Source organism: Micromonospora sp. NPDC051296, assembly GCF_040682255.1.
GTDB classification, from domain to species: Bacteria; Actinomycetota; Actinomycetes; order Mycobacteriales; family Micromonosporaceae; genus Micromonospora; species Micromonospora craterilacus.
In genome coordinates this window covers 1-45,009 of sequence record NZ_JBFBAO010000008.1, presented here as the reverse complement: position 1 = coordinate 45,009, position 45,009 = coordinate 1, and the positions used below count along the sequence as shown (strand labels likewise).

The following is a 45,009-nucleotide window of genomic DNA, read 5'->3' as shown; positions in this document are numbered from 1 at the left end:
CACCCTCGCCGGCCTGCTCGCGCAGTTGGAGGGCGTACCCGTCGGTGGCCGCCGCGGCCAGTTCGTCGACGTACGCGGTGACCGCGTCGGACAGGTCGATCAGCTCCTCGGTGTCGACCGGACGCAGCCGGGCCAACGACTGCGACGCCGTGCGCAGCAGCAACCGCGCCGCCATCCGCAGCGCGGCCAGCAGCGCCTCCGGTCCGCGCTCCTCCCGTGCCTCGGCGGCGCCCAGCGCGACGAAGACCTCCCGGAAGCGGGGCGGCAGCGCGGGCTCGTCGGTGCCGACCAGGTCGAGGAAGCGGTCGAGCGCGACCTGGACGGCGGTGCGTACGTCCCGGGCGAACTTGTCGTCGGCGATGGTGGCGAAGGCCGGCGTGGCCTCGGTGACCGCCAGCGCGACGGCGGCCACGGTCGCGGGCAGGTGCGGTCGCATCGCGGTGGCCAGGTCGGCGGATAGGCGTCGCCAGGGGGCTGCGGACACGGGCGCGCTCACCCGGCCGATTTTGTCACGGCGGGATAAGAAAGCCCCGGATTCTCGCTGCCGTCGGGAGGGTGTTCGGGTCGGACCCACCGCGCGACGATGGACCCCCGTCCACGGGCGCTCGGGCGATCGTGGGCTCGACCGAGGGAGCGCGCCGTGCAGCACCGACTGTCCCGCCAGCATGTGGTCGATATGTGCCGCACGATGCTCGCCCGGGGCTACCTCAAGGCGACCGAGGGCAACGTCTCGGTCCGGGTGCCCGGCCACCGGCTGTACGCGGTGACCCCGAGCAACTACGACTACGACCGGATGCGGGTCGAGGACGTCTGCATCGTCGACTTCGACGGCAAGCACGTGCCCGACGGCTCCGGTGCCGACCTGAAGCCGTCGATCGAGTGCGGGATGCACGCCAACATCTACCGGGAACGGCCGGACGTCAACGCGGTCGTGCACACCCACCAGCCGTACGCGTCGGCGTTGGCCTTCCTGCGCAAGCCGATCCCGGCGCTCACCGACGAGCAGGTGCGCTTCCTGGGCCGCGAGGTGGCGATCGTCGACTACGCCCCGTCGGGCACCGGTTTCCTGGCCCGCAACGTGCAGAAGAAGATGGCCGGCGGGGACAACGCGTTCATCATCGCCAACCACGGGATCGTCGCGCTGGGCACCGACCCGGACCGGGCGGTGTTCAACATGGCGCTGCTGGAGAAGGTCTCCATCGCGTACCTGCTGGCGCTGACCAGTGAGGCGGGGAAGGTGCACACCATCCCGGCCGCGATCCGTGAGATCGCCTTCGGCAAGCTGCGCGCCGACGAGAAGCGGATCGCCGCGCAGATCACCGAGGCGGTGGAGCCGGTGCGGGTGCCCGCCGACGAGGAGTTGCCCAGCGCCGACGCGACCGCTGCCGAGATCGCCGAGGTGGCGCCGGGTGCCGAGTCCGCCCGGCTCGGGTACGCCATCAGCGAGTATCCCGACGTCGACGACGTGATGCGGCGGCTCAAGGCGCTGACCGCCCAGCCGGTACGCGGGCTGCGCCACGACGCGATGCTCGACGTGCTGAACTACTTCGACACCAAGTGCCGGGCCAGCAAGGAGATCACCGACCGGGCCAAGCGGCGCATCCCCGGCGGTGTGCAGCACAACCTGGCCTTCAACTACCCGTTCCCGCTCGCCGTCGACAAGGCCGAGGGGGCCCACCTGGTCGACCGCGACGGCAACACCTACATCGACTTCCTCCAGGCCGGCGGGCCGACGATCCTGGGCAGCAACCACGGTCCGGTCAACGAGCGGGTCGCCGAGGTGGTCCGCGACTCCGGGCCGGTGACCGGCCTGTTCCACGAGTACGAACTCAAGCTCGCCGAGATCATCCACCGGTACCTGCCGCACGTGGAGATGTACCGGTCCCTCGGCTCCGGTACCGAGGCGGTGATGGCCGCGGTCCGCGGGGCCCGCGCGTTCACCGCCAAGAAGATGGTGATCAAGGTCGGCGGCGCCTACCACGGCTGGTCCGACACCATGGTCTACGGGCTGCGGGTGCCCGGTACGTACCGGATGAACGCCAAGGGGATCCCGTTCGGCGCCACCAGCCGCACCCGCGAAGCCTTCCCGCACGGCCTCGGGCAGCTCAAACGCAAGCTGATCGAGAACCGGCTGCGCGGCGGCACCGCCGCGGTCGTGGTCGAGCCGGTCGGCCCGGAGTCGGGCACCCGCCCGGCGCCACGCGACTTCAACGCGAAGGTACGCGAGCTGTGCGACGAGTTCGGTGCACTGCTCATCTTCGACGAGGTGGTCACCGGTTTCCGGCTCGGCATGGGCGGCGCGGCCGGGTACTTCGGCGTCACCCCGGATCTGACGGTGCTGGGCAAGGCGGTCTCCGGCGGGTACCCGATGGCCGGCGGCGTCGGCGGCCGGGCCGACGTGATGGCGGTCTTCGGCTCCGGGTTGGACGGCAGGAGCGGCGCGCACATCCAGGTCGGCGGGACGCTGTCGGCCAACCCGCTGTCCTGCGCGGCCGGCTACTTCGCGATCGAGGAGATGGCCCGCACGAACGCGCCGGTGATCGCCGGCCGGGCCGGTGACCGGCTCACCCGTGGCCTGCAACGGCTGATCGACCGGTACGGCCTGCCGTACGTCGCGTACAACCAGGGGTCCATCGTGCACCTGGAGTGCAGCGGCGTGATGCTGCTGGACACCCGCAGCCCGCTGAAGCTGCTGCGGGAGAACAAGACCCGCAAGCGGCTGATGGAGCAGATGGGTGCGGCGTACACCGCGCACGGCATCATCACGCTGGCCGGCTCGCGGATGTACACCTCGATGGCCGACACCGACGCGGTTATCGACGACGCGCTCGCCCGGTTCGACCAGGTCTTCGCGCTGGTCGAGGGGGTCTGAGCCGGTGGCCGCCACACCACCGCAGATCCTCGCGATCGACCTCGGCACCTCCGGGATGAAGGCGGCCCTGGTCGCCGCCGACGGCACGGTCACCGGCTGGGCCGACCGTCCGGTCCCGCTGCGGGTGCTGCCCGGCGGCGGCGCCGAGCAGGATCCGGTCGCTTGGTGGGCGGCGCTCGGGCAGGTCGCCGCCGAGCTGGGCCGCGCCCACCCCGAGCAGATGCGGGCCGTCGGCACGGTCTGCGCCTCCACCCAGGGTGAGGGGACCATCGCGGTGGACGCCGCCGGGGAGCCGTTGACCCAGTGCATCAGCTGGCTCGACATGCGCGGCGCACCCCACCTGCGGCGGCAGTTCGGCGGGTTTCCCGCGTACCAGGGCATGTCGGGGCGCCGGATCGTGCGCTGGCTGCGGCTCACCGGCGGGATGCCCTCGCCGACCGGCAAGGACCCGGCCGCCCACATGCTGCTGGTTCGCGACGAGATGCCGCAGGTGTACGCGCGGACCGCGTCGTTCCTCAACGTGCTCGACTGGATCAACCTGAAGCTGACCGGGCGGACGGTGGCCACCGTCGACTCGATCCTGACCTCGTGGGTGACCGACAACCGGCGGCCCGCCGACATCCGCTACTCCCCCACCCTGGTCGCCGGCTGCGGCATCGACCGCGACAAGCTGCCGCCGATCGTGGCCTGCACCGACGTGATCGGCACGCTGACCCCGGCCGCCGCCGTGCACCTCGGGCTGCCGGAGTCGGTCCGGGTGGTGGCCGGGGCGATCGACAACACCGCGGCGGCGATCGGCGCCGGCACCACCGGCGACCACCAACCGCACCTCTACGTCGGCACCTCGTCGTGGATCGCCGCCCACGTTGCCCGGAAGAAGACCGACATCTCCGCCGGCATCGCGTCGGTGCCCTGCGCCATTCCCGACCGCTACCTGATGACCGCCCTACAGGCCACGGCCGGCGCCAACCTGACCTGGCTACGGGACAAGGTCGTGGAGTACGACGACCCGCTGCTCGGCGCCGGGCACGTCAGCAGGGACGAGGGGACCATCTTCGACGCGTTCGACACGATCATCCCGACCGTGCCGCCGGGTGCCAACGGGGTGCTGTACACCCCCTGGCTGTACGGCGAGCGCGCCCCGGTGGACGACCCGAACCTGCGCGCCGGCTTCGTCAACATCTCGCTCGACACCAACCGCTCCGACCTGCTGCGGGCGGTCTTCGAGGGGGTCGCCTTCAACACCCGATGGCTGGCCCGGGCGGTGGATCGCTTCCTCGGCGCGCCGGTCACCTCGATGGCCATCACCGGCGGCGGGGCGCTGTCGGACTCGTGGTGCCAGATCTTCGCCGACGTGCTCGGCATCGAGATCCGCCGCGACGCCCGGCCGCTCGCGGTCAACGCCCGTGGCGCGGGCTGGATCGGCGCGGTCGGCACCGGGCTGCTCACTTTCGCCGACATCCCCGGCCTGATGCGTACCGACCGGGTCTTCACCCCGGACCCGGGGCACCGGGCGACGTACGACGAGATCTTCGACGTCTACCGGGAGCTGCACCAGCGACTGGCTCCGGTGTACCGACGCCTCAACCGCCCAACCTGACGCGGTGTCGGGCACGGCCCGGCCCGTTCGCTATCTCGTCACGCGCCCTGACCCGGGGCCGTGGGGCTCCTCGCCGCCCACCTGGCGCCCTGCGTCTCCCGTCGCCACGGCTCGCCGATCTTGCAGTTTCGGTCGGTGCATATGTTGCACAAGCCGCCAAGCGGCGACCGAAAGTGCATGATCGCCGCGGCGTGGCGTGGCTTGGGTCGCTTGTGAACCCATCCGGGGGCTCAGTTGAGGCTTGGTCGCCGGCCAAGTTCAGACGCCAGACCGTACAGCTTCCAGTGAATACATCTCCTGCTGTATCATCTGCCCATGCAGGCATTGCCAGATAACCGCACGACCCCTCGCCCCAGGCTCTCCCTCCCCGCACTCGCTCGCCCCACGCCCGCCCGCGCCCGGCTGCTGTTCGCCCGGCCGACCCCGCATCGGCCGCACTCTCCCGGGTTCGCCTGATGGCCGGGCTGGCGCTGGGGCTTTATCTGGCCGGGCTCGGGCTGGCCTTCGGCTGGCGCAGCGTGGCGCAGTGGCGGGCCACCGGCGACACCGGGCTGCGCCTGCACGCCGGCCCGGTCGGATCGACGGCATGGTGGGCCAAACTTCTGTTCGTCTTCGCCCTGCTGCTCGGGCTGGCCGGTCCGATCGCCGGCCTCGCCGGCCTGCCCCCGGTCGGCCCGTTGGACCACGGCGGGGTCCGGCTGACCGGCCTGGCCCTGGCGGTCGCCGGGCTCGCCGCCACCCTCGGCGCGCAGGTGCGCATGGGTGTCTCGTGGCGGGTCGGTGTCGACCCCGGCGAGCGCACCGCGCTGGTCACCACCGGCGCGTTCGCGCTGGCCCGCAACCCGATCTTCACCGCGATGGTCGTCACCAGCGCCGGCCTGGCCCTGATGGTCCCGAACCCGGTCGCCCTGGCCGCGACGATCGTCCTGATCGCGTCGGTGCAGATGCAGGTCCGCGTGGTGGAGGAGCCCTACCTCGACCGGGTGCACGGCGCAGCTTATGCCGCGTACACCGCCCGGGTCGGCCGGTTCGTGCCCGGAATCGGGCAGCGGCACGCCACAACACGGTAGAGACAGCCCGTCCGGCGCTTGACTCACACCAGCCCTGAGCAGCAGAAACGCCCACGCCGGGTAGCGCGGTGGGCAAGACTGACGCCATGGTCGACATCAGGCGGTACGCAGCCGAGTTCCTCGGCACATTCCTGCTGGTGTTCTTCGGTGTGGGCAGCGCCATCGCCGCGCGAACCGAGGGCGGCGTGGTGGTGGTCGCGTTGGCATTCGGGTTCGTCATGCTGGCACTGGTCTACACCATCGGCCAACTCTCCGGCAGCCACGTGAACCCGGCGGTCACCCTCGGTGTGCTGCTCTCCGGAAAGATCTCGCCGGCCGGTGCGGTGGCGTACTGGATCGCCCAGCTCGCCGGTGCCGCCGTGGCGTCCTTCCTGCTCTGGATCCTGGTCCGCTGGGGCGGAGTCGTCGACCAGACCGGCGTCCTGGGCTCCAACGGGTACGGCACGCACATCAACGCTGGCGGCGCGATGCTGCTGGAAACCGTCCTGACGTTCCTGTTCGTCCTGGTCGTGCTGGTGGTGAGCAAGCGCTGCACCGACCTGTCCGGCTTCGCCGGCCTGTCGATCGGGCTGGCCCTCGGCGTGGCGAACCTGGTGGGCGTGGCGCTGACCGGGGCAGCGGTGAACCCCGCCCGCGCCTTCGGGCCAGCGATCTTCGAGGGCGGCTCCGCCCTCCGGCAGCTTTGGGTGTTCCTCGTCTTCCCGCTGCTGGGTGGGGCGCTCGCGGCACTGGTGGCACCACTGGTCGAGCGCGCGGCGCCCGGTGCTCCCGCCGGGGCAGGTTCGCCCCGGCGGGCCGGTCGCTGACGCCGGTCGCGCTTACCGGGCGGAGCCCATCGGCTCGCGGACCAGCGCGCCGTCGATGTAGCAGTAGCGCCAGCCCTCGCCCGGCTCCAGCGAGCGGATCAACGGGTGACCGGTCTGCCGGTAGTGCTCCTCGGCGTGGTTGTTGACCGAGTCGCTGCAACAGCCCACCGCGCCGCAGGTGAGGCACATCCGCAGCTGCACCCAGTCGTCGCCGCTCTCCACGCACTTCGGGCACGCTTCGGCGTCGGACTCGGTGATCTGGATCCGGTCCAGGTGCGTACAGGCGGTGCTCATGGTCTCCTCCCGGACGTACCGCCAACTGGAGTGCAGCATGCGGTCCGGGATCACCCGGGCGAGATAGCGCGAGTTCGCCGCGAGCAGCGGGCTGACCACGGCGAGCACCAGCACGTACAGGGCGATGAACGGGCCGAGCCGGGAATCCAGGCCGGCGGTGAGCGCGAGCGTGGCCAGGATCAGCGAGAACTCGCCCCGCCCGAGGACGGTCAGGCCGACGTTGGCCGCGCCCCGCTGGTTGAGCCCGAACAGCCGGCCGGCGATCAGCCCGGCCAGCACGTTGGTCACCACGGTCAGCAGCACCGCCAGCAGCACCGGCACCGCCACCGTGCCGATCTCGCCGACGTTGATGCTCAGCCCGAACACCACGAAGAACACCGCCGCGAAGACGTCGCGCAGCGGCAGGACCAGGCGTTCCACCCGCTCCCGGATGGGGGTACGGGCGATCACCAGGCCGATCATCAGGGCGCCGATCGCGTCGGAGACGCCGATCTCGGCCGAGACACCGGCGACGAGCACCACCAACCCGACCATCAGGATGGCCAGCAGCTCGTCCTCGTTGCTGTCGATCACCTTGCCGACCAGGCGGGCACCGAAGCGGGCGACGGCGAACAGCACCACCAGGTAGGCGAAGCTGAGCCCGATGCGCAGCGCGAGTTCCCCCGCCGAACCGGCGCCGGACAGGATCGGCGACAGCAGCGCCAGGTACAGCGCGAGGAAGATGTCCTCGATGACGATGATGCCGAGGATGACCGGGGTTTCCGCGTTGGCCAGCCGGCGTAGCTCGATGAGCAGCTTGGTGACGATGGCCGACGAGGAGATGCCCAGCGCACCGGCGATCACGAACGCCTCGTAGCCGCCCCAGCCGAGCGCGTACCCGAAGAGCAGTCCGGCGCCGACGTTGAGCGCGATGTACGAGCCGGCCGCGACGAACAGCCGCTTGCCGCTGCCGAGGACCTGTTCGACCGGGAACTCGACGCCCAGGTGGAACAGCAGCAGCACCAGGCCGAGGGAGGCGAGCAGGCTCAGGTCCTCGGGGTGGGCGACCAGCACGGGGCCGGGGGTGCCCGGCCCGAGCAGGATGCCGGCGAGCATGAAGAACGGCACGGTGGGCAGGTTGATCCGGCGGCCGAAGCGGGCCAGCAGGCCCGCTATCAGCACAAGGGCGCCGAAGCCCACGAGGTCAGCGTGCACGGTGAAGACTCCTGGAGTGGGCTGGACGAGGCGTATGGGAAGCGGAGTGACTACTCGGTGAAGTAGGTGCCGGCCAGCAGCGCGCCCACCTTGCGGGCCTGCTCCTCCGACATGTCGATCACGGCCACCGGGTCGTCCGCGCCAGCGGCGAAGACGTACAGGTCACGGGTGCCGTCCCGGCGCACCACGATCGATATCCGCTGGGTGTTGCTGCCCAGGTCGACGTCGTACCGCTTGCCGATTCCCGGCAGTTCCTGCACATAAATCCCCTTGCCCATGGCCCCTCCCCGCTGCGCAGTCGCGATCTCAGCGCAATGGTACGAGCCTGCCGACGAGACCGGAGATGGCGGACCCGGGTGGGAGGTCGGCCGGGGCATGCTCACCGCCGAGCACTGCGCCCCGGGTGGCGGCGTCCGGTTCGTCGACCCGACCGGCGAGCAGATCGGCGTCGCCGAGCCGGCGCCGGCCCGGCGGCTGTCCGACTCGCTCTACATCCCGACCCGGTCCGCCGCCCGGATATACGACGGCGGGGTCGGGGGCCGGCCCGTTGCGGGCCGGCCCCCGGTCGCGTTCAGAAGTCGTCGTCGAAGGCGACCGTGCCGGTGACGCCGACCTGGTACGCCGACACCCGGCGCTCGAAGAAGTTGGACAGCTCCTGCACGTCCTGCAACTCCATGAAGGCGAACGGGTTCTTCGACCCGTAGCGCGGGGCGATGCCGAGCTGGGCCAACCGCTGGTCGGCCACATACTGCAGGTACTCGCGCATGTCGGCCAGGGTCAGGCCGGGTACCCCCTGGCCGACCAGGTCCTCGGCGAACTGCGCCTCGCACTCGACCGCCTCGGTGAGCATCTGGCGTACCTGGTCGGCGAGGTCGTCGTCGAACAGGTCCGGCTCCTCCCGGCGGACCGTCTCGACCACGTCGAACGCGAAGGCCATGTGCATGGACTCGTCGCGGAACACCCAGTTGGTGCCGGAGGCCAGGCCGTGCAGCAGGCCCCGGGAGCGCAGGAAGTAGACGTAGGCGAAGGCCCCGTAGAAGAACAGCCCCTCGATGCAGGCGGCGAAGCAGATCAGGTTCAGCAGGAAGGCCCGCCGGTCCTCCCGGGTACGCAACTCGCGCAGTTCGTGCAGCGAGTCGATCCAGCGGAAGCAGAACTCGGCCTTGCGCCGGATCGACGGAATGTTCTCCACCGCGGCGAAGGCGGCGGCGCGTTCCTCCTCGTCGGGTACGTAGGTGTCGAGCAGGTTGAGGTAGAACTGGACGTGCACCGCCTCCTCGAACAGCTGCCGGGACAGGTAGAGCCGACCCTCGGGGCTGTTGACGTGCTGGTAGAGGTTGAGCACCAGGTTGTTGGCGACGATGGTGTCGCCGGTGGCGAAGAACGCCACCAGCCGGCTGACCAGGTGCCGCTCCGCCGGCGAGAGCCGGTCCAGGTCGGTCAGGTCGGAGTGCAGGTCGACTTCCTCCACCGTCCAGGTGTTCTTGATGGCGTCTCGGAACCGGTCGAAGAAGTGCGGGTAGCGCATCGGGCGGAGGGTCAGGTCCATCCCGGGGTCGAGCAGCATGTGCGAGGTCCTCGTGGTCGAGTGGTCGATATCGGCGGCAGTCACTGGCACGCCTCGCAGCTCTCCGGGTTCTCCAGCGAGCAGGCCAACGCCGGGTCGACCGGCGCGGCGACGACGTCGAGCAGGCCGGTCGCGGCGGCGCGGGCCGGGGTGACGGTGGTCTGCTGGATCCGGGTGGCCGGCCGGGAACGCAGGTAGTAGGCGGTCTTCAGCCCGGACTTCCAGGCGTACAGGTACATCGAGGAGAGCTTGCCGATGGTCGGGTCGGCCATGAACAGGTTCAGCGACTGGGACTGGTCGATGAAGGGCGCGCGGGCCGCGGCCAGGTCGATCAGCGCCCGCTGTGGCAGCTCCCACGCGGTACGGAACAGCTCGCGTACCGCCGCCGGAAGCTCCTGGAGGCCCTGGACGGAGCCGTCGGCCCGCTTGATTTCGGCGCGGACCCGCTCGGTCCACAGCCCGCGTGCCTTCAACTCCCCCACCAGCGCCGTGTTCACCTGGAGGAACTCCCCGGACAGCGTCTCGCGCTTGAACACGTTGGACACCTGCGGCTCGATGCACTCATAGCAGCCGGCGATGGAGGCGATGGTGGCCGTCGGCGCGATCGCCACCAGCAGCGAGTTGCGCAACCCGTGCGCGGCGACCCGCTGCCGCAGCGCCGCCCACCGCTGCGACTGGGTGCCGGCGACGCCCCACAGATCGGGCTGGAGCTGCCCCCGGGCGGCCCGGGTGGCGGCGAACGCCGGGTGCGCGCCGAACTGTTCGGCCAGCTCGGCGGAGGTCTCCAGGGCGGTCAGGTACAGCTCCTCGCTGACCCGGGTGGACAGCTCGCGCGCCTGCGGTGAGTCGAACGGCAGCCGCAGCGCGAAGAACACGTCCTGCAACCCCATCAGCCCGAGGCCGACCGGCCGCCAGCGCGGGTTGCTCGCCGCCGCCTGCGGGGTCGGGTAGTAGTTGATGTCGATGACCCGGTCCAGGAAGGTGACCGCGGTACGCACCGTCGACCGCAGCCGCTCCCAGTCGATGCCGCCGTCGCGCAGGTGTGCGGCCAGGTTCACCGAACCGAGGTTGCAGACCGCCGTCTCAACGTCGCTGGACACCTCGACGATCTCGGTGCAGAGGTTGGACAGGTGCACCACATTGCCCGGCTCGGCGGTCTGGTTGCACAGCCGGTTGGCGGCGTCCTTGAACGTCATCCACCCGTTGCCGGTCTGGGCCAGGGTGCGCATCATCCGCCCGTACAGCTCCCGGGCCGCGACCTGCCGCACCGCGCGGCCCTGCTGCTCGGCGGCCCGGTACGCGGCGTCGAACTCCGCGCCCCACAGGTCGGGCAGCTCCGGCACCTCGTCCGGGTCGAACAGCGACCACATCCCGTCGGCCTCCACCCGGCGCATGAACTCGTCGGGTATCCAGTTGGCCAGGTTGAGGTTGTGGGTACGCCGGGCGTCCTCACCGGTGTTGTCCCGCAGCTGGAGGAACTCCTCGATGTCCGGATGCCACGGCTCCAGGTAGACGCAGGCTGCGCCCTTGCGGCGGCCACCCTGGTTGACCGCGGCGACGCTGGCGTCCAGCGTCCGCAGCCACGGCACGATGCCGTTGGAGCGGCCGTTGGTGCCCCGGATCAACGCACCCCGGGAGCGGACCCGGGAGAAGGCGATGCCGATGCCACCGGCGAACTTGGACAGGTTCGCCACCTGCGCGTACCGCTGGTAGATCGAGTCCAGTTCGTCGCGCGGGGAGTCGACCAGGTAGCAGGAGGACATCTGGGTGTGCCGGGTGCCGGAGTTGAACAGCGTCGGCGAGCTGGGCAGGTACGCCAGGCTGGACATCAGCCGGTAGAAGTCGATTGCCTCCGCCGGTGTGCTCGACAGCCCGCAGGCCACCCGCAGCAGCCAGTACTGCGGCGTCTCCAGCAGTAGTCGGCTGGTCGGGTGGCGCAGCAGGTAGCGGTCGTGGACCGTACGCAGCCCGAAGTACTCGAACCGCAGGTCACCGTCCGGATCGACGGCGGCGTCGAGGACGCCGGCATGGTCGGCGACGAAGGCCGCGGTCGCGTCGCCGATCAGTCCCTCGGCGTGGGCGCCGCGGATCGCCCCGCTGAACGAGGTGACGCCCTGCCCGGCGACCTCCACGCCGATCTGTCGGGCCAGCAGGCGGGCGGCCAGCCGCGAGTACTGCGGTTCCTCGCCGATCAGGTCGGCGGCGGTGGCGATGGCGAGCCGGTCCACCTCGTCGGCGGTGACGCCGTCGTACAGGCCGGCGACGGTGCGGGTCGCCACCCGGTGGGGGTCCACGTCGGCGAGGTCACCCGACCACCGCTGCACCGCCCGGGCGAGCGCGTCGACGTCCACCGCCTCGGTGGCGCCGTCGCGGGTGCGTACGCGCACCCGCGACGGGCGCTGGTCGGGTACGGCCGGATCGTCTACGACGATGCCGTGGGCCGGGACTACCTCGGTGACTGTCACCACTACTCCTCGCGAGCCTGGTTCTCGGACCGGAGGCCCTGGGCGCGCGGGAGTGGACACCGACGATCGACACGCGGCAGGAGCGCGTCGGAAGTGGCGTCGGCCGTCCCGCGCGGCCTCGGACCGCCGCCCACCCGGTCTGGGTGGGCGGCACGCTGGCAGGTCTTCGGACTCGCGGGCGTGACCGGTTCGCCGGTCCCCTACTGGCCGTCGCTTCCCAGGCCGGTGGCCCAGTGCTGATGACGGCGGTCGTTCCCACTTACCGCTGCGGGGCAGTCCCGGATTTCCACCGGGTTCCCTGTTGCCTCGACCGCCCTGGAGGAGCGGCCGAACCAGTTGCTGCGGACACCATATATGGGGGACGGTCGGGAAGTCACACCCCACATGTCGGCTTCGGCGTGTCGTCTAGATCACCACCTGCTTGCTCTGCGGTAGTGCGTCGACCAGCGACTGCGACACGTTGATGGTGTCGGCGATGACCTCGTGCGGGGTGTTGGCCATCCACTGCATCACCGAGATGTCCTCGAACCGGGGATGCCGGAACAGTTCCAGGAAGACCAGCGGCTCGTCGCCGATGTTCTCGACGTAGTGCCCGTAGGCGAACGGCACGTAGCCGACGTCACCGGCCTGGAAGTCGAACGTACGGGCGGCGGCCGACGCGGCGAACACGCCCATCCGTGCCCGGCCGGAGATGTAGTACTGCCACTCGTCGGTGGTCGGGTGCCAGTGCAGCTCCCGCATTCCGCCCGGCTCCACCTCGACCAGAGCGGCGGCGGTGGTCGTGGAGGCGGCGAAGTTGGTCGAGTCGGTGATCCGTACCGTGCCGCCGCGGAAGTGCTCCGGGGCCTGCGCGGTCATCCGGTGCTTGAAGCTGCGCGGCACGTCGCCGGTCGGGCTGACGATGCGGTCCATCGACAGCGGCGGCGGCACGTCGCCGGCGAAGATGTACTTCTCCCGCTCGGCCAGGTCGGCCATCTGCTCCATCGACCAGCCGAAGTTCTTCGCCAGCACCGGCTTGGGCGTGTGCGCGAAGAAGTCGCTGAGCAGGAAGGTGTTGTTCTCCGAGAAGGTGCCGTCGTTGAAGACCAGCAGGAACTGCGCGCCGTCCTGCAGGGCCTGGATGTGGTGCGGGATGCCCTGCGGGAAGAACCACAGGTCGCCGGCCCGGACGTCCTCGGTGAAGTTGCGCCCCTCGTGGTCCACCGCGCTGATCCGGCAGCTGCCGCTGAGCATGTAGGCCCACTCCGACTCCTGATGCCAGTGGATCTCGCGGTAGGCGCCCGGCTCCAGTCCGAACTGGACCCCGGCCATCTGGGTGGCGATCGGCAGGTCCCGGATGGTGACCTCGCGGGTCCAGCCGCCCTTCTCGACCCGGGTGTGCGCCTGGGAGAAGGAGAACTTGAGGTTGGGCACCAGCCGGCTGTCCGTGGTGGGCGGGACCAGCAGGTCGGGGTTCTGCCGCTCCAGCTCGACGTTGCGTCCGGTGATGGGCGGGCCGCCCTGGTCGCCGCGGCGCGGCGCGGGATCGTTGCTCGGCATCGGATCAACTCCTCACATGGGTCGGAACGGTGTCGGGTAGGTCAGAGCAGGAGCAGCAGCGGAAGGGCGCAGCCGACGGCGGCGACGGCACCACCGGCGACCGTCGCCACCACGGTGGTCGCCCGGGAGTTGACCAGCGGGCCCATCAGACGCCGGTCGCGGCAGAAGTAGACGAGCAGGAACAGGGCGATCGGCACGCCGAGGCAGATCAGCACCTGGCTGAGCACCAGCAGCATGGTCAGCGGTACGCCGATCATCAGCGCCACGATGGCCGGCGCCATGGTGATCAGCCGGCGCAGCCGTACCGGGATCTGCCGGCTGAGGAAACCCGACATCACCACGTCCCCGGCGAGGGTGCCCACGCCGCTGGAGGACAGGCCGGAGGCGAGCAGCGTGATGGCGAACATCAGTGCGGCGAAGCCGCCGATCCGGGTACCCAACTCGGCGTGCGCCTCGAGCAGGTCCCCGGTCCAGGTGCCGGCGCTGGCACCGGCGAGGCCGACCCCGAGCGCGATCATCGAAACGTTGACCATGGTGGCCGCGCCGAGCGCGATGCCGCAGTCGAGCCGCAGCGCCCGCCGGACCAGTGTCGGCGACCGCCAGGCCGAATCCGGGACCGCCCCCTCCCGCCGGGCGATAGCCGAGTGCAGGTAGATGGCGTGCGGCATGACGGTCGCACCGACGATGCCCATCGCCAGCAGCACCGAGGCGGAGCCCTCGAATCGGGGCACGAAGCCGCCGAGTGCCTCGGTGGGCGACTGGTGGCCGGTGGTCACCAGGTTGTAGGCGACGCCGGCGCCGATCAGCAGCAGGGCCGCGGCGCTCATCAGTTCGAACGGGCGGCTGCGGCCCCGCCGGCGCAGTTCGAGCATCAGCATGGCGGCGATCGCGGTACACCCCGCGGCCAGCGGCATCGGCATGCCGAACAGCAGCCACATGCCGATCGCCGCCCCGACGAACTCGGCCAGGTCGGTGGCGAGGATGACGAGTTCGGCCTGTACCCAGAGCAGCTTGTTGAGCCGCTTCGGGAGCCGTTCCCGGCTCAGCTGCGGCAGGCTCCGGCCGGTGGCCACCCCGAGTTTGGCGGCCTGGAACTGGACCAGGATCGCGATCAGGCTCGCCGCCACCACCACCCAGACGAGCAGGTAACCGGTGGTGGCACCGGCGGTCAGGTTGGTGGCGACGTTGCCCGGGTCCACGTACGCGATCGCCGCGACGAAGCCCGGGCCGAGCAGGGCCGTCATGGCGGGGCGTCGGCTCTCCGACTGCGGTCGCAGGATGGTCGTTGCCATGCTTCCGATGCTCAACCCGCCACCGGGTCGCTACATCCCGTGATCGCGCCAATCCGCTGTACCGGATCCCGGACGCCCGGGACGTTGCGGTGCAAACGACGACGACGCCGCTGATCCGGCCGCCCGCCCCACCCGCCGTGGCTACGCTCGGGTCGCAGGACGACCTGCCAGTACGCCGGTGACCACCGGGGGGAACGCCATTGTCCGATTCACCCTTCCGCGACACGACGTCAGACCCGGCGGCGGTCGGCGTACCCCTCGACCGGACCCTCTTGCGGGTCGTGGCGGTGGGTGAACGTCCCTGCCCGGTCTGGCTGCTCCGGGCGATGACCGGGATCGACGACCTCGCGCTCGCCGCCGCCCTGGACGCCGCGTTCGCCCAGGGACTGCTGGCCGAGACGCCGGGCGGCATCGAGTTCGGCCCCGCGGCCTGCCCGACGCAGATCCTCGACTCCCTCTCCGCCTCGACGCGGGGCCTGCTGCACACCCGGGCGGCGGCCGTGCTGGTGACCGCCGCCCCGACCGCCGCGGTACGGCACGCGACCGCCGCGCTCACCCTCACCGGCCGGGTCGACCCGGAGCTGATCGACGCGTTCGTGGATTCCTCCGCCGCCGAACCCTCGGCGCTGGCCGACCTGCTGCTCGCCGCCCAGGGCCGGGACACCGCCGGCGACGTCCCGCAACGGCGCCGCTGGCTGCTCGCCATGGCGGACAATCTGGTGCTCGCCGGGCGCGGGTCCCAGGCGCTGCGGCTGCTGGCGGCGGAGATCGCCACGGACCGTGCCGGTGGGGCGTACCGGAGCCAGGTGCTCGGCCGTCTCGCGGGCATCTACGCCGGACAGCAGCCGTCGGTCGCCTTCGCCTGCCTGCGCGGCGCGCTGGCGCAGGAGCGGCTGGACCCGGGTAGCCGCAGCACGCTGTTGGCGATGGTCAGCGCGCTCGCGGCCCGGCTGGGGCACCCCGACGCCGACGCCCTGCTGCGCGAGGCGGGCAGCGCCCACGCCGACGACGGCACATCCGCCTCGGCGATCCACCTGGCGCTCGGCCGCGCCGCCCGTCGCCTGTCGATAGGCGACCTGCCCGGCGCCAGCGCCGTCCTGGCCACCCTGGATCCGGACGCTCCGGTGGCCCGGCGGGAGGCGGCGCTGATCCGCTCCGAGCGGATCTTCGCCCAGCTCGGCCTCGGCCGGTACGACGAGGCCCGGGCCGCGACCCGGAGGGCGTGCGACGAGGCGACGCCGACCGGCACCCCGGGTGTTCTGATCATCGCCCTGGACTGCCTGCGGATGATCGCGGTGGGCGAGCTTTCCGAGGCGGCCGCCGTGGCCGCCACGACGCTCGGCGCCCGCGCGCACGAACTCAGCCAGGAGGTACGCGCGCTGCTCGTCGCGGTGGTCGCCGAGGTGCGCTACCGCCGTGGCGAGCCGGAGGCGGCCCGCGCCAGCCTGCGCGACTGCCTCGACGTCGACCGCCGGTGGCCGGACAGTACGATGTGGACGCTCGCCGGCGGTGTCGCCGCCGCCGACCTCGCCCTGGCCGAGCAACCACGAATGCTCGCCGGCGCGCTCGCCGACCTGCACCGCTCGGTCCGGTCACTGCTTCCCGTGCCGCAGCTCGGGCCCCGGCTGGTCCGCGCCGCCCTGGCCGGCGGGGATCCACGCGCCGCCGGCCGGGTGGCCGAGCTGGTCGATCAGGTGGCGGTCTGTACGCCGGTGCCGCTGTGGCGGGCACTCGCCGACCAGACCCGCGGCCTGGTCGAGCGGGACGCGGGCGCGCTGCGGGCGGCAGTCGACGGGCTGCGCACCACCGCCGCCCGGCCGGCCCTCGCCGACGCGCTGCTCGACCTGGCGCACAGCCCGCAGCTACGGCGGACGCAGGCCCGGGAGGCGGCGCGGGAAGCGGCCGGCCTGTACGGGCGGATCGGCGCCCTGGGCGACCAGCGCACGGCCGAACACCGGGCCGCCGAGTTGGCCCGGCGGACACGGCGGCAACCGGCCGGCGGCCAACTCCGGACCGGGCTCGACTCGCTCACTCCGGCGGAGGCACGGGTGGCCGAGATGCTCGCCGCCGGTGCCACGAAACAGCAGGCGGCCGGGAGCCTGTTCGTCTCCTTCCACACGGTGGACACCCACCTCCGGTCGATCTACCAGAAGCTCGGCATCCGCACCCGACTACAGCTGGTACGCGCCTGGGATCAGCACCGGAGATCGGCGGACTGAACGGCGGCGGTGACCGCCTGGACAGATCACATCCCCGCCGGGTCCCGCCGTGCCGGGCCTGCCTCTACCGCGGCGTGGACGCTGCCACACTGGCCGGGATGCCGATCCGGACCCGGGGAGCCCGTCGATGACGACCGTCGATCAAGTCCAGCCGAACGAGACCACGGTGCCGCTACTGCCCTGCACGTCGGCCGAGGAGACGATCGCGTTCTGGCGGGCGCTCGGCTTCGCGGTGACGTACGAGCAGCGAAAGCCGTACATCTACCTCGCCTTCCGGTGGAGCGGCTTCGAGTTGCACTACGGCCCGGCGCCGCGCGACCTCGACCCGGCGGCCGAGAGCAGCGGCGGCTGCCTGGTGATGGTCGACGCGGTCGCGCCCTACCACGCGGCGTTCACCGAGGCGATGCGCCGCACCTACGGCAAGGTGCTCGCCCGGGGGTTGCCCCGGATCACCCGCTACCGGCCCGGTGCGTCGCGGTTCAGCGTCGTCGACCCGTCGGGCAACACCATCATCTTCATCACCCGCGACGAGCCTGCGGAACTGGAGTACGGCGGCTCGAAGCAGCTGACCGGGCTGGCTCGGGTCCTCGACAACGCGCGGATCCTGCGCGAGTTCAAGAGCGACGACCGGGCGGCGTTCCGGGCGCTCAACTCCGGGCTGCGCCGGCACGGTGACGCCGCGCCGCCCGTCGAACAGGCTCGGGCACTCGCCGGGTTGATCGAGTTGTCGATCGCGTTGGACGAGCCGGAGCGGGTGCCTGACTGGGGTGATCGGCTCCAGGCCCTTTCGCTGACCGAGCCGGAGCGTGATCAAGTGCGCCAGGCCGTCGCGGATCCCAGTATCCTCGAACCCTGGCTGCCCGACGCGACCTGACCTACCCCGATCCAGGCGACCGGCTCCGGCGTTCCCGATCTTCTCTCCGCGAATTCCGCTATTCGCGCCGCGCCTTTCCGGGCGATTTCCGAAGCTAGCCGACAGAAATGGCACGAAGCATCGTCCGGGTAATCCACCAGACGGCAGATGTAACAAAATCACGGGCGCCGTCGCCACCGTCGGGCACCACGCGACCGGACCCGGTGGCACCCACACCGATAGGCGGTTGAGCCGCCTGGCGACAAACCCTGTCGGTTTCCGCCCAGTGGAAGCTTTCCTGTTAATCCCCCGTTTTCAGTCATTGACATGCCTGTAACAGCGGCTATACGCTTTGCGCTATACGTACGAGAGTTCGCTATGCGAACACAGGAGATGTTGATGAGACGTCGCAACTTCCTCTACGGCGCCGGCTCGTCCGGCCTGCTGGCTGTCTCCCCGCTGATGGCGATCCCATCACCGGCGGCCGCCGCGCCGAGCCACCGCCAGGCTCCGCGGCCGGACCGCCCCACCCGTCGACCACCCCGGATCACCTGGACGATCTTCTCCCGCCACCTCCAGTGGCTCACCACCCAGGCATACGCCCACAGCCACCCGTACGAGACCGGCGTGCTGGTGGGCGAGGCCGCCGCCGAGATGGGGTACGCGGCGGTCGACCTGACGGTCCGTCCCGGTGGTCACGTCGAACCGGCAGCGGTCCGCCAGAACCTGGCGCCGATGCTGCGCGGCGTCCGCTCCACCGGGGTCCACTGTGAGCACATCACCACCGGCATCAGCAGCCGGTCGTCCGATCACGCCGACGCGATCCTCACCACCGCCGCCGACCAGGGCATCCGCTACTACCGGTGGGGCACCTTCAGCTACCGCTGGGACGCCGACGCCTACGGCGATCAGGTCCTGGCGCAACTCCACGCGCTTCGCCAGGAGGTCCGCTCCCTGGCCGTGCTGAGCCGACGGCTGGGGCTGACCGGGATCTACCACACCTTCTCGGGCGGCCGGGTCGGCTCCTCCGTCTGGGACCTGGTGCACCTGCTGGACACCATCGACCCGGACGCCCTGGCCCTCAACTTCGACATCGGCCACCTGATCGCCGAGGGTGCCGTCGGGTCCTGGCAGACCAACCTGAGACTCGCCTTCCCCCGGGTCCGCGGCATCGGCCTGAAGGACTCCACGGTGACCCGGGCGGCCAACGGCTCGGCGCGCGCCGGCTGGGTCCCGGCCGGTCAGGGCTTCGTGCCGTGGACCGACTTCTTCCGCGTCCTGCGGGAGGGCGGCTTCTCCGGGCCCTGCGAGGCCCAGATCGAGTACGTCCACGAGGGCGTCAACCTCAACACCACCTTCTGGGCGGACACCCCGTCGTTCACCCTGTCCCGGGCCCAGATGCTCGCGACCATCGCCACCGAATTGTCCGTCTACCGCACCGCAGCAACGGCGGCCGGCTGGACCGCCGCCGAACAACGTTGACCACCCCCTTTCTCCCCCGTCCCTGATTCGCCTTTTCCTGCCGGCTGCACACACCCATTAGCGGATATCGGCAGGAAACCAGACACCAATTCCCGGAAACGTCCCCATCGCACCTGGGGCCGATGGTCGTTCGCGGCCAGAAATGGGGTACCACCGTGACTCAGATCGACCGCCGAGCCCTCATTCGGGGCGCATCGGCCGTGGCCGCCGGCGCAATTCTCGCCCCGACGGTCGCCACCGGTGCCACCGCTGGCGGAAAGACAGGGCGGCGCGAGCCCGCCGCCGCGCTCTCCCGCTTCGACACCCCCGGCGACGCCGACTTCCCCAAGGTCGGCGGAAACCTGGGCAACCAGAACTACACCCGACTCGACCGGATCCACCGCGGCAACGCCAAGCGTCTCGGCGGCGCCTGGTACAACCGCGTCGAGGACGGTCTCGCCTCCGGCAACAGCCAGAGCACCGCGGTCGCCGTCGACGGCACGCTATTCATCGAGTCGGCCCTCGGCAACGTCTTCGCGATCGACGGCGCCACCGGCGTCACCAAGTGGAAGTACACCCAGACCGGGGGGACCCTGGTGCGGCGGGGCGTGGCGGTCGGCGGCGGCCTGGTCTTCACCCAGGGCCGGACCAACCGGGTCATCGCGCTGGACCAGCAGACCGGCGCGGTCGTCTGGGACCGGCAGTTCAGCGGCTACGGCAATGTGGAGAAGGTGGCCGTCACCTACCACGACGGCGTCCTGCACATCGGCACCAACGACGGGTCACGCGGCGCCGCGCTGGCCGTACGCGCCAGCGACGGGGAGAAGCTCTGGCACTTCTGGGGCACCCCCGGACCGGGCGAGTTCGGCAACGACACCTGGGAAGGCGACAGTTACCTGATCGGCGGGGCGACCCCGTGGATGCACCCGGCCATCGATCCCGACCTCGGGCTGGTCTACTGGACGTTCGGCAACGCCCGGGGACGAAACGGCGCGCAGGACGGTTCGGATCGAGGTGGTCAGAACCTCTTCGCCAACTCGATCGTCGCGCTCGACCTGAAGACCGGCCAGTACCGCTGGCACTTCCAGTCGGTGCACCATGACATCTGGGACATGGACAACGTGATGGCCCCGGTGCTGGTCAACGCGAAGATCAAGGGCCGCAACCGCAAGCTGGTCATCTACGGCAGCAAGACCGGCATGTACTACATCCTCGACCGCACCGACGGCTCGGCGCCGCTGGGCATCATCGAGACCCCGGTCCCGCAGGAGCCACGGCAGAAGACCTGGCCCACCCAGCCGATCCCCGCGCAGGGCCCGTGGATGCCGACCACGATGGTGGACCAGCCGCTCGGCACCGCCATTCCCGGCGAACCGAACCGGGCCGTGCCGAACTACACCCACGGCCCGCTCTACACCCCGCACTGGGACGAGCCGATCCTGTCCATCCCCGGCACCGGCGGCGCGGCCGACTGGAACCACCAGTCGTTCAGCCACCGCACCGGCCTGGTCTACACCGCCTACGGGTACGTCTCGTCCGCGCACGCCCGGGTCGGCACCGGCTCGGTGGGCCTGCGCCCGCCCGGCCAGTACATGACCGGCGGGATCGTCGCGGTCGACCCGCGCAGCAACGAGGTCCGCTGGCGCCGGCGGATGCCGTACGCGATGGCGCACGGCAACGGCATCCTGACCACCGAATCCGACCTGCTGTTCATCGGTCAGCCCGACGGCAACCTGCTCTGCCTGGACATCCACAACGGCCGGGAGGTCTGGCGCTTCCAGACCGGGGCGGCGATCAGCAGCAGCCCGATCATGTACGAGGCGAACGGCGAGCAGTACCTGGCCGTCTTCGCCGGCGGCACCTCCCTACCCTTCGGCAACAGCGCGCCGCGCGGGGACTGGCTCTGGGCCTTCAGGATCGGTGGCAAGGTCTCGCCGGCGCCCGCGCCGCCGCCGCCGGACGTGCGGCGCGGGGTCTCCGGCGGCGGCCCGGTCGAAGGCTCGGCGGTCAACAACACGGTGGTGCTGGGCCGCACCTACAACGTCGCCACCGGCCAGGTCGGCACGGTCGAGTCGACCTCCGACGCGGCCGTCGCCCCCACCCACCTGCGGGTGCCGGTCGGCACCACCGTCACCTTCGTCAACCCCGCCGACAACCAGAACCCCCGCGGCGCGACCCAGTTCTTCGAAGGGCTGTTCAACCGGACCCTGCTGCCCGGCGAGTCCTTCCGCTACACGTTCCGCAAGAAGGGTGAGTACTTCTTCAACGACACGTTCGACCCCCGGCCGACCGGAAAGATCGAGGTCTACTGATGCACACAGAGAGCAGAATCATGTCCCACCCGAACCGCAAGCGGATCGGCCTCGCCGGGCTGGCGCTGGCGGCGGTCGCCGCCCTGGCCGTGTCGCTCGGCGTGCCGGCGGGCGCCTCCTCGAACAACAGCGCGGTCGCCCGCTACAACGACAAGATCGCCGACTACGGCGTGTGCCGCGGCACCGACCCGTCCTGCTACAACGAGTGGCAGACCGTGTTCCGCAACGACGGCCAGTGGCGGGTGCTCGTCTTCACCGCCACCGGCGTGTCCCGGCACGCGCACCTCGGGCCGCTGCTCGGGCCCGGGATGAACCCGCAGCTGACCGCGGCCAACGCCGCGCAGAACGCGGTGATCCAGTGGGGCCAGGAGTTCGGCTTCAGTGTGGACTGGACCGAGGACGTCACCCAGCTCACCCCGGCCCGGCTGCGCACGTACGACAGCGTCGTCTTCCTCAGCAACTCGCGGACCATCCTCGACGACGCGGCGCAGACCGCGCTCATGCAGTACGTCCGCTCCGGCGGCGGCTTCGTCGGCATCCACAACACCCTCGGCGCGATGTACCACTGGCCGTGGTTCCAGGGGCTGCTCGGCGGCACCCACTTCTACGACCACGGCCCGCACCAGGACGGCAAAGTGCGCGTCCTCAACAACACGGACGTCTCGACCAGGAACCTGCCGCGTAGCTTCGACTTCAAGGACGAGTGGTACAACCTGGAGCCGTTCCCCAGCTACGTCCGGTTCCTCGCCGCCGTCGAGGAGAAGACGATGCTGCGCGGCACTCAGGGCAGCGGCGGGCACCCGGGCCACGGTGACCTCCACCCGGTGACCTGGTGCCAGTACTACGACGGGGGCCGGTCCTGGGTGACCAGCCTCGGGCACGATAACGCGGCCTGGAACGACACCCCGCTCGTCGGCGACACGTTCTTCAAGGAACACGTCGTCAACGGCATCCTGAGCACCATGGGCGCAAAGCCCTTCTGCCGCTGACCTGACGGGGCGTCGGCACCTCACGGTGCCGTCGCCCCATCCGTGCGGGCGCCACTACAACTGGTCGGGAGCCTCGATGCCGAGCAGTTCCAAGCCGGTACGCAGGGTGTCGCCGGTCAGCCGGCACAGGGCCAGCCGGTTGCCACGAATCGGTTCGTCGGCGCGCAGCACCGGGCAGCGCTCGTAGAACGTGGTGAACGTCTGCGCCAGCCGGTACAGGTAACCGCAGAGGCGGTGCGGCTCGAAGCCGGCGACGACCTCGGTGAGGGTGTCGGCGAAGGCGTCGAGGTCGAGAATCAACGCCCGCTCCGCCGGTTCCAGCGCCACCTCCGCATCGACGACCGGCTCGACGCCGTCGGCCTTGGCCAGGATGGAGCGGATACGGGCGTGCGCGTACTGGAGGTAGACGCCGGTGTTGCCGGTCAGCGCGAGCATCCGGTCCGGGTCGTAGGTGTAGTCGCGGGTGCGGCCGGTGGCCAGGTCGGCATACTTGACCGCGCCGATGCCGACCTGCCGCGCCCGCTCGGTCAGCGCCGCACCGGCCAGGTCCGGGTTCTTCGCGGCCACCACGTCGCGGGCCCGGTCGACCGCCTCGGTGAGCAGGTCGACCAGACGGACGGTGTCACCGACCCGGGTTTTGAACGGCCGCCCGTCGGGGCCGAGCACGGTCCCGAACGCCACGTGCACGGCCGGCACGGTCGGCGGCAACCAGCCGGCCCGCCGCGCCGTGTCGAAGACCATCCGGAAGTGCAGCGCCTGCCGGGCGTCGACCACGTACAGCAGCCGATCGGCGTGCAGGTCGCCGACCCGTTGCCGAAGCGCGGCCAGGTCGGTCGCGGCGTAGCCGAAACCCCCGTCGCGCTTGCGTACGATCAGCGGCGTCGGCGTGCCGTCCGGCCCGCGTACGTCGTCGAAGAAGACGCAGAGCGCGCCGTCGCTGACCGCCGCCACCCCCCGCTGCGCCAGCTCGGCGGCGACGCCCGGCAGCGCGGCGTTGTATGCGCTCTCCCCCACCGCGTCGGCGCCGGTCAGCCGCACGCCGAGCCGGTCGTACACGTCGGTGAAGTAGCGGGTCGACTCGGCGACGATGTCCCGCCAGGCGGCCAGAGTCGCCGGATCGCCGCCCTGCAACGCCACCACCCGCCGCCGGGCCCGCTCGGCGAACGTGGGGTCGCCGTCGAACGCGGCCCGGGCCTGCCGGTAGAGCGCGGCCAGCCGGCGCATCGTGGCGGTGCCGGTGGTGGCCGACGGCTCGGGGTGTTCGACCCGGTACTGGATCAGCATGCCGAACTGGGTGCCCCAGTCGCCGATGTGGTTGCGTCGCACCACCGTGCCGCCGAGATGTTCGAGGATCCGCACCAGCGCGTCCCCGATGATCGTGGAACGCAGGTGACCGACGTGCATCTCCTTGGCGATGTTCGGCTGCGAGTAGTCGATCACTGTGGTGCGGCCGGCCTCCGCCGTGCCGACCCCCAGCCGGGGATCGGCGAGCCGGTCGGCGAGCTGCGCCAGCAGCGCCCGGTCGGTCAGGTCGAGGTTGACGAAACCCGGTCCGGCGACCCGCGCCACGGCCACCAGATCCCCGGCCGGCAGCGCGGCGACCACCTCCGCCGCGACGTCACGCGGACGGCGCCGCAGGGTCCGCGCCGCCGCCAGCACCCCGTCGGACTGGAAGTCCGCGTGCTCCGATCGGCGAACCTGTGGCGCGAAGTCCGCCAGCCCCAGCGGGGCCGCGGCGGCGGTGACGGAGTCGGACAACGACGAGGCCAGCGAGGGCACGGACACGGGTACTCCCCGGGATGGGATGAACAGGATCGTCACGAGGCTTGCCGGCCGCACGACGGGTGCGGGCACGACGGGAGGAACGCGCGAAGGGGCGTACGACTATCGTCGTCGCAGGCGCGAGCGGCGGACGGTGGCAAGCACCAGGTCCATCTCCACCGCCTCATGCGCGAGGGTCGCGCTCCGAGCGCGACCAGTTGCCCGGCAGTGTACGCGAAACGACGCGGGCCGCCGTCGGCCGGCGGTCAGGCCGGGCCGAGCAGATCCCACTTGTTGCCGGCGATGTCGAGGAACACCGCCACCCGGCCGTACGGCTCGGTGCGCGGCTCGGCGAGGAACGTGACACCGGCACCAGTCATCCGCCGGTACGTGGCGTCGAAGTCGTCCACCCGCAGGAAGAACCCCACCCGGCCGGCGGTCTGGGCGCCGACGGCGGCGCGCTGCTCGTCCCCGTCGGCGCGGGCGAGCAGGATGCCGGTCTGCGCCCCGGGCGGCCGGACGACGACCCATCGTTTCGGGCGACCGTCGTTGGTCAGCGACGGCGAGTCCTCGACCAGGTCGAACCCGAGCACCTGGGTGAAGAAGTCGATGGCCGGGTCGTACTCGTCGATGATCAGCGCCACGAGATCGAGCTGCACCGTCCGAGCGTAGGCCGAAGCCAGCGCCGACACCGGCCCCGGGGCCACGCTACGGTCGAAGATGCGGTCGGTCCGTCGACAAGGAGTGCCCAACCATGATCCTCCCGACGGTGCGGGACCCACGCTTCATCACGCTTCGCCGCGGTGGGACCCTCACTGACTCGGATCATCACCTCCTCGCTCTTTGGGCGGCGTCGTGCGCGGAGCACGTCCTCCACCTGTTCGAGTCGGTGCAGCCGGAGGACCCACGACCACGTGAAGCGATCGAGCAGGCCCGCGCCTGGGTACGCGGTGAGGTCAAGATGATGCAGGCTCGCGCGGCGGGCGGCCATGCGATGGGCGCGGCCAGAGACCTGCGCGGGGCGGCACGGCATGCCGCGTACGCCGCTGGCCAGGCGGGGGCCGTCGCACACGTCGCCGCGCACGAACTCGGTGCGGCCGCCTACGCGATCAAGGCCGCCCGCGCTGCCGCGCCGGCTGGCGAAAGCATCGCCGCAGGGCGACTTGAGTGCCGTTGGCAGCGTGACCAACTCCCGGACGCGATTCGCGAGCTCGTGCTCGACGACCAACGGTTGCGCAACGACATCTGCTGGTCGGTGTTCGACTGTTGAGCGGACGCAGGGCACGGGCGGGGTTAACGCCTTGTCGAAAGGTCACGAGCGAGAACACGATGAAGGCGGCCGCTACGAGGAGAGGAGCAATGATCAAACGTATGGGCAGGGCGATCTGCGACATCACGGTCTCGGTCGACGGGTACTCGGCCGGGTTCCACCAGACCGAGGAACGCCCGTTCGGCGACGACGGCGGCGACGGCTCGGGCGGCAAGCTGCACGCCTGGATGTTCGACACTCCCGAGGAGAACCGAGCCGAGGTCGACCAGATGGCCGCCGCCAAGGCATTCGTCATGGGGCGCAACATGTTCGGTCCGGTGCGTGGCGAGTGGGATCGGCAGTGGAACGGCTGGTGGGGCGAGGATCCGCCGTTCCACGCCCCGGTCTTCGTGCTCACCCACCATGCGCGTGGCCCGCAGCCGATGGACGGCGGCACCACGTTCCACTTCGTCACGGAGGGAATCGAGTCGGCACTGGCACAGGCACGCGCGGCGGCCGGCGACGGCGATGTCGCGATCGCGGGCGGCGCGACCACCATCAACCAGTACCTCGCCGCCGGCCTGATCGACGAGCTGCGGCTGCACATTGTGCCGCTCACGCTCGGCGCCGGCACACGGCTGTTCGAGGGCGTACCGCCACTGAAACTCGAGCAGGTGACGTCACGGGCAGCGAGCTTGGTCACGCACGTGACCTACCGCGTGCTGTCCTGAGCCTTTCCCACAGGCCCTCATCGCCGAGGAGCAACGGCTGGCACGGACCCCGCAACGCGGACGAGTACGCCGCGACGACGGCCGGATCGTTGCCGAAAAGCTGTTGCCCGGCGAACCGGGGCCGTCGGCCGGTCACCAGCGCGACAACGTCGAAGGCGTCGAACCACTCGATGTGCCTCCGGCTGCCGTGGCGCTTGTCCGCGCGTGGCGGAAAACCTTCGTCAGGCAGAGGGCATAGGTGCACCACGAACTCCTCGCGAGCCTGGACAGATGCTCTGACGCCCGTGGTCTCGTTCCAGTAGAAGATCTCCATACCGCCAGCGATGAAACGCCCCCGCTTCCGACAAGCGAAGTCCGCGACGAGAAAGTCGAAAGCAGCCTCGACCCGATCACGAAGCTCGCGTTCCTACGGATGCACCGCCACGTCCATGATTCTCGGCGATGGCGTGGGGTGGTGTCATGTTGGCCCGGCAGCAACCTCGGCGGTACTCCGGAGAATGCAGAACTCGTTTCCCTCGGGATCGGCGAGCACCACCCATCCGGTTCCGTCTGCGTTGCGTCGGTCGTCGACGGTGGTCGCGCCCAGCTCGATCAGCCGGGCTAGTTCGGCATCGCGTGAGCCTTCGACTGGACGCAAGTCGAAGTGAATCCTGTTCTTGACCTGCTTTGACTCTGGCACCTCGATGAAGAGCAGTCGATGCGTCCGGTCCCGAGAGAAGATCATGCATTCCTCGTGTCCCGGCTCGTTCGGATCATCAGAGTCCTCGACATAGTCGAGGACGGCCTGCCACCAGCGGCACAAGGCATACGCATCGGCGCAGTCGACGCTGGTATGGGAGATGAAGGAAGTCACTCGGGCATCGTTGCAGGACCTGCCTGGTGATGAGTTGTCGCGCCCGTACCCGTCACACCTACGGCAAGACGCGACGAGGCGGAAGGATGACGTGATGAGTACGGACACGCGGCTGGAGGAGCTGGGCGTGAGCGGTCTGGGCGAGGTCGACGAGCCGGCGTTCTCGGGGCTGGCGGAGCGGCACCGGCGGGAGCTGCACGTGCACTGCTACCGGATGCTCGGGTCGTTCGAAGACGCCGAGGACACCGTGCAGGAGACGTTCCTCCGTGCCTGGCGGCGGCGGGAGACCTTCGAGGGGCGGTCGACGTTCCGGGCCTGGCTGTACCGGATCGCCACCAACGCCTGCCTGGACCTGCTCGCCAAGTGCCGCCCGGAGCCTGTGACCGGCGGCGAGGTGCGGTGGCTGCAGCCCTACCCGGACCGGCTGCTCGACGAGCTGCCCGCGGGCGACGCGGACGAGCCGGAGGCCGTCGCCATCGCGCGGGAGACGATCGAGCTGGCGTACCTGGTCGCAGTTCAGCACCTCGCGCCGCGCCCGCGGGCCGTGCTGATCCTGCGGGATGTGCTCGGCTGGCCGGCGAAGGACGTCGCGGAGCTCCTCGGGGACTCCGTCAACTCCGTGAACAGCGCGCTGCAGCGGGCCCGCGCCGGCATGCGGGAGCACCTGCCCGCCGAGCGGCAGGACTGGACCGGCGGCGAGGAGGACGCCGGGACGCGCGAGCTGGTGCGCCGCTATACCGACGCCAGCGTGGCCACGGACGTCGACGCCCTCGCCGCACTGCTGCGGGAGGACGTCCGCTGCTCGATGCCGCCCACGCCGGGCCTGTACGTCGGCCGCGACACGGTGGTGAACGACTGGGTCGAGAGCGGCTTCGTGGGCATGAAGCACCTGCGCGCCGTCCCCACCTCCGTGAACCGGCAGCCCGCCGTCGCCTTCTACCACTGGCGGAAGCGGGAGGGCGCGTACCTGCCGCTGACGATCGACGTCCTGCGCGTCACCGGCGGGGCGATCACCGAGATCGTCACGTTCCACGACGACCAGTTCCCGCGGCTCGGGCTGCCGGAGCGCCTGCCGGCGGACGGCACGGAGTAGTCCCGGTGTGGACGCTCACGCTGCGCGGTGGCGCGCGTGTCGCGGTGGTCGCGGCGGAGTGGTGCGACGCGTTCTGCGTCGTCACCCGCGGGCGGGTGCAGCTGGAGCTGCGCGACGGCGAGCCCGGGCCGCTCCTCGGACGCGACGCCGGGTTCTGGCTCCGCGGCACCGGCGTCCGCGCCCTGCGGAACCCCGGCCGTCGCACGGCGAGGGTGCGCATCGTCACCCCCAGGGCCAGGACCGTCACATGCCAGTCAACACACCCCGTACGCCAGCTACCGGAAAATGGAGGACCGACATGAACAGCACGAGTGGCACGGGGGTCGTCGCAGGCCCGGCCAGCGGGGGCGGGAGTCAGGCGCTGCCCGAAGGCGGGCGGGAGGCACTATCGTTCTGGCGTGCACATCCGTTTTGACGTCCCCGCCGACCCCGCCTACCCAGGCCGCGTGGCCGCCGCGCTCAGCAGCGACCGACTACGCAAGTACGCATATTTCGGCGCGGCACTGACGGCGGTCGGCGCGATCGGTTTCGCCGCCTCACGGGGGTTCGCGTGGGGCGAGCAGACCTCGCCGCTGTGGATAACAATGATCATGGGCGGTCTGCTGTCGATGCTGTACTGGCCGTGGATACGGTTACGCGCCCGACGCCGCTCCAGCCGCTACGCCGTCAAGGGCCACTACGACATCACCGACGACAACATCATGATGGGCAGCGGCTCCGAGTCCGGCGGCATCGCCTGGGACGGAGTCACCCAGGTGAGAGACACCCCCGAGTTCTGGATCGTGTACGTCGGCCAGACACCGGCAACCGTGATCCCACGCCGACTGATGTCCGCCGAAGACGCCGAGACATTGCGAGCCTTCATGACCAAACGCGGGCTGCTCCAGCTTCGGTGAACTCTCCTGGCCACCGTTCGAGACACCCGGGCATGGGGTTCTAGTCGTTCCCCGTTGTCCTCCCGGGCCCGCTGCCGGTGCGGCAGCATCAGCGATGGCCGTTGGCGCGGTACCGATCGAGGTGGACGGGTGGGAGCGCCAAACGCCGCCGGCTTCGTTCGATCCTTGTGACGAGGCGGTCGCGGAGTGCGGCGGGATCGTCCACAAGGCCCGCCAGGTCAAGGGTTCGTGCCGCCAATACTCGTTCCCAGTCGTGGTGCAGCTCGGTCTACAACACCTTTGCGAAACTCCGCTCGGCAGCCGCGGCATCCCCGCCGAGGGCTGCGGCGGCACCGGCATGAAACGCGTGCCATAGTGGCGACTCGGCTCGTCGGGTCGCGCGCGACAACAGGTGGTCGGCCACGGCGGCAACATCGGGGAACTGCGTGCGCAACTCGACGACCCGACGGGCGGCGACCTCGGCGGCCAGCGCGACATCGCGAGAGAACTGGTCGGCGTTGAGGAAATCCACGTGCTGTGTCCAGCCGGCCTCACCGAGCGGCGGCTCGGTCCTGAGGGAACCGTCGCCGCGCCAGTAGAGCCTCGCCCCCTCGTCAAATGCCCAGTAGTCACGGTCCGCCCAAAGCCACATCGCGCCCACGTTGAGGTAGGTGCCGGGGCCACGACCGGGTTGGAACTCCGCGACGATCAGCGACCATCCCCGGTCGTCGTACCACAGCCGGCTCCGCCCCTTCCGGGCAAGCCCGATCGGCTGCAAGCTCGACCTCGCCGCCGTCGAGATCAGCTTGCCGACGATCCGAGTGTCAGACACACCATGATTATCGTCGAGAACGGGGCTGCACCCCGTCGACGAACGTCGCGAACGTGGCCCGTTGCTCCTCGGTCATCGGGTCCTTCGGAATGGTGATCGCCTGGAGCTTGCCGAACATGATGTACCAGACCTCGGGGGTCTCGATGGCGCGGCCCAGGCCGGCCCACCGAAACCGCGACTCGGCGAGCGGGTAGGTCAGTGTGACCCACTCGTCGTCCAGCGTCATGTGAAACCCGTCCCTGATGACGTTGGACTGCATTCGCATCGACAGAGCCACCGTGATCGGCGCGACCGCGACCACGAACAGCAGTCCAAGGATCGTGGCAACGTAGGCCAGCGACGATAGCGGCTGCACGGCCAGCAGGGCGACGCCGAGGGCGATCAGCACTGCGCCCAGGATACGGATGAGCCTCAGCTGCGGACGGAGGATGAACTGAAGTGTGCGCCGTAGCTGTTTCTCGTCGTAGGGGGCCCACATGGAGATCTGCATCGCCGAATCCTAGATCCAGGATCAAGGCGTGATACTGGCGAGCGGCTGGTCGCGAGTGCCTCGTCGCGCAACCTTGATCGGGTAACCGGGCCCCGTACACGCGAGATCTTGGACAGTTCCCGTTCCGCGCGAACGGGAACTGTCCAAGATCTCGAACCAAACTCCCACCATATGGGAAACACACCCACGCCGACCAGCGCAGGCCGGGCGCACACCCACGCCACGCCGCAAACCGGCGCCCAAAGGCGACGCCACTACAGCGGCGCCAGCAACGAGCGCCCAGAACACGACTTTGCCGCCCAACCCCGCAGCTCCGTCAGACGACCGACGGAGCCCCAACACTCAGGCGCTAGGACGCCTGGCGGACGGGCATGTCGGCCAGCCAGACGTCGGCCAGGTCGCTGAGAGGCACGTCGAGGGCCTGGCTGAGGCAGACCACCGTGCCGAACGCCGGCGCGGGAAGGCGGCCCGCCTCGATCTTGCGCAGCGTCTCGGGGGAGATGCCGGCCGCCAGGGCCACCTCGATGAGGCTGCGGCCGGCCCGTGCGGCCCGGAGGGCGGCTCCGAGGCGCTGGCCCGCTGCGATCTGTTCGGCGGTGAGTGGTTGGCGAACCATGTCAGCAGGATATCCCTCCGGAGCAGCCCGACTCGACGTGGTATAAAAATACCGCACACGGAGAGGGGGCTGTCGTGATCGAGCTCAAGTCCGCCGAGGAGATCGGCCGGATGGCGGTGACCGGTCAGTTCGTCGGCGAGTTGCTCGCCGAGCTGAGCGGTGTCGCCGCAGTCGGCGTCAACCTGATGGACCTCGAACACCACGCCCGCCGCCGGATCTCCGAACGCGGCGCCGAATCCTGCTACTGGGACTACGCCCCATCGTTCGGCCGCGGCCCGTTCCGCAACGTGCTGTGCCTGTCGGTCAACGACGCGGTGCTGCACGGCCTGCCGCACGACTATGTTCTGCGGGACGGTGACCTGCTCAGCATCGACATGGCGGCCGGCATCGACGGCTGGGTCGCCGACTCCGCGCTCTCCGTCATCGTCGGCACCCCCGACCCGGCCGACCTGAAGCTGATCGAGGCCACCGAGGTCGCACTGGAGGCCGGCATCACCGCCGCCCAGCCCGGCGGCCGTCTCGGCGACATCTCCGCCGCGATCGGCGAGGTCGCCCGCTCCTACGGCTACGGCGTCAACGCCGAGTTCGGCGGCCACGGCATCGGCCGCACCATGCACGAGGCCCCGCACGTCTCCAACAACGGCCGCCCCCGCCGCGGCTTGAAGCTCGACCCCGGCCTCACCATCGCCATCGAGCCCTGGTTCTGCCGCTCCACCGACAAGATCAAGTTCGACGACGACGGCTGGACGATCCGCTCCGCCGACGGCTCCCGCACCGCCCACTCCGAACACACCGTCGCCATCACGGATTCCGGCCCTCAGGTCCTGACCCGCCGCCCCACTCACGGCGCCACCTCGGCCGACCCCACCAAGAAGCCCGCCACAGCGTCCTGACCCACCGCCCGCCTCGGTGCGCAACTCAGCGCGTTCCGGGGATGGGGCCTGCCGCAGCTTCCTGAGCAAGTCCCAGCCGCACCCTCAGCCCACCAGCTGCCGATACATTACGTAGATGGCGGAGATCAAGGTCAGACTCGACCACTGCGTGATCGCGGTGAGCGACTGGGAGCGATCGACGAACTTTTACCGGGACGTGCTGGGAGCGGACGTCGTCGACCACCCCGACGGTCGTGTCGCATACCGGTTCGGCGACCAGCAACTCAACGTCCACGGACCAGGTTCGGATGCCGGCACGCTGGTGGCGAGCCCGCCAGTGGCGCCGGGCGGTAGCGATCTCTGCTTCGTGTGGCCTGGCACCATCGACGAAGCCATGGCCCATCTACTCCACCAGCAAGTGCCGGTGGAGCACGGCCCGGTCGTCCGCTCGGGCGGGCGTGGCCGGGGCATGAGCATCTACTTTCGCGACCCGGACGGCTCTCTGCTAGAGCTGATCGTCTACGGGTAGCCGCGACCCAGCCAGGGGCGGGCCGGTGGAGCCGACGAAGGACCCCGCCTCTATGGTGGGACGATGGCGTCGGTCAAGCAGTTCCAGATCACCTTCGACTGCGCAGAACCTGAGCGCGTCGCTCGTTTCTGGTGCGAGGCGTTGGGATACGTCGTACCGCCGCCACCGCAGGGGTTTGCGACTTGGGACGATTTCGATCGCGCGCTGCCGCCTGACCGTCAGGGTTCAGCGTTCGCGGCCATTGATCCCTCAGGTGTGGGCCCGCGACTGTTCTTCCAGCGCGTACCCGAAGGCAAGGTCGTCAAGAATCGGCTGCATCTCGACGTGCGGGTCGGCACCGGGCTCGTGGGTGAAGAGCGCCTGGCCGCACTTGAGGCCGAATGCACACGACTGACCGCGCTCGGCGCGGTACGCGTGCGACTACTGCGTGCCGATGGCTACAACGAGTCGTGCCTCGTAATGCAGGACATCGAGGGCAACGAGTTCTGCCTCGACTGAGCGGCCGCGAACGTGGCACCTTCGCGAGTCGACCAGGGGTTTGCCTAGATCGGGAAGCGGCCGCGGCGCCAGTGCCAGTGGCGCCCGGCCTTCAGGTGGTCGATGATCGCGCGCTGGAGCACGGTGCGGCGCGGCAGCTGGTCGAGCGGCGTGGTCAGGGTGCGGAACACGAACCGCAGCGCCTCGACGTCGGCGTCCGGCCCTTCCGTCGCCTCGTAGGGCTCCAGCTCGAACCTCCGCTGGAACCGGACGATGTTGGAGTTCCCGGGCAGGTACTCCGCCAACTGAGGGTCGAGCAGCCACGAGCCGCAGGAGAACGCCGTGTAGCGCTCGTCGGGAAAGTGGCGCGGGAAGAACGCGAGGGCCTCGTCGAGCGACGCCGCGACCGCGTCCGGGGTAATCGGCCCCGACTCGGGTACGTGCAGGTCGATGGCGGTGTCGCCGCGCTGGTGCTGCAGCCGGCCCAGTTCGTAGACGCCACCGCGCGCGTGCAGCGTCAGCCAGCTCTGCATGATCGGCCAGCCCTCGCGGTGCATCCGCCGGTCGATCGCGAGGTTGCGGCCCAGGTCCGCCAGGGTCACCCACGACACGGCATCGGCGATGCCGTGGTCGCGGTGGTACCCCGTGACGACGTCGACCATGGCCAGGTACGCGTACACGTAGAGATGTCGCCAGGCGAGGCCCCGGTCGCGCGGCAGTTCCGGACCGGGCGAGAGCCAGCCGTGGCCCCCCAGGTCGGCGCGGAGCAGGGCGATCGAGCGGTCGAACAGCCAGCGCAGTTCCGGAGTCCACAGTGGAGAGCCCGGATCGGGCCAGCCCGCCATGATCTCGGCGGCGTCGTCCGGCCGTACCGCGAGTCGGTCGAGGATCGCGGGCGCGTCGGCCTTGGCGGGCAGCGGAGCCGACGGCCGGTCGCCGGCGAGCCGGTGCACGCGGTCGACGTCCTCCACGGGCACCCCGAGCCGGGCGGCGATGTCGTCCAGATCCACGCGGACGACCCTACCGACCGGTGGGGTCGCTGCGACAGGCCCGAAAAACGCGATCACCCGCGGTTGCGGAATCCGGCTTGGGGTCGCTCGGTGGGCGTCCGCGTTAAGACGCGTCGCGCGGAGCGTGCGGTCGCGAGGGCGTCGAGATGACGCGCGATGGCGGCGGCCATCGACTGGGCGGTGTGGATGTCTGGCCGCATGGCTGCGTGGACGGCGAGGCCGTCCAGCAAGGCGTGTAGGCGTTCGGTCTCGGCTGGTATGTCGGTCGGGGCGAGGCCGGCTGCGGACAAGTCGGTGATCATCGTTTGACAGCCGACGCGCAGGGCGTCGTATCCCTCGTCCCGTAGTGCTCGAAGTGCAGGGTCGACCATGGCCCGGGACGTGAAGGCCAACCAGACCTCGTTCTCGGCCCGCCGTTCGTCGTCGAGCGGAAGCAGTTCGGCGAGCACGCGCTGCGCTCTTCGCCTCGGGTCGGGCTCGGGTCCCAGTGCGGCGAGGCGGGATTCGATCCGGTCGATGACCGTCCGGAACGCGAACACCATGAGCTCGGACTGGCTTGCGAAGTAGTGACGCAGGGAGCCCATCGACAGTCCTGCCTCGCGGGCGACGTTGCGGACCGAGGCTTGCTCAAGACCGTCGCGGCGTATCACCCGCCATACGGCTTCGACCAACTGCCGTCGACGCTCTGTCGGATCCACCACCTTGGGCATCTGCCTTTTATAGCACAGTCGTGTTAGGCTACCGCCGGTGTTAGCACAGTCGTGTTAAAAAATTCTCGGAGGCAGACGGTGACGCTCTCCCGCACGACCGACCTGCAGCCACGACCGCCCCGGCACGGCCTGACCGCGTTGCTGCACAAGCGCAGCGTGCAACTGGCCGCCATCGGCTGGCTCGCCAGCAACGTGGTGGTCCTTGCGGTGGCGGGAGACGCCTTCCCGTTCGACTGGCCGGCTGCTGCGGCCCGCACACCGGCAGGCCACCTGATCGACGCCAACCTGGCCCTGGTGGAGGTGCTCCTGCTCACCGTGCTGACGTACCGGCTCACGCGCAGCCGGACGCTGCCCAACCTGGCCGACCGTGCGCCGGAACGGTCAGTGGCCGCCCGGGAGACGCTGTTCCTGCTCGCCTACGGGGCTGCTGGACTGGTGCTGGGCTTCATCCTTGCCCGACTCGCCAAATGGCACCCTTTCGGGCTTCACCTGGCCGGCTCGATCTACGGAACGCACGACCATGTCAGCCCCGCCGAGTCGATCGCCTGGGCGACCTACAACCTCCTGGTCTACGCGGTGGTTCCGCTCCTGTTCTTCCGACGGCGCTACTCCGCCGAAGCGCTCAACCTCCGCTCGAGCAACCGTCGGGCCGACACCCTTCTCGTCGGCGTGGTCCTCTTGATCGAATCACTGGTCCAGATCGCGGTACTCGCTCCAGGGACCTTCGATCTCAGCCCCGGTCAACTCGTGCTGGGCGCTCCCCTGACCTTCACGCTGTACCTGGCTGGCGCCGTGCTACCCGCCATGATCTTCATCTACGCGATCCTGGTGCCGCGCTTCCTGCGACTAACCGGGTCGACGGCGGCCACGGTGATCCTGGGCGGCCTCACCTACACGGCGCTGCACTTCTGGGACGCGTGGACGGTCTTCACCTCACCGGGCAACGCCGTCCTGTCGCTCGTCTTCCTGCTGTTGACCTACTTCGCGCCGGGGATGTTCAAGACGGTGCTCACGGTGCGGACCGGCAACGCATGGGTTCACGTCTGGGCCTACCACGCGCTGGCGCCGCACACCCTCGTCGACGCACCACACATGGTCCACGTCTTCGATCTCAAGTAGAGACAGTGCGATCGCACCGATTTCACCTGTCGGTCAGCTGGCGAGCTGGTCGCGGCGGCGGGTGAGGTAGGCCCGCTCCGCGGGGTTGCCGGCGAGCCCGATGGCCCGGTCGTACGCCGCCCGCGACTCGCCGCCGCGCCCGAGTCGCCGCAGCAGGTCGGCGCGTGCGGCGTGGAAGGCATGGTAGCCGTCAAGGACCTCGGCGAGCCGGTCGATCTCGGCGAGCCCGACCCCGGGGCCGTCGACTTCGGCGACCGCGACCGCCCGGTTGAGCCGCACGATCGGCGAGGGGTCGAGCAGCACCAGGCGGCCGTAGAGGGCGACGATGGTGGACCAGTCGGTGTCTCGGGCGGATGGGGCATCCGTGTGGACCACGTTGATCGCGGCCTGCAACTGGTAGCGCCCGGGTGGCTCACCGCCGGTCGCGACCGCCTCGATCCGCTCGCGGACCAAGGCGTTGCCCTCGGCGATCAGGGTGCGGTCCCATGCGCCGCGGTCCTGCTCGTCGAGGGTCACCAGCTCCCCGGTGCGGGACACGCGCGCCGGCCGCCGGGCGTCGGTGAGGAGCATCAGGGCAAGCAGGCCAGCTACCTCGCCGTCGTCCGGGAGGAGAGTTCGGAGCAGGCGGCCGAGGCGGATCGCCTCGTCGGTGAGGTCGACGCGTACCGGGTCGTCCCCCTCGCTGGCGAGATAGCCCTCGTTGAAGACGAGGTAGACGACCGCGAGCACGCCGGCGAGCCGCTCACGGATGTCGTCGGCCCAGGGCACCCGGTAGGGAATGTGTGCCGCCTTGATCTTTGCCTTGGCGCGGGTGATCCGTCGCGCCATCGTGGTCTCCTGCACCAGAAAGGCGCGGGCGATCTCGGGGACGGTGAGGCCGCCGAGCAGGCGCAGGGTGAGCGCCACCCGGGCCTCCAACGCGAGCGCGGGGTGGCAGCAGGTGAAGACAAGTCTGAGCCGGTCGTCCTCGACCGGGCCGGTCGGTTCAGCAGGGGTGTCGTCGTACACGATCCGGGCCGCCTGGTGCTTGGCCTCGCGCTGCGACTCGCGACGGAGCCGATCGATCGCCTTGCGGGTCGCGGTGGTGGCGAGCCAACCGCCGGGATTGGGCGGTACGCCCTCGCGCGGCCACCGCTCCGCAGCCGCTACGAACGCCTCGGCCGTCGCTTCCTCGGCGACGTCGAGGTCGCCGAAGCGGCGCGCGAGGCCGGCGACCACCCGCGCCCACTCCTCGTGGTGGACGCGGGTGATCGCCTGCTCGACGGTGAGACCAGTCACGGCTCCAGCAGCGCTCCGACGGATTCCTCGGTGTGGAAGGGGCGCACCTCGACCGTGCCGCGGCACGCTTTCGACCCCTCGGCGGCAAGCGCCAGGGCCACGTCGAGGTCGGCCGCCTCGATGACCCAGAAGCCGCCGAGGTACTCCTTCGTCTCCAGGTAGGGCCCGTCGGTGAAGGTCGGCCTCTCCCCCTGCCCGTCGACGGTGGTGGCGGTCGTCACGGGCTCCAGGCCGTCGGCGAATACCAAGTGGCCGTCCCTCTGGAGCCTCTCGTTGAAGGCGCCGGTGTCGGCGAACGCCTGCAGCATGGCCTCCCGGGAGGGGTAGCTGCCGAACTCGGTGTGCTCGGCCGGTCCGTAGACGGACAGCAGGTACCTGGGCACCGCGCTCACTTCCCAGAGCCGTTACGCCGGGCCTCCCCGGGACCCCGGAACCGGTGCACCTCCTGCGGCCAGTCCAGCACGGTCGCGAGCCGGCCAGCCCAGTATCGCGCCGCCGCGTCGTCGGGCACGTCCACGACGGCGAAGCCGCCGAGGTGCTCCTTGGTCTCGGCGTACGGGCCGTCGGTGAAGACGGGCTTGCCGTCGACCAGCTCGACACTGCACACCGCGGTGGACCGGTCGAGCCCGCCGTTGGAGAAGATCAGGACACCTTCGGTCTGCATCTCCGCGATCACGGCACGGGCGGCCGTGCCCTTCGCGCGCACCTCCTCCGCCGTGTGCTCGCGCACCCACTCATCGTTGAAGGCGATCAGGTACTCCGTCATGGTCGTCTCCTTCAGTCCCCGGACGAGGGCCTCTCCCGACTCCTCGTATGCGGCGGTCCGGCCGACCGCCGCACTAGGTCCACGAGCGGCTGCGCCTTGATACGACACCATCCCGGAAACTTCTTGCAAGGAAGCCCCGGTTCTCCGCCGTGGTTGGTGGTCACCGACGCCGGATGAGGTGCCAGCCCACGGCTCCGTACCAGATCATGACGGGTAGATGGAGGGCGTAGCCGAGTTGTTCCAGTACTGGTGACATGCCGCCGGTTCCCGTGGTCCATGGAATGACGACGGCGGCGAGGCCCGCCAGGGCAGCGAACCCACCGGCACGGCGAAGCCGGTGCGGCAGGTGGGCGCCGATCGCGGTGACCGCGGTGGCGGCGACCCACAGCAGCCCGGCGAGGTTGACTGCCCACTTGGCGGTGAGCATCACCGCGCCGGCCACCTCGGCGACGGTGTCCACGGGCTCGGCGGCGAGTTGGGTCACCGCGAGGTTGCCGGCGTCGTGGAGCAGGCCCGCCAGCCCCGCGGCGGCCAGCAACCCGCCTGCCAGCACGGCCAGGTGAGGCCGGATCACCGCATCGGGGTTGCCGGCCAGCACCAGCCCGGCCGCGGTCAACGCCAGCCAGCCGAGTACGTCGAACGCGAGTTCGGTCAGATGCAACCCGACGTGGTCGTGCACGGCGGCCAATGTGGCGGCCGGATCGGCCGGATTCAGGGCCAGCCCCGATGGCACCACGACAGCCACTGCGGCCAGGATCGCCACCAACGAGATCAGGAGGAGTACGCCCACGAGCCGGGCAGCCGGGTTCTTGTCAGCCAGTGTCACGGTGAGCGACGGTAGAAGTCTGCCCCAGGGAGAAGGTCAAACATGTGGCGGATCGGGGAACTCGCCCGGATGACCGGCGTCACCGAACGTACCCTGCGTCACTACGACAAAATCGGACTTCTGGCTCCGACGGCCGTCGACCGCGCGTCCGGCTACCGCTGGTACGGCGTCGCGGCGCTGTCCCGACTGGAACGTATCCGCGGACTCCAACGCCTCGGCCTGTCGCTGCGCGACATAGCCGACCTGATCGACGCACCCGACGGACACGTGCGACAAGCGGTACGGGAGACAGTGGCGGACATCCAACGCCACATCGCGACCCTGACCCAGGTCGCCGACCGCGCCGGGGACTACCTCGCCACACCGATGTCGATCCTGCCCCAACAGGCCACCGTCGGCGCACGCCACCTACGTGTGCGCTACCTGACCGTGGAGCATCCCAGTGAGATCGCTTCCGTCTGCACCGCCGGCCCCACCACCACGCTGCTGACCTGGCTACACGGCCGCCCCGAGGGCGGCTTCACCGCCGCCGTCGACGCCGGCCGGACCGGCGATCGGCTCACGTTGCCGGCCCGCACCGTGGTGCGCGCCGTCGTCCCACCCTCGACCGGAATCATCAACGCCGGGCAGCACCTCTTCGACTGGCTCCGCCGCCACCACCTGACCATCACCGGCCCCACCATCGAGGACCACCTCACCGACGCCGACGGCAACCGCGCCACAGTGATCGAGGTACCCATCCTCTGATGTCTATCCGTCAAGCCGGCCTCGCTCCGCGCCCACCGCAGGGTGCCTTGACGAGCGGTCGTCAGATTGCCAGCCGGCGGGCGATGACGGGGATCACCACTGCGGCGGCGATCAGATGTGCGAGCACGAGCGTGCACACGGTGGCGAGATTGGCGTCGACCAGGAACGGTGGCACGAGCGACAGCGCGGTGAGTGCCACCGCGGTGCGGACCCAGATGCGTGCCGGCTGAGACGCCCAACGGCGGATCGCCAGGGCGATAATGATGCCCACAACGCTGAAGGTGAACGTGAGCTGTGTGAAGCCGAGCAGCGGAATCGACTCGCCGCCGTCGGGCAGTTCGAGGTCGACACCGACGGCCACGGCGATGGCCGCGAAGGCCGTCACGGCGACGGCGGCGGCAGCCGCTGCGGCCAGGCCCGGCAGGAACAGCCGGCCGCGCTGCTGGCTGTGGGTGCTGAGCTTGACGGTGGGGTCGGTGGAGGTCATCAGCGGCCTTTCCATCTGTCGGATTCTCGTGCCGGCTCAGGCGTGGCTGGGCCGGATGTTGTGGTTGAGGTGAAAGACGTTCTGCGGATCCCAGACGGTCTTGAGGGCGGTCAGCCTGGCGAGCTTGGCGGCCGGGTATGCCCGGCGTACCCCGCGTTGCCCCTCCTCGGCGGCGAGCGAGTTGACATAGACACCGTCGGCGTACGGGTCGAGCGCGGCTCCGGCACTGCGAGCGGCTGCCATCCGGTTGTCGTCTTCGGATGGCTCGGTCCAGCGGGAGCCGGCACCGAACTCGAACGTGGTGCCGCGGTGACTGAACGCGGCGTCGGCATCCGCGACGTCGGCGATCGCGCCACCGTACGCCTGGAGGCCGACGCCGGGCAGTTGGGTGCCGGCGCGCAGGTCTGCCGCGCCGCGCAGCAGGAAGGCCTCGATCGCGGCGGTGGGGAACTGCCGCAGGTAGTGCGCGCTGGAGTACCGGCGATAGGCGTGGCCGCCGGTGGTGTCGTCGCGTTGCTGGAGTTCGAGGTATGACGGGGTGGTGACCCGCTCGGCGACCGGGCGCCCGAGCGCGCGCAATGCCGGCAGCAACCAGTGACCCCGGGCCGGGTCGCCGACCCATACGAAGCCGACGGTGGCGAGAGGGCCGCTGGCCGTGCTGTGGACATCGGCGGTAAAGGTCGCCTGCCGCGGCGCGACGGCGTTGAGGTCCCGCCAGCCTTCGAGCACCGGCACGGCGTCCTCGGCGCGGAAGTCGAACTCGGCGACCAGGGTCTGCGTTCCGGTGTGGTGCAGTTGGAATTCGAATTCGGTGACGATGCCGAAGTTGCCGCCCCCGCCGCGCAAGCCCCAGTAGAGGTCGGGGTTCTCGGTCCGGCTCGCGGTCACCACCTCCCCGTCGGCGGTGACCATCGTGTAGGAGACGACGTTGTCGCAGGCCAAACCGTGTTGGCGGGCGAGCCAGCCCATGCCGCCGCCGAGGGTCAGGCCGCCGACCCCGGTGTGCGAGACGTTACCTGCGGTCGTGGCGAGGCCGTAGGGCTGCGACGCCCGGTCGAGTGCGCCGAGCAGCGCGCCGCCCTGGACCCGGGCGCGCCGCTGGATCGGGTCGACCCGAACGCCGTTCATCGGGGCCAGGTCGATCATCAGGCCGTTCGCGGGTACCGCGAGGCCCGCCACGTTGTGCCCGCCGCAGCGCACCCCGATCTCCAGGTCGAGTTCGCGGGCCAGGCGCACCGCGGTCACCACGTCGGTGACGCTCACGGCCCGCACGATCATCCGCGGGCGGCGGTCAATCATGGCGTTCCAGACGGTGCGGGCCGCGTCGTAACCCGGGTCGCCCGAGGTGAGGAGGCAGCCGTCGAGGCGAAGGCTGCTCGCTGTCGTCATACGTCTGAGCCTGACGGAAATCGGTACACCCGGTAAGGTCCGATTACATGGGCCGAACCAGGACCAATTCGAGCACGGCGGAGGACCTGCTCATCGATGTCGACCGGTCCGCGGCCGAACCGCTGCACCGACAGATCGCCGCCTCGATCCGGGGCAGCATCCGGGCCGGCCGGTTGCGTCTCGGGGCGTCCCTGCCACCCACCCGCACCATCGCAGCCGATCTTGGAGTGTCACGCGGGGTCGTGGTCGAGGCCTACCAGCAACTCGTCGCCGAGGGCTACCTCACCAGTCGGGCGGGCGGCTACACCCAGGTTGCGGTCGAGCCGGCTCCGACGCCAGCGGGTCGCCGCGCCGGGGATCGGCCGGCGGCCCGGATCGACTTCGGGTACGGCCGCACCGACGTGTCGTCGTTCCCCCGGGCCGCCTGGCTGCGTTCGGTGCGCACCGTCCTCACCACCACGCCGAATGAACACTTCGCCTACCTCGACGGGCGTGGCATGCCCGAACTGCACGCAGCCCTGACCGACTACCTCAACCGGGTCCGCGGCACGTCGGCCCGCCCGGAGAACGTCGTGATCTGCAATGGCTACGGCCAGGGCGTCGCGCTGCTGATCCAGGTACTCGCGGCGCGCGGCGCCCGCCGGCTGGCCGTCGAGGACCCATCCCCGGACGACGACGCCCGCCTCGTCGCGGCCGGCGCCGGCCTGGACGTGATCGGCGTCCCGGTCGGGCCGGACGGCATTCTCGTCGAGGAACTGGAACATACCGACGCGGACGCCGTCGTGCTGACGCCCTCGCACCAGTGGCCCACCGGCGGGGTCCTGTCGGCCTCCGCGCGGGCCCGGGTGATCGACTGGGCGCAGCGGCGACGCGCCGTGGTGATCGAGGACGACTACGACGCGGAGTACCGCTACGACCGCTCGCCCATCGGCGCCATGCAGGGGCTGGCGCCCGACACCGTCGTGTACTGCGGCACAGCGAGCAAGACCTTGGCGCCCGGGCTGCGCCTCGGCTGGCTGCTGGCGCCGTCACACCTGGTCGACGAAATCACGGCGGCCAAGGTTTTGGCCGACCGCGGCTCTCCCGTCATCGAACAACTGACCTTCGCCGACTTCCTCACTCGCGGCGAATTCGACCGGCACCTCCGGCGCATGCGCCCGGTCTACCGCCGCCGGCGCGACGCGCTCCTGGCCGCACTGCGCACACGGCTGCCCGAACTGAAACCGGTCGGTGTCGCGGCGGGTCAACACGTCGTAACCTGGCTCCCGCACGACCTCGACGAGTCCGCGGTCGTGGCCGCCGCCGCCCGGCACGGACTGGTCGTGCAAGGCATCTCCCGGTACCGACTGAGCCCCGCCGGACCCGGCGGGCTGATCTTCGGCTACGCCACCCTCACCGAACGCGCCATCACAGACGGAGTGGAAGCCCTTGCCGACGCGGTCGCAGAGGTTCGTACGCACGTTTAGTGCCTCGTCTCTGAACGTTGATCGGGTAGTCCGAGAGTGCTGGGGATCCGTCGGGTCGTCTGATGGAGTCGCGCGCTGGGGCCGAATCGTTTCTCGGCGCTCGTTGCTGGTGCTGGTGTGGTGACGTCGTCTCTGGGCGCCGGTGGGGGCGGGCTTGGGTATGCATCCGGCCTGCGCTGGTCGGCGTGGGTGCGCTTCCCGCATGGCGGGATGCGGGCGCGAGATCTTGGACAGTTCCCGTTACGCGATAACGGGAACTGTCCAAGATTTCGCGTGGACGGCGCCCGGTCTATCCGATCAAGGTTGCGCGAGGAGGTACTAGCCGCGCGAGTCGCGCGCGGTCGATCATCAGATCTGCCGATGCCCGACTTCGGCGACGGGGGGATGGTTGCGTCGGGCGCGGGTTTCAGGTTCCCGTTGACGCGGTGCGTGCGCAGCCGTACCGGATCTCTGCCGACGTTTCTGTGGCCCGGCGTCCGGCGTCCGGCGTCCGGCGTCCGGAAGCCTGTCGCGGATGCGCGGTGTCGTGGGTACGGTGGCCCACGATTCGCACTCCCGGCCACGAGGAGCGTTCTGGCCACGATGACCGAACCGAGAGCGGCAATCTGGTACTACGCCAAGCCGACAACCTTCGGCGGCTCGCTCCAGCACGGCCTCGGCCGCGGCGCGTACCGCGCGCTTCATGACCCGACAGCGCCGCAGGCTGTACTCGCGTGCGTCAAGCGGGACTACCGCTGGGACTGGCTGGTCGACGAGCGGGCCGTCTACCTGGCCCGGCTGATCCGCGATCTTGCGCTGCCGGTACCTCCACTGCTCAACCTGCTGTACGAACACGCGGTCCATGACGATGACAACACGTTCGACAACACCCTCGAGGCACTCGAGGCATTGGGCCGCGCTGGCGACCGGCACGCAATCGACGGGCTGCGGTGCTACGTGCACAACGGCCCGCGGTGGGTCGACGTGCTCCACACGATCAGCCGGGACTGGCCTCGCGAGCTCTGGGACGATCTGTTGCCGGTCGCCCGGACCCGGCTCGCACAAGGTGACCGCGCGGACGAGGTGCTCTGGCGCAGCCGGCCGTGGGTGGACTGGGCCGCCATGGACGACCAGGTCGCCGCCGGCGTTGCGTCGTTCCAGCCGCGATCGGCACGGGCACGACCACTAGAGCAGCAGTCGACTGAGGATCTCCTGACGATGCTTCGCACCGGCGGGACCGGTCGGCAAAAAGCCGCGCTGCGCGAGCTGAACCACCGAGGGCCGCAGCCGGCCCTACTGCCGATCGTGGACGAGTTGCCCGTAACAGAGCTCCACGCCCCGCTGGGCCGCGCCATCCGAAAGCTCGGTCCCCAGGCACTCCCGCTGGCCCGAGCCTGGGCCGCATCCCCGATCCATCCGATGACGTGGACCGCATGTTTGGTGCTGGCCAAGCACGGCGACGACGCCGACCTTCCGGCACTGCTCGCCGGCTGGGACTGGCTGGACCGCAGGACCGAAGACCGCTGTGGATACCATGACCTCGCCGAGGGCATCGCCCGTATCGGCGGACCGGCCGCGCAGGCCGCGGTACCCCGGCTCCGCCGCGCCTGGTTCAGCCCGCACACCTTCGAGCGGGCCGCGTACCTACGTGCCGTTACCGCGCTCGACCCGGGTAACATGGACTCGCTGCTCACCGAGGGCTTGTGGGACTGCGAGAGCGACGTACGACGGTTCGCGGCCGAACACATCCCACTCGACGACATGACCCGCGAACAGCTGAGCTATCTCCGGGACGACCCGATGGAGACTCCCGAGGTACGCGCCACCGCCGCTGCTCGACTCAGCTGAGCGAACACACCACCTGCAGGGCCTTCCGTTGCTTCTTTGGCCGGCGGACTCCCGGCCGCTCACGTGTGCCCCGAGCTGCTCTCGGTGGGGGTTCTCGCGATTGGTCAGGCCGCGTCCAGCAGAGCCGAGAGTTTGCGCATGTCGTCGAAGACCACCGTGTCCGGGCCTGCCAGCCGGTGCGCGGGGGTCAATCCGCCCGCATAGCCGAAGCAGCGCATCCCGGCGGCGCGGGCCGCTTGGACTCCGTAGTGGCTGTCCTCGACCACGACGCACGCCGCAGGCGGGACACCCATCGCCGCCGCCGCGTGCAGGAACAGATCGGGAGCGGGCTTGCCGTGGGCGACCTCGGTCGCGCTGAAGATGCGGCCCTCAAAGCGGGGATACAGGCCGGTGCGGCCCAGGGTGTGGCGCATCTTCTCGTGCGTACCGCAGCGACAGGTAGAACCGCGACTCGCCCGGGTCACCCTGCCGGC

At 70.3% G+C, this 45,009-nt stretch carries 43 protein-coding genes, 1 pseudogene and 1 riboswitch; of the genes and pseudogenes, 21 read left to right on the top strand and 23 right to left on the bottom strand.

What is annotated here, in order from left to right; all coding sequences use genetic code 11:
• Window positions 1-496: pseudogene (locus tag AB0M52_RS01855) on the bottom strand (PucR family transcriptional regulator); the annotation flags it as partial.
• A gap of 144 nt (window positions 497-640) precedes the next feature.
• Here AB0M52_RS01855 and AB0M52_RS01850 point away from each other — a divergent pair.
• The 4 genes from AB0M52_RS01850 (at window position 641) to AB0M52_RS01835 (ending at window position 6,348) form a co-directional block, all read left to right on the top strand.
• Window positions 641-2,872 carry an aminotransferase class III-fold pyridoxal phosphate-dependent enzyme gene (locus AB0M52_RS01850; protein WP_363947528.1) on the top strand — a complete coding sequence of 744 codons (2,232 nt, stop codon included), beginning with the start codon at window positions 641-643 and terminating at the stop codon, window positions 2,870-2,872.
• A gap of 4 nt (window positions 2,873-2,876) precedes the next feature.
• The gene (locus AB0M52_RS01845; RefSeq protein ID WP_363947526.1) at window positions 2,877-4,472 is read left to right on the top strand and encodes an FGGY-family carbohydrate kinase; all 1,596 of its coding nucleotides are present in this window, start codon (window positions 2,877-2,879) and stop codon (window positions 4,470-4,472) included.
• A 455-nt stretch (window positions 4,473-4,927) separates the two neighbouring features.
• Window positions 4,928-5,542: an isoprenylcysteine carboxylmethyltransferase family protein gene (locus tag AB0M52_RS01840; RefSeq protein WP_363947524.1), complete on the top strand. Its 615-nt coding sequence runs from the start codon at window positions 4,928-4,930 to the stop codon at window positions 5,540-5,542.
• Window positions 5,543-5,628: 86 nt separating this feature from the next.
• Window positions 5,629-6,348 (top strand): aquaporin, encoded by a 720-nt coding sequence (locus AB0M52_RS01835; protein ID WP_363947522.1) that lies wholly within the window; start codon window positions 5,629-5,631, stop codon window positions 6,346-6,348.
• A 12-nt stretch (window positions 6,349-6,360) separates the two neighbouring features.
• On the opposite strand, the gene AB0M52_RS01830 is transcribed toward AB0M52_RS01835, so the two are convergent.
• Complete coding sequence (locus tag AB0M52_RS01830) at window positions 6,361-7,836, bottom strand: cation:proton antiporter (protein WP_363947520.1); 1,476 nt, start codon at window positions 7,834-7,836, stop codon at window positions 6,361-6,363.
• Window positions 7,837-7,886: 50 nt separating this feature from the next.
• A complete protein-coding gene (locus tag AB0M52_RS01825) occupies window positions 7,887-8,114 on the bottom strand; it encodes a potassium transporter TrkA (protein ID WP_363947517.1) in 228 nt (75 codons plus the stop codon).
• Window positions 8,115-8,211: 97 nt separating this feature from the next.
• Between AB0M52_RS01825 and AB0M52_RS01820 the strand changes: the two genes are divergently transcribed.
• On the top strand, window positions 8,212-8,442 hold the full coding sequence (locus tag AB0M52_RS01820) for a hypothetical protein (RefSeq protein WP_363947514.1): 231 nt from the start codon (window positions 8,212-8,214) through the stop codon (window positions 8,440-8,442).
• Here AB0M52_RS01820 and AB0M52_RS01815 read toward each other — a convergent pair.
• From AB0M52_RS01815 to AB0M52_RS01800, 4 genes are all read right to left on the bottom strand, one after another.
• Window positions 8,408-9,403: a ribonucleotide-diphosphate reductase subunit beta gene (locus tag AB0M52_RS01815; RefSeq protein WP_363947533.1), complete on the bottom strand. Its 996-nt coding sequence runs from the start codon at window positions 9,401-9,403 to the stop codon at window positions 8,408-8,410. The two genes, AB0M52_RS01820 and AB0M52_RS01815, sit on opposite strands and share 35 nt — an antisense overlap.
• A 41-nt stretch (window positions 9,404-9,444) precedes the next feature.
• A complete protein-coding gene (locus AB0M52_RS01810; protein WP_363947530.1) occupies window positions 9,445-11,835 on the bottom strand; it encodes a ribonucleoside-diphosphate reductase subunit alpha in 2,391 nt (796 codons plus the stop codon).
• A 172-nt stretch (window positions 11,836-12,007) separates the two neighbouring features.
• Window positions 12,008-12,220, bottom strand: a riboswitch (cobalamin riboswitch).
• 53 nt (window positions 12,221-12,273) lie between these two features.
• Complete coding sequence (locus AB0M52_RS01805; protein ID WP_363947512.1) at window positions 12,274-13,407, bottom strand: cupin domain-containing protein; 1,134 nt, start codon at window positions 13,405-13,407, stop codon at window positions 12,274-12,276.
• Between the two features lie 41 nt (window positions 13,408-13,448).
• On the bottom strand, window positions 13,449-14,699 hold the full coding sequence (locus AB0M52_RS01800; protein WP_363947509.1) for an Nramp family divalent metal transporter: 1,251 nt from the start codon (window positions 14,697-14,699) through the stop codon (window positions 13,449-13,451).
• 287 nt (window positions 14,700-14,986) lie between these two features.
• On the opposite strand from AB0M52_RS01800, the gene AB0M52_RS01795 reads away from it, so the two are divergent.
• From AB0M52_RS01795 to AB0M52_RS01775, 5 genes are all read left to right on the top strand, one after another.
• The gene (locus AB0M52_RS01795) at window positions 14,987-16,918 is read left to right on the top strand and encodes a LuxR C-terminal-related transcriptional regulator (RefSeq protein WP_363947506.1); all 1,932 of its coding nucleotides are present in this window, start codon (window positions 14,987-14,989) and stop codon (window positions 16,916-16,918) included.
• Between the two features lie 127 nt (window positions 16,919-17,045).
• Window positions 17,046-17,792: a glyoxalase gene (locus AB0M52_RS01790; protein WP_363947503.1), complete on the top strand. Its 747-nt coding sequence runs from the start codon at window positions 17,046-17,048 to the stop codon at window positions 17,790-17,792.
• Window positions 17,793-18,170: 378 nt separating this feature from the next.
• On the top strand, window positions 18,171-19,253 hold the full coding sequence (locus tag AB0M52_RS01785; protein WP_363947500.1) for a TIM barrel protein: 1,083 nt from the start codon (window positions 18,171-18,173) through the stop codon (window positions 19,251-19,253).
• A 155-nt stretch (window positions 19,254-19,408) separates the two neighbouring features.
• On the top strand, window positions 19,409-21,544 hold the full coding sequence (locus AB0M52_RS01780; RefSeq protein ID WP_363947497.1) for a PQQ-binding-like beta-propeller repeat protein: 2,136 nt from the start codon (window positions 19,409-19,411) through the stop codon (window positions 21,542-21,544).
• 20 nt (window positions 21,545-21,564) lie between these two features.
• Window positions 21,565-22,533 (top strand): ThuA domain-containing protein, encoded by a 969-nt coding sequence (locus AB0M52_RS01775; RefSeq protein ID WP_363947495.1) that lies wholly within the window; start codon window positions 21,565-21,567, stop codon window positions 22,531-22,533.
• Window positions 22,534-22,587: 54 nt separating this feature from the next.
• On the opposite strand, the gene argS is transcribed toward AB0M52_RS01775, so the two are convergent.
• Window positions 22,588-24,318: an arginine--tRNA ligase gene (gene argS, locus AB0M52_RS01770; protein ID WP_363947492.1), complete on the bottom strand. Its 1,731-nt coding sequence runs from the start codon at window positions 24,316-24,318 to the stop codon at window positions 22,588-22,590.
• Window positions 24,319-24,560: 242 nt separating this feature from the next.
• Window positions 24,561-24,953, bottom strand: a complete 393-nt coding sequence (locus tag AB0M52_RS01765; protein WP_363947489.1) for a VOC family protein — start codon at window positions 24,951-24,953, stop codon at window positions 24,561-24,563.
• Window positions 24,954-25,048: 95 nt separating this feature from the next.
• On the opposite strand from AB0M52_RS01765, the gene AB0M52_RS01760 reads away from it, so the two are divergent.
• Together AB0M52_RS01760 and AB0M52_RS01755 are read left to right on the top strand one after the other, a co-directional pair.
• Window positions 25,049-25,564: a putative immunity protein gene (locus tag AB0M52_RS01760; RefSeq protein WP_363947486.1), complete on the top strand. Its 516-nt coding sequence runs from the start codon at window positions 25,049-25,051 to the stop codon at window positions 25,562-25,564.
• Between the two features lie 89 nt (window positions 25,565-25,653).
• A complete protein-coding gene (locus AB0M52_RS01755) occupies window positions 25,654-26,274 on the top strand; it encodes a dihydrofolate reductase family protein (protein WP_363947483.1) in 621 nt (206 codons plus the stop codon).
• Here AB0M52_RS01755 and AB0M52_RS01750 read toward each other — a convergent pair.
• Both AB0M52_RS01750 and AB0M52_RS01745 read right to left on the bottom strand, forming a co-directional pair.
• Window positions 26,243-26,587 carry a hypothetical protein gene (locus AB0M52_RS01750; protein WP_363947480.1) on the bottom strand — a complete coding sequence of 115 codons (345 nt, stop codon included), beginning with the start codon at window positions 26,585-26,587 and terminating at the stop codon, window positions 26,243-26,245. The two genes, AB0M52_RS01755 and AB0M52_RS01750, sit on opposite strands and share 32 nt — an antisense overlap.
• Window positions 26,588-26,731: 144 nt before the next feature.
• On the bottom strand, window positions 26,732-27,127 hold the full coding sequence (locus AB0M52_RS01745; RefSeq protein WP_363947477.1) for a VOC family protein: 396 nt from the start codon (window positions 27,125-27,127) through the stop codon (window positions 26,732-26,734).
• Between the two features lie 94 nt (window positions 27,128-27,221).
• On the opposite strand from AB0M52_RS01745, the gene AB0M52_RS01740 reads away from it, so the two are divergent.
• On the top strand, window positions 27,222-28,220 hold the full coding sequence (locus tag AB0M52_RS01740) for an RNA polymerase subunit sigma-70 (protein ID WP_363947474.1): 999 nt from the start codon (window positions 27,222-27,224) through the stop codon (window positions 28,218-28,220).
• 398 nt (window positions 28,221-28,618) lie between these two features.
• Window positions 28,619-29,116 carry a YcxB family protein gene (locus AB0M52_RS01735; protein ID WP_363947472.1) on the top strand — a complete coding sequence of 166 codons (498 nt, stop codon included), beginning with the start codon at window positions 28,619-28,621 and terminating at the stop codon, window positions 29,114-29,116.
• Window positions 29,117-29,384: 268 nt separating this feature from the next.
• Here the strand turns inward: AB0M52_RS01735 and AB0M52_RS01730 are convergent, their stop codons facing one another.
• The 3 genes from AB0M52_RS01730 to AB0M52_RS01720 all read right to left on the bottom strand — a co-directional run bounded on the left by AB0M52_RS01730 (window position 29,385) and on the right by AB0M52_RS01720 (window position 31,033).
• Window positions 29,385-29,927, bottom strand: a complete 543-nt coding sequence (locus tag AB0M52_RS01730; RefSeq protein WP_363947469.1) for a hypothetical protein — start codon at window positions 29,925-29,927, stop codon at window positions 29,385-29,387.
• 7 nt (window positions 29,928-29,934) lie between these two features.
• On the bottom strand, window positions 29,935-30,417 hold the full coding sequence (locus tag AB0M52_RS01725) for a YcxB family protein (protein WP_363947466.1): 483 nt from the start codon (window positions 30,415-30,417) through the stop codon (window positions 29,935-29,937).
• 349 nt (window positions 30,418-30,766) lie between these two features.
• Window positions 30,767-31,033 carry a helix-turn-helix transcriptional regulator gene (locus AB0M52_RS01720; RefSeq protein ID WP_363947463.1) on the bottom strand — a complete coding sequence of 89 codons (267 nt, stop codon included), beginning with the start codon at window positions 31,031-31,033 and terminating at the stop codon, window positions 30,767-30,769.
• 74 nt (window positions 31,034-31,107) lie between these two features.
• On the opposite strand from AB0M52_RS01720, the gene map reads away from it, so the two are divergent.
• The 3 genes from map to AB0M52_RS01705 all read left to right on the top strand — a co-directional run bounded on the left by map (window position 31,108) and on the right by AB0M52_RS01705 (window position 32,932).
• Window positions 31,108-31,926 carry a type I methionyl aminopeptidase gene (map, locus tag AB0M52_RS01715; protein WP_363947461.1) on the top strand — a complete coding sequence of 273 codons (819 nt, stop codon included), beginning with the start codon at window positions 31,108-31,110 and terminating at the stop codon, window positions 31,924-31,926.
• A gap of 115 nt (window positions 31,927-32,041) precedes the next feature.
• Window positions 32,042-32,434 (top strand): VOC family protein, encoded by a 393-nt coding sequence (locus AB0M52_RS01710; RefSeq protein ID WP_363947458.1) that lies wholly within the window; start codon window positions 32,042-32,044, stop codon window positions 32,432-32,434.
• A gap of 63 nt (window positions 32,435-32,497) precedes the next feature.
• On the top strand, window positions 32,498-32,932 hold the full coding sequence (locus AB0M52_RS01705) for a VOC family protein (RefSeq protein WP_363947455.1): 435 nt from the start codon (window positions 32,498-32,500) through the stop codon (window positions 32,930-32,932).
• Window positions 32,933-32,976: 44 nt separating this feature from the next.
• Here AB0M52_RS01705 and AB0M52_RS01700 read toward each other — a convergent pair whose 3' ends face one another.
• Together AB0M52_RS01700 and AB0M52_RS01695 are read right to left on the bottom strand one after the other, a co-directional pair.
• Entirely contained in the window at window positions 32,977-33,921 is a 945-nt protein-coding gene (locus AB0M52_RS01700) for an acyltransferase domain-containing protein (protein ID WP_363947453.1), read from the bottom strand.
• Window positions 33,922-33,974: 53 nt separating this feature from the next.
• A complete protein-coding gene (locus tag AB0M52_RS01695) occupies window positions 33,975-34,631 on the bottom strand; it encodes a TetR/AcrR family transcriptional regulator (RefSeq protein WP_363947450.1) in 657 nt (218 codons plus the stop codon).
• Window positions 34,632-34,709: 78 nt separating this feature from the next.
• Between AB0M52_RS01695 and AB0M52_RS01690 the strand changes: the two genes are divergently transcribed.
• Window positions 34,710-35,750, top strand: a complete 1,041-nt coding sequence (locus AB0M52_RS01690; protein WP_363947447.1) for a hypothetical protein — start codon at window positions 34,710-34,712, stop codon at window positions 35,748-35,750.
• A gap of 33 nt (window positions 35,751-35,783) precedes the next feature.
• Here AB0M52_RS01690 and AB0M52_RS01685 read toward each other — a convergent pair whose 3' ends face one another.
• The 4 genes from AB0M52_RS01685 to AB0M52_RS01670 form a co-directional block, all read right to left on the bottom strand.
• Window positions 35,784-37,028, bottom strand: a complete 1,245-nt coding sequence (locus AB0M52_RS01685; protein WP_363947444.1) for a DUF6596 domain-containing protein — start codon at window positions 37,026-37,028, stop codon at window positions 35,784-35,786.
• A complete protein-coding gene (locus tag AB0M52_RS01680) occupies window positions 37,025-37,420 on the bottom strand; it encodes a YciI family protein (RefSeq protein WP_363947442.1) in 396 nt (131 codons plus the stop codon). Before AB0M52_RS01680 ends, AB0M52_RS01685 begins: the two co-directional genes overlap by 4 nt.
• On the bottom strand, window positions 37,417-37,794 hold the full coding sequence (locus AB0M52_RS01675; protein WP_363947439.1) for a YciI family protein: 378 nt from the start codon (window positions 37,792-37,794) through the stop codon (window positions 37,417-37,419). The genes AB0M52_RS01680 and AB0M52_RS01675 overlap by 4 nt, the downstream gene beginning before the upstream one ends.
• A gap of 160 nt (window positions 37,795-37,954) precedes the next feature.
• Window positions 37,955-38,620: a hypothetical protein gene (locus AB0M52_RS01670; RefSeq protein ID WP_363947436.1), complete on the bottom strand. Its 666-nt coding sequence runs from the start codon at window positions 38,618-38,620 to the stop codon at window positions 37,955-37,957.
• A 42-nt stretch (window positions 38,621-38,662) separates the two neighbouring features.
• Between AB0M52_RS01670 and AB0M52_RS01665 the strand changes: the two genes are divergently transcribed.
• A complete protein-coding gene (locus AB0M52_RS01665) occupies window positions 38,663-39,367 on the top strand; it encodes a MerR family transcriptional regulator (RefSeq protein WP_363947433.1) in 705 nt (234 codons plus the stop codon).
• A 61-nt stretch (window positions 39,368-39,428) separates the two neighbouring features.
• On the opposite strand, the gene AB0M52_RS01660 is transcribed toward AB0M52_RS01665, so the two are convergent.
• Together AB0M52_RS01660 and AB0M52_RS01655 are read right to left on the bottom strand one after the other, a co-directional pair.
• On the bottom strand, window positions 39,429-39,854 hold the full coding sequence (locus AB0M52_RS01660; protein WP_363947430.1) for a DUF6069 family protein: 426 nt from the start codon (window positions 39,852-39,854) through the stop codon (window positions 39,429-39,431).
• A gap of 36 nt (window positions 39,855-39,890) precedes the next feature.
• Window positions 39,891-41,243, bottom strand: a complete 1,353-nt coding sequence (locus AB0M52_RS01655) for an FAD-binding oxidoreductase (protein ID WP_363947427.1) — start codon at window positions 41,241-41,243, stop codon at window positions 39,891-39,893.
• A gap of 47 nt (window positions 41,244-41,290) precedes the next feature.
• Here AB0M52_RS01655 and AB0M52_RS01650 point away from each other — a divergent pair, with 47 nt between their 5' ends.
• Window positions 41,291-42,709 (top strand): PLP-dependent aminotransferase family protein, encoded by a 1,419-nt coding sequence (locus tag AB0M52_RS01650; protein WP_363947425.1) that lies wholly within the window; start codon window positions 41,291-41,293, stop codon window positions 42,707-42,709.
• Window positions 42,710-43,291: 582 nt separating this feature from the next.
• On the top strand, window positions 43,292-44,536 hold the full coding sequence (locus tag AB0M52_RS01645) for a hypothetical protein (RefSeq protein WP_363947422.1): 1,245 nt from the start codon (window positions 43,292-43,294) through the stop codon (window positions 44,534-44,536).
• Between the two features lie 104 nt (window positions 44,537-44,640).
• Here AB0M52_RS01645 and AB0M52_RS01640 read toward each other — a convergent pair.
• On the bottom strand, window positions 44,641-45,009 hold a 369-nt coding region (locus AB0M52_RS01640), incomplete at its 5' end, for an HAD-IA family hydrolase (RefSeq protein ID WP_363947419.1).

Bases quoted from the DNA above. Each gene is read 5' to 3' on its own strand.
- AB0M52_RS01840 (WP_363947524.1), top strand. From the start codon at position 4,928: ATGGCCGGGCTGGCGCTGGGGCTTTATCTGGCCGGGCTCGGGCTGGCC.
- AB0M52_RS01835 (WP_363947522.1), top strand. From the start codon at position 5,629: ATGGTCGACATCAGGCGGTACGCAGCCGAGTTCCTCGGCACATTCCTG.
- AB0M52_RS01825 (WP_363947517.1), bottom strand. From the start codon at position 8,114: ATGGGCAAGGGGATTTATGTGCAGGAACTGCCGGGAATCGGCAAGCGG.
- AB0M52_RS01820 (WP_363947514.1), top strand. From the start codon at position 8,212: ATGCTCACCGCCGAGCACTGCGCCCCGGGTGGCGGCGTCCGGTTCGTC.
- AB0M52_RS01815 (WP_363947533.1), bottom strand. From the start codon at position 9,403: ATGCTGCTCGACCCCGGGATGGACCTGACCCTCCGCCCGATGCGCTAC.
- AB0M52_RS01805 (WP_363947512.1), bottom strand. From the start codon at position 13,407: ATGCCGAGCAACGATCCCGCGCCGCGCCGCGGCGACCAGGGCGGCCCG.
- AB0M52_RS01800 (WP_363947509.1), bottom strand. From the start codon at position 14,699: ATGGCAACGACCATCCTGCGACCGCAGTCGGAGAGCCGACGCCCCGCC.
- AB0M52_RS01790 (WP_363947503.1), top strand. From the start codon at position 17,046: ATGACGACCGTCGATCAAGTCCAGCCGAACGAGACCACGGTGCCGCTA.
- AB0M52_RS01785 (WP_363947500.1), top strand. From the start codon at position 18,171: ATGAGACGTCGCAACTTCCTCTACGGCGCCGGCTCGTCCGGCCTGCTG.
- AB0M52_RS01775 (WP_363947495.1), top strand. From the start codon at position 21,565: ATGTCCCACCCGAACCGCAAGCGGATCGGCCTCGCCGGGCTGGCGCTG.
- AB0M52_RS01760 (WP_363947486.1), top strand. From the start codon at position 25,049: ATGATCCTCCCGACGGTGCGGGACCCACGCTTCATCACGCTTCGCCGC.
- AB0M52_RS01755 (WP_363947483.1), top strand. From the start codon at position 25,654: ATGATCAAACGTATGGGCAGGGCGATCTGCGACATCACGGTCTCGGTC.
- AB0M52_RS01750 (WP_363947480.1), bottom strand. From the start codon at position 26,587: ATGGAGATCTTCTACTGGAACGAGACCACGGGCGTCAGAGCATCTGTC.
- AB0M52_RS01740 (WP_363947474.1), top strand. From the start codon at position 27,222: ATGAGTACGGACACGCGGCTGGAGGAGCTGGGCGTGAGCGGTCTGGGC.
- AB0M52_RS01725 (WP_363947466.1), bottom strand. From the start codon at position 30,417: ATGCAGATCTCCATGTGGGCCCCCTACGACGAGAAACAGCTACGGCGC.
- AB0M52_RS01720 (WP_363947463.1), bottom strand. From the start codon at position 31,033: ATGGTTCGCCAACCACTCACCGCCGAACAGATCGCAGCGGGCCAGCGC.
- AB0M52_RS01710 (WP_363947458.1), top strand. From the start codon at position 32,042: ATGGCGGAGATCAAGGTCAGACTCGACCACTGCGTGATCGCGGTGAGC.
- AB0M52_RS01705 (WP_363947455.1), top strand. From the start codon at position 32,498: ATGGCGTCGGTCAAGCAGTTCCAGATCACCTTCGACTGCGCAGAACCT.
- AB0M52_RS01695 (WP_363947450.1), bottom strand. From the start codon at position 34,631: ATGCCCAAGGTGGTGGATCCGACAGAGCGTCGACGGCAGTTGGTCGAA.
- AB0M52_RS01675 (WP_363947439.1), bottom strand. From the start codon at position 37,794: ATGACGGAGTACCTGATCGCCTTCAACGATGAGTGGGTGCGCGAGCAC.
- AB0M52_RS01665 (WP_363947433.1), top strand. From the start codon at position 38,663: ATGTGGCGGATCGGGGAACTCGCCCGGATGACCGGCGTCACCGAACGT.
- AB0M52_RS01660 (WP_363947430.1), bottom strand. From the start codon at position 39,854: ATGACCTCCACCGACCCCACCGTCAAGCTCAGCACCCACAGCCAGCAG.
- AB0M52_RS01655 (WP_363947427.1), bottom strand. From the start codon at position 41,243: ATGACGACAGCGAGCAGCCTTCGCCTCGACGGCTGCCTCCTCACCTCG.
- AB0M52_RS01650 (WP_363947425.1), top strand. From the start codon at position 41,291: ATGGGCCGAACCAGGACCAATTCGAGCACGGCGGAGGACCTGCTCATC.
- AB0M52_RS01645 (WP_363947422.1), top strand. From the start codon at position 43,292: ATGACCGAACCGAGAGCGGCAATCTGGTACTACGCCAAGCCGACAACC.